The sequence below is a fragment of the Laspinema palackyanum D2c genome (genome assembly GCF_025370875.1).
GTDB classification, from domain to species: Bacteria; Cyanobacteriota; Cyanobacteriia; order Cyanobacteriales; family Laspinemataceae; genus Laspinema; species Laspinema palackyanum.
Window position 1 is genome coordinate 1 of record NZ_JAMXFD010000021.1, and the last position, 57,671, is coordinate 57,671.

A 57,671-nucleotide genomic window follows, 5' to 3' on the forward strand; every position below is an offset into this window, starting at 1 on the left:
TCTTTTGTTTTTTTGTCATCAAAATCCAATTTAATTGCCATCTTTTTTACTTTTTTAAAAATGAGCGAACCGTAAGTAATCACTGGCAGTCAGAATTTCCCATTCAACTTGGTAATCTAAGGCTTTTAAGCTGCTGATAATTTGTTCAAAATAGGCTTTGTTGCGAAATCGCATTCCTGGCACATTTTCAAAAATGGCGATCGCCGGTTGATGGCGTTCTACTGCATTGATAAAAATCGGAAATCCATCTCGACTGTCTTTAACACCCTGCTGATTTCCACCGACACTAAAAGGTTGACAAGGAGGACCCCCAATAATGACCGATGCGCCTTCAACTAATTCACTCTCAGGGGTTAACAGAACCCTGTGACAAACAGAATTGAGATTTTTCCGATAAGTCATACAAGCATCGGAGTCCATTTCATATCCAATGGTTCTAAATCCGACGGCTTCAAATCCTAATGCAAATCCCCCACAACCGGCAAATAGGTCAATCACCAATGGTTGAACGCTGGAAGAGGAAATTGGTTTAAGTTCAGCATTCAGAAACTCAAGATAAGGGATTTTTGGGGGGTTTTGGTCACGGATCATAATTTTTAGATGAAAAAATATTGAGAATAATCATTGGGTTGCTTCCCAAAGTTCATCAATAGGAGAAATGAGGTCATCTTCAAACAGCACGCTTCCTTTGAGGGGATTTGTTTCAAGTTGTGGCGAAGTGCTTTCGATGTCTTCTAAAACGATGACGCGGATGATTTTACCTTCCCACTGCTGGGAGTATTCCGACGGAAGGCTAATGATTCCGTTTTGGAGAATGGTTTTAAATTCAAACGCTTGCATGGGTTAAGGGGAGTAAGGGGTATTTTTATTCTAAGCAACCTGGTGGTTTTTTTTCTTCAAAATTTTCAATATCAATCAGGGATTCTATCTCGCGAGGCATAGATAACCTGTGCAGATTCCAGTATCTGTTGACGGCGTAGCCAGTTTTCGCTTTTGGCGATCGCAGTTTTTACAATTAAGTCAACTTCCCGACCAAAAAGGGTTTCTAACTCCTGACGCATTTGAATCGTTTCGGATAAACCCCGCTGAAATTGCGGGTCAAACGTGACCAGCACATCAATGTCACTATCAGGGCGAAAATCATCGCGTAAAACCGAGCCAAATAGGGCAAATTCTGTGATGTGCCAGCGTTGGCAAAACTCTTCAATTTGGGCGAATGGCAGTTCGAGATGGTGGTTAATTGCGTTCATCATTAACAGCGGAATCATTGACCCGGTGCAGGGGTTAGAGATCGCCTCTGATTCCCCTGGCCAAATAGCAGGCGATCGCCTCCTTGATGATCATGGCCATGTCCTGTTAAATTAAAATCCTTTCGGGGAGGGTATTGTTTTTAACTCCCATCTCCCTCGAATGAAAAGAGTCCTTTAAATCATTCATCCAATTGATGGGGATTTTACCCTCATCCTGTAAGCGACCTACGACAATTCCCGGATGAATGCCCAGATTTTTAGCCAAAATAATAATCTGCTCCTTAGAGCGCAATTGGGTTAATTCTACCTCAAACTCTGGCGGAATTAAAAATTTTCTTGCCCATTCATCAGATTCAGTTTCCTGTTTTGATAAAAGGCGGTTTTCTTCATCCCAGTTATCCAAAAAAATCTCCTTTTTTCCATGTAGGAGAATGTGGGCCGCTTCATGAAAAAAGCTAAACCAAAAGCGATCGCTCTGTTTCCCATCGAGAGAAAGCTGAATCAATGCCTTATGAGAATTCAGCCAGCGCGCTGCTCCACTCGTCTGCGATCGGGACAATTTAGGAACAAGAAAGAATACCACTCCGGCATTCTGACACAACTGCTGCATCTGAGGTAAAAATTCTGCTGGAGACAGGACAGTGAGTTCCCGAATGGCTCGAAGCGATGTTTCAAATTTCCCTGAGTTGTACTTCTGAGTATTGAATTTTTCGGCTTCAATTTCGCCTAAGCGTAACCATGCCAAAATTGCTCCCACATCACGGGGCTGGGCTTGAATCGGACGAAAAGCCGCCTCTTTAATCCCATAGTAGTTTCGCCATTCTTGGGGTGAAGCTACCCTAAAAAAACGGAGCATTTCTTGAACAAGATTCGGCTGGTTTTTGGCATCGCTATCCTGTTTTGGAATGATTCCTTGAGCCATTAATTCCTCAACCGGCAACTCATCCAACCAGGACACCCAGTTTCTCAAATCTTCGGCAGCGTCCTGGGGTACTAATTTGGCACGATACTGGGCTTCCCGAGTCAACCAAAACCTGGCACTACTGCCGAGGACAGTTTCTAATTTAAGTGCTGTTTGCTCAGTAATTGGCGCTTTACCGTTAATTAATAAGCTAATATGCTTCGTCGTGTATCCGAGACGTTTTGCTAAATCCGTCTGGGTCCACTCCCGTTCCTCAAGGATGTCTGCGATCGTGTCACCCGGTGGTGAAATCCAGTCTGGGCAAAAAGTTTGTAGATCCTCAGTCATGGTAATCCCCTATCCAAACAATACAAACCTGAGTGACTTGACTCCAGTCGATGCCACCATTCTCTAGTCGAGGCACGGTTTCATGGGCTGGTTCAAATACTAAACGCTGTGGATGGACTAGATCAAGCGCAAATTGTCCAGCCCGATCGCCTTCTAAAGGATGGGGACGACCCGCCTGAAGCGCTGTCACATTACTGACTGCTATTAAATCCTCCAAACGCGCTTTTAGCTTCCGTGCCATGTTATTTCCTAATTTGCGCTTGGCGACCTTTTCCTGCTGGCATAGCTCTTTTAATTTGTTATCTCTAAAGCTAATTTCCATTGGTTTTTACAAATATAGTTTACCATAATTGGAAAAAGTTTACCACATTTGTAAAGTATCGAAATGGGCTTTTGCGGGGTCATATTTCCACCGGACTCGATCTGGCCAGAGCGATCGCTCAACGTCTTGTTGTCGCCTCGATAGTAGTTAAGGCCCGATCGCTCTATCGCCTCGATGCCCGATCGCTCTATCGCCTCGCTCTCCCCCAGGGAATGGTGGGGTCGGCGGCGAGTTCGACGGCGACGGAAAAAGCGCCGTAGCGGTTGAGGTGACTGGGGTCTGCAAAGTAATTATCTTGGGTGGGCCAGAGTTGTCCGAGGTCTCGGAAGATAAAGCCTCGTTGAGTCGCCATCCGTTGCATTTGAGTCCGGAATTGTTGTTCTGAAGAACTTCTCACAGCGTCGAGGTAATCGCTATTTAAGGGGAGATTAACGACAACGAGGGGGATTTGTTGGCTGTTGGTAAATTGCGCGATCGCCTCTAATGCGCGGGTCTGTGCTCCCTGCAAGCTAAATGCGGCATAATCTCCATCATATTGTCCCGATACTCGCGGATGTTTCTGATAGTAAGTCTCGGGATTATAGCGATCGCTCACGGGAACGAACCCCCTGGGTTGCATTTGGTTGGGGGTCTGTTGGGCAGTCAGGGCTTCCATTGTCGGTAGGGGGGGTCTCCCAGTGCCGGGGGTGGGTGCGCTGGGTCTGGGGTTGTTGCGCCTCTCTCCCGGGTCCCCCCGTCGCATCCACATCGCCTGTTGTGCCTCCTCATTGTAGGTGGCGGCAATTTCTTCTCGGACCTGACTAAACCAGACATTCATCGCTTGATAGGTGGTGGCAAGGGCTTCTCGGGGGTCATCATGGGTGGTGAGTGGGGGGGGCGGGTCTATTTTAGGGAAGGCCCCCGGGACTGCACTTTGCCGTCTTCTAGTCGGTCCGGTTCTGGTGGGGGTGGATGACCCTTGGGTTTGCAGGGGGCGGACGCCACTGGAGAGGCGGCGAAACCCTTCGGATTCGAGAATCGCTTGATAGGTGCGATCGGGACGACCATTGTTAAAAGCTCTTACGCCATCAGCCCAAATAATTAGTTTGGGGAGTTGATCCGGAGTCAAAATTCTCCGTAATAGGAGCTCAATGACTTGGGCCGTGGCCCCATTGATGCTAAAGTTATAAATTCTCAGTCCCGGATGTCCATAATGGGCTAAGGCGAGTTCTAAGGCGAGGGGGTCTACGCCTTGTAAGGCGCGGGAACTGCCGACGATTAAGATATCTGGAGGTCCGGATTGGTTCAACTGCTGCTGATAGCGGATCAGTTGTTCGTCGAGTCGCTGACTGTTAAAGGAGGGGAACGGCTGGGACTGGGATCCTCGGGCGTTGACGGCCCCCTGGGCGATCGCCGGAGGAATCCACAGGGTTTGAGTTACTGCTGGGAATGCGATCGCCAGGGATAACAGTCTCAAAGTCACAAACGCGCGTCTTTTCATATAGCTAATTTGTTATGGGGGCGAGTCATTACAGGAAGGCAATCCTCTTGAACAGTTTAGCCAGTTCCGGAGCGCTCCTTGCTTGTCTGCCTGGGACGGTTTTTTGCTCCGTTGAAGTTTCCGGGTCCATTAAGCGTAAGCGATCGCCCTTCTCCAACTTCGGCTGAGATCCGGGAAATCATTTTAGCTCAAATCAGGGGTTGATACTGTTACAATCCAAGCAGGCTCTCGGTCACCGGAACCCACAGAGGAAGTGGGGGGGAAGCGGATAATTCCCGGACTCCAGATGATGCAGGAGGGAGACTCGGTTTGGATCTAGCCCCGAAAATGGGGACCCCAAAATCCCTGTAAAAAAATTTGGAAAATTTTGCAAATCTTCACAAGATTTTCACACCCCTGGATTATCTTGATAATCAGCTAAGGTTCTAAACCTGTTCGTAACTTCTTTCAAAGCCCCTTTAAAAACCGCTGGCTGTAGAGATACCTTTGACAAACGTTTCTTGTTAAAGGGCTAAGCCAGTTTATAAAAATAACCAATAACCAGACCCACGAGGGTCTGGTTATATTTTTGGAGCTAATTTTGGTCCCTGGGTGCCATCGGAGGCAGAACGGGCAGAAATCAGAACCCCCCCTTTCGGGGGTCATACCCCTCAAAAAATTTTTAGAAAATTTCTCCCATCTTCATAAGATATTCACATTCCTTGAATATAGTGATAATTAATAAAGGTTTTAACTTCTTTTTAACTGATTTCAAAGCTCATTTAAACTCCACTGGCTGACATTTTGTCCCGGACCCTTCTTCTTATTGTATTGAATAACCGTCAGCCGGTCTATAACATTCTCCCAGATCCCTGCGGGTCTGGGTCTATTATTTTGGAGGGGCATCCAGGTAGGGGACCCTAAATCTGAGTCCCTTTTGGGATGGAACCCTTTCGGTCTAGGGGATTGCCGCCAGAGGCAGCGACTCCCCGATGGAACCCAGAACCCCCTCAAAAAAATTTTTTCAAAGTCAGGAAAATCTTCATCAGATATTCACATTGGTTGCTTATCTTGAAAACCAGCAACGGTTATTACCTTTTTTTGACTGCTTTCAATAAAGTTTTAAAAACCGCTAACTGACTGCCGATGCCTAAAGCCCTCGATTGTTTTTTAATAACTGTCAGTTAGCTGATAAAAGAAGCCCAGACTCTTAAAGGTCTGGGCTTCTGATTTGGGGGATAAGTTAATGTAATAGGGTGGCGATCGCCCGATTCGCTTGGGACCCATACCCGCCCCCAAATAAATTAAAATGATTGAGGATGTGATAAAGGTTATAAAGGGTTTTGCGCTGTTCATATCCCCCAGGCAACGGCCAAACTTCGTTGTATCCTTGATAGAAAGCCGAAGAAAATCCCCCAAACAATTCGGTCATGGCAATATCAACTTCCCGATCGCCATAATAAGTAGCAGGGTCATAAATAGTGGGTTCCCCCCCTTGAGTCACTCCGGCATTGCCACCCCATAAATCGCCGTGGACGAGGGAGGGTTCGGGGGTATGATTAGCTAATAATTTAGGAATTGCATCCAGGAGGCGATCGCCCTCGGGAAACTGCCCCCCTTTTCGCCGCGCCAGTTGCAGTTGAAACCCGATGCGATGTTCCACCCAAAACTCGGTCCAATCTCCGGTCCAAGTATTAATCTGCGGGGTGGAACCAATGGTATTATTTCGACTCCAGCCAAATTTACCGCAACCGGAATGTTGATGTAAAGCCGCTAATTTCCGCCCCATTTCTCGGGAGACTTCAGTATCAGCACGAGAAGCCAACTCCAGCCACTCTAAAACAATATAGGCTGAATCATTGGCAATGCCGGTACAAATCGGTTGGGGGACCCGAATGGTCTGGGTGTCCCACATTTCCTGCAATCCCAACGCCTCCGCCTCAAACATCGGCAAATCCACGGCGCGATTCAGCTTGACAAAATAGGTGCGACTGCCGCCGGTGACGCGATACCCTTGATTGATGCAACCCCCGCCCACAGAACGGCGATCGCCCAGGGCAAATTTCTCTCCAGTTACCTCAGTAATCTGTTTCGCAATGTGATCCCACATGATTCCTTCGTTGAGTATCCCTGAATGTTCTGAAATTTGGTTTTTTAAATCCTAGCCCTGTCAAGGTGTATTTGTAGGGGCCTGCGCATTGCGCCCCTACAAGAAACTTCAATCTATCTATTTACAGTCGGCTGTGACGGGTTTATCCAGCTAAGGCTTGAAGTAATGCATCACCCATTTGGCGACATCCCACCAGTTTCATGCCTTCAGACATGATATCTCCCGTGCGATATCCGGCATCGAGGACTTGGAGAACCGCTTGCTCAATTTTGGTTGATGCTTCCGGTTGATCTAACCCATAGCGCAACATCATGGCTGCACTTAGAACTTGGGCGATCGGGTTGGCTTTATCCTGTCCGGCAATATCGGGCGCTGAACCGTGGACGGGTTCAAATAAACCGGGACCCGACGACCCTAAACTCGCAGAAGGCAGCATTCCAATACTGCCTGTTAGCATGGCAGCAGCATCGGAGAGAATATCTCCAAACAGGTTGCCGGTAACAATGGTATCGAATTGTTTGGGCCACCGGACTAATTGCATGGCGGCGTTATCGACATACAGGTGAGAGAGTTCCACATCGCTGTATTCTGCGGCGAGTTGAGTGATGCGATCGCGCCAAAGTTGGGAGACATCCAGGACATTTGCCTTATCAACCGAACATAATTTACCCTGGCGTTTTCGGGCTGTTTCAAAGGCGACACGCCCAATGCGATCGATTTCTGATTCCGTATAGGCCATTGTATTGACCCCGCGTTTTTCTCCGGTTTCCGTCTCGAAAATGCCTTTCGGTTGACCGAAGTAAATGCCGCCAGTGAGTTCCCGGACGACCATGATATCGACGCCTTCGACGACTTCCCGCTTAAGACTGGAGGCATCTACCAGTTGGGGTAAGATGGTCGCCGGTCGTAAGTTGGCAAAGAGATTCAAACCTGCACGCAGTCCCAGTAAGCCGGTTTCCGGTCGTTGGTGGCGGGGGAGGTTATCCCATTTGTAGCCGCCGATCGCCGCGAGGAGGACAGCATCACTATCTTGGCATTGTTTGAGGGTTTCCGAGGGCAGGGGTTCTCCGGTGGCATCGATGGCGGATCCGCCGATCGCCGCTTCCGTGAAGGTAAAACTCAAGTCGAGTTGCTGTCCGACCAGGTTTAAGACGTCTACCGCGATCGCCATAATTTCAGGGCCGATGCCGTCGCCGGGAAGAAGAGTTATGCGGTAGTTTTGGGTCATAGTATGTTCTCAACCAGTGCTTGCAAATGATTCATCATATCCAAAAACTGCACCCTTTGAGACTGGAGTGAGCACATCTGGATCGGGGGCGATCGCAATTCATTCAGAACTCAAATTTCTACCGGAGTCTTTTCATCCTAAACTGAAGGGAGCATCTCGGGTTTGATTGAGTTCGATTAGTGGATTTAAGATGACGATGTTCAGGTTTCGGCAAAAAGCAGCGCAGTTGGTTCGGTTTTGGCAGCAGCAATTTAATTCTCAATCATTGTTATCCCTTCACTCCCTGATGTTAATCAAGGGTATTTTGATATTTTTGCTGTCAATGGGAGTATTTTTGTATATTACCGATGGGGTCATAAACCAAAAAACTCAGGATTGGGATTTAAAGATCATGCTGGCTATTCAAAAAACCCATAGTCCCATTCTGGATATCCTGATGACAACCTTTTCTAATATAGGTGGACCTGTGGTATTGATAGGTATCTCTGTGGGATTAACGGTCAAATTTTGGCTCCGCAGACAGGGGATTGAATTGTTTGGATTGTTGTGGGCAGCTATAGGCGGGGCCCTAGTAAGTCTGTTGATTAAAGCCGGTTTCAATCGCGATCGACCCCAGATATGGGCGATGATCCATGATCACTTGAATACCTCCAGTTATCCCAGTGGTCATGTGATGAATGGGGTGGTGATTTATGGGTTTTGTGGTTATTTGTTAGGCCGGTCTTTTCCACGATGGCGAGGGTTGATTTATTTGGGAACTTTTTTACTGGTGTTGGGGATCGCCTGGAGTCGAATGTATGTGGGATTGCATTGGCCGACGGATGTTTTAGCTGGATATGCCACGGGTTTGGCTTGGTTGGATGTCTCAATCATCAGCTTTGAAATTCGCAAACGGCGAGAGGAAATGCGGCGGGGAAAAATTTAAAGTTTTTTCTATTTTATGAAGAATAAAGCGCTTAAATTGTTTTTTTATGCCAAGATAGAAACCAGCCAACTAATTGTTAAAGGAAGAATCAATGATGAGTTCAGCCAATTACACCGCGCCGGTTAGCCAACTGTTGAATTATGGGGCAGTTTACAAGTATGACTTCAAACAAAGTACCGATTATATCGAAAAATTTGGATTCACATCAGAACACATTCCTGAATTAATTCGCATGGTAGGCGATGAGGAATTACACGATGCAGATGCCGAGAGTTTGGAAGTTTGGGCACCGATTCATGCTTGGCGATCGCTAGGAGAACTCGGTAATGAAGCGGCGATTCAACCCTTACTCTCCTTAATTCCCCTATTATACGATAACGATTGGTTCATAGACGAATTGCCTCATGTTTTGGCTCAAATTGGCCCAGCCGCAATTCCAGCTTTGAGAGATTATTTAGCCAATCCTGATTATGACGCCTCCCCCCGATCCTCGGTGGTCGATTCTCTGGAAGTGATGGCGACTCAGCATCCCGAATTCCGGGACCAGTGTGTGAGCATTTTAACGGAAAGGTTGGCCTATTCCGATCCAGAGTCCCAAATTTTAAACAGTTTTATTGTTTACAGTTTAGTCGAATTAAAAGCCGTAGAGGCAGCTTCGGAGATTGAGGCAGCATTTGTAGGCGATCGCATTAATAAAGATTGGTGCGACAATTGGGAACTCGTCCAGGTCGGATTAGGATTAAAAGAACCCAAGAAGAAACTGAAAGACCCCGCTGGGATTGCCGCCTTGTTTGAGAAACATTCCAAAAAACGTTCTCCAACCCAAATCACCTCTGGGTTTGGGTCCGCTAAAACTCAGCAAAAATCGGGAAATAAAAAGAAGAAAAAACGCAAATAAACCAGAACAATCCCGTATCCTCTTGCGGTTCTTGGACTAAAATCTACACCCCACGGTGCCCGTTTTGGAAATGATTTTCCTTGACCATATCACCGGAGTAGGCAAAAGACTAAGGCAAAGGTTAGGATAGACAGAATAGAGGCAGATAACTTAGGGTTGGCAATCCATCCCTGAGTGTTCTGCCTGCCTGTTGCTTTTCCAAATTTTATCCTCAAAATAATTTTATGAAACCCATAGAACGAATTTCTGATTATCTTTGGGAAATTCCCACCTCCTACAAACCCGGAATGCGCGTTCCCGCGCGAATTTATGCCACAGAACAGCTAATCCGCGATATGGACGAAGCGGTTGCGGACCAAATCAGCAATGTGGCAACCCTGCCGGGAATTACCCAAAGTGCTTTATGTATGCCTGATGGTCACTTTGGCTATGGATTTCCCATTGGCGGTGTTGCCGCAATGGATATTGCCGAAGGGGGAGTCATTTCTCCGGGAGGTATTGGTTTTGATATTAACTGTGGAATGCGTTTAGTCGTGACCAATCTCACGGAAAAAGAGGTCAAACCTAAGATTAAAAAATTAATCGATAAGCTGTATGAACGAGTTCCCGCAGGAGTAGGAAGTAAAGGCTTTGTAAAAGTCTCCCGCAATGAATTTCGCCAAGTGGTGGAAGAGGGGGCCAAGTGGTGCATTAACCAGGGTTATGGATGGGATGAGGATTTAGAACTAACCGAAGAAAATGGCTGTATTGCCGGGGCTTATGCCTCTAAAATTAGCGACAAAGCCATCGATCGCGGTTGCAATCAAATCGGAACTTTGGGGTCGGGTAACCACTATTTAGAAATTCAAGTCGCCCGTCCTGAAAATATTGTGGACCCAGAATTAGCCGAAGCCTTTGGGATTACCATTCCTAATCAAGTGGTGGTGATGTTCCACTGTGGTAGTCGCGGATTTGGACATCAGGTGGCGACGGACTATCTGCAAGTTTTTCTGAAAGTCATGGAATCCAAATATGGGATTAACATTTTAGACCGAGAATTGGCTTGTGCGCCATTTAATTCTCCCGAAGGACAGGATTATTTTGCAGCCATGAAATGTGGATTAAATATGTCCTTTGCCAACCGCCAGGTAATTTTGCACCGGATTCGTGAGGTGTTTTCTGATGTCTTTGGAAAGTCCGCTGAAGCATTAGGAATGCATCAAGTTTACGATGTGTCTCATAATACGGCCAAGTTAGAAGACCATATTGTAGATGGCAAAATGCGATCGCTACTGGTCCATCGCAAAGGGTCTACTCGCGCCTTTGGTCCAGGAATGGAAGGCATTCCAGACCGCTATAAACCTTATGGTCAGCCGGTGATTTTAGGCGGCAGTATGGAAACTGGATCTTATCTGTTAGCGGGGGTATCCACAGGTGCTCAAAGTTTCTTTAGTACCGCCCACGGTAGCGGACGAACCATGAGTCGAACCAAGGCGCGAAAACAGTGGAATGGGGAACAATTACAAAAAGATATGCAGAAGCAAGGAATTTACATTAGAACCACCTCCTGGCGGGGTTTAGCTGAGGAAGCAGGGGGCGCTTATAAAGATGTGGATGCGGTGGTCAAAGCTACGGAATTAGCTGGATTAAGTAAGCGCGTAGTTCGCTTAGTTCCGATTGGAAATGTCAAGGGGTAATCACCATGAAAACACGGACGCCGATTACGGTGATTACGGGACCATTAGGCAGCGGAAAAACCACCTTACTGCGCTATATTTTGGAGACAGTTCCCCGCAAAATTGCCATTTTAATGAATGAATTTGGCGAAATTGCCATTGATAGCAAAGTTATTGAGGGGAAAAATATTCAAATTGCTGAATTAGGCGGGGGTTGCGTGTGCTGTTCCCTGGCGGGGGAATTTGAGGCGGCAGTTGAAGAAATTCTCGAAACGATTCACCCGGAGGTAATTGTGGTGGAAACCACTGGGGTTGCTGAACCCGATGCTTTAGTGTTTGACATTCAAGAGACTTTACCTCAAGTAATTTTGGATGGAGTAATTACCACCATTGATGCCGATGGATTAGTCAAATATCCCAATATTGGGCATACCAGCCGACTGCAAATTGAAGGGGCGGATTTCATCCTGTTAAATAAGGTGGATTTGGTCAATGAGGAAGAATTAAGGGCAATTGAGAAGAAGCTAACGGAGATTAATAGTATCGCCCCAATTGTCAAAACCGAACGCTGTCTAGTGGACCCGGAGTTGCTGTTTGGATTAAATCGCGATCGCATTCAAAAACCACCCCATCACGTTCATCAACCGGAATTTGATTCCTTTAGCTATACCTCAGACCATCTCTTCCATCGTTCCCGGTTTGAATCCTTCGCAGATAACTTAGAATCCGAGGTCTATCGCGCCAAAGGATTTATCCGCTTTGCTGAGGGTAATTATCTATTTAATTTCGTCGCTGGACGCTGGGAATTGGAACCTTTTGAATGGGCAAAAACCGAGTTAGTGTTTATTGGAAAACAAGTACAGACTCTCCAATCTGACATCATCCAGCGATTGCAATCTTGTGAGGAATAGCCCATGCCTTATGAATTTTTAGAAGAGGTGGCAACAGCAGATATCGCCTTTGTTGCCCAAGGGAAAGATTTAGAAGCGGTATTTATTGCCGCAGGGAATGCCACGGTTAATGCGATGATTTTTGAGTTAGAAAGTATTGCCCTAACCGAACAGCGTCAGTTTACCTTAGAGAACGATGAATTGGATATGTTGCTGTTTAATTATTTACAGGAATTCCTGTATTATAAAGACAGTGAACAGTTGTTGTTGCTGGGACAACAGGTGACGATCGCCCAGAAGAATGGACTGTATCAATTAGAGGCGATCGCCAAAGGAGAAACCCTCGACCCGGATCGCCATGAACAACGAGTTGATGTCAAAGCAGTCACCTTACATCAATTTAAACTTGAATCCACCCCAGAGGGATGGATAGCAATGGTTATCCTGGATATTTAACAAGGGGTTTGAGGGACTAAAGTTCTGAACTGCATTTAATTTCAGCCCGATAAAATTATCAGGGTTCCCTGGATATCGGAGGAAATTTCCTGATTTTTCAGTCATCTTCTCGTAATAAGGGAAAGTCAAAAAACAGACTAACCTAGACGATAACCAGGGACAAAAATGCCTCAAACTCAACCGAACCCAACCCCGATAGAACGAGTTTTATCTATGGGGTGGATGTCTAATCCTGCCGAGAGTGGGACGTTTGATTTCACCCCATCGGTTACTCGGTCAGAACTGGCCCAAGTTCTGGGAAAAGCCTTTAAATTAGACCAACGCAATACAGCGGAAAACCCCAAAATTTCCGTTCAAGATATGACCAGCGATCGCCCGGATTATGCCGCCATTCAAACCGCATTAAAAACTGGCACAATGACCGTCGATAGTCAAGGCCGCTTCTTCCCAGATCGCCCCGTAACTCGCGCCGAAGGATTGGCAATTTTTGCCCAAGCTTATGGGGTATTTCAGCTATCAGAAGATGCCGTTACCGACCTGTTAAAAGAGTATCCTGATGCCGTCGATATCCCTGATTGGGCCCAGCAAGCAATGGCCACAGCGTTACAAGAAGGGTTTGTCAATACCGATCGCCATCAAGCAATTCGTCCCTTAGAACCCATGACTAGGGCAGACCTTGCTCATGCCTTAATTCAATATCTGGAAAAACAACAAAATCCCGCCTTTGGCTAGAATTATCTCTAAATAATTCCCCGGATTAAACCGGATTGAACCGGAGTTTCATGAGTTGGTTTTAACCTAAAGCATCCCAGTTTTGCGGTTTCCTTGAATTCATCACGCTTAATTAATCCCAAGGGGTGTAGTTTTTACTGCACCCCTTTCCCATTGGGCCGACAGTCATGATATAATACCCCCGTACTTTTAACTGTTTCCGTGGGTCATCACTGTATAGGGATAACCAGACAAGCGAGAAAAGTGGAACCGTGATGCATATCGATGAGGCGACTGCAACCAATCAACAAGCTGAACGCTATTATCAGGAGGGTAAGTGGACCGAGGCAGTGGCCCTCTGCCATAAACTGATTCAAATTCAGCCAAATTTTGCTCCAATTTATAAAACTTTGGGTAATAGTTTGCAAGCTCAAGGTAAACTAGAGGCAGCAATGCGGGCGTACCATCGCGCATTGGTTCTCAATCCAGAATTTGCCGAAGTTCATGCCAATCAGGGGACAATTTTTTATCAAATCGGTGAGTTAGACTCAGCAGTTCTTTGTTATCAAAAAGCCTTAACAATTCAGCCAAATTGGGCCGGTGTTTATTGGAATTTAGGTAAAGTTGTTAAGGACCAAGGACGAGTCGATGATGGGATAGAGTATCAGAAAACCGCTTTAAATCTCAATCCGAGTCAGTTTCCCCCGGACCTACACAATCAAGTGGGATTAGAGTTAAGTAAACGCGCATCCCTTGAGGAAACCACGGCATTTTATCAGCAGTTTATTGAGACCTACCCTGACTGGGGTCCCGCCTACTTAAATTTAGGCATATTTCTGGAATCTCAGGGGAAGATAGAAGAGGCGATCGCCTGTTTTCAGAAAGCGATAACCCTGCAACCGCATCTCGCTGCTGCTCACTTTAAACTGGGCTATCTGCTGCAACAAAAAAATGAACTTGAATCAGCGATTGATTGCTTTCAATCTACCCTAAAACTGCAACCGGATTGGATTGAGGCTTACAATAATTTAGGAATAATTTTAAGAAAGGTCAAGCGCGAAGAAGAAGCGATCGACTGTTTTAAAAAAGCTATTGAAATTAACCCAAATTTTGCCGAAGGCTACCGCAACTGGGGAACCACTTTACAGCAACAAGGCAAGCTAGAATCTGCCGCTGCTTGTTTGCGAGACTGTATTAAAATTCAGCCCAATTTTGCCCTCGCCCACGGCAATTTAGGCTACGTTCTGGAACAACAAGGCAAACTTGATGAAGCCAAAGCCTCTTTGCGTCATGCGATCGCCTTGGAACCGGATTTAGCAATGGCCTATGGCAATTTAGGCAATATTTTACACCGGGAAGGGTCACTGGAAGAGTCCATCTCCTGTTTCCAAAACGCGATAAAATATGATGCAACTTTTGGGAAGCTCTACTTCCGAGGTCAACCTAGTTTGGAAACTCTCCCTAACCATTTATTGCTGGATCTTCCTGTCACCCAGCCTAAAAAAGTTTGTCGATGGACTCGGGATTTATCCACTCCCTTTCAAGGCAACTTGAACAGTTCGGAAATTACGATTCGAGACATCAGTCCCTCCACCTCCGTACATCTTTTTGCCGGGAAAACCATTTCGGACCTAGATGATTCCAATCCCACCTATTTTTCAGAAACTTCTGGACAATCTCCCTCTAACTATTTAGTGACAGTTTCTCATGGACGGGCTTGGGGTGATTTGTACACCAGTGCCATTTGGACGGAAGATAATCACTTATTAGCCGATATTTCTAACGGAAATGTTCCTTTCCTATTTTCGTTAAATAAATTGCCTCAGATTCATTACTTTGATGAAACAGTGGCATTTTTGTCCACCCTAGGAGGCGCTACATATTATCATTGGTGGGTGGATATTCTGCCTCGATTTGAACTTTTAAATCAGGCTGGAATTGATTTAGATAGCATTGATAAATTTGTCATCAATGATTATAATCAAGGATTTCATAAAGAAGTCATCCAATTCCTGGGTATTCCCGAACATAAACTCATAACCAGCGTGGAATACCCTCACTTACAAGCCCGTCAGTTGATTGTTCCTTCCGCCACCAGTAGTACAGAAAAATGGTTAGGTTCTTTTATTGAAGGTCCGCCTCAATGGGTCTGTAAATTTTTGCAGCAGAAATTTCTCCCCCTTGCCGATTCTCAGCAGTCAGACCCTATTGATAAAATTTATATTAGCCGAAGAGGTACAAGAATTCGCCGTTTTGTGAATGAACATGAAGTCAGTACCTTATTAGAATCCTATGGATTTAAAACGGTTATTTTAGAATCTCTCTCTGTTCAAGAGCAAATTACCTTATTAGCAGGGGCAAAAATGATTGTGGCTCCTCATGGGGCCGGATTAACGAATACTATTTTTTGTCAACCTGGGACGCAGTTGATTGAAATTTTTTCTCCAAGATATGTACCCGATTGTTATTGGATTATTAGCAATCAAGTCGGGATAGACTATTATTATCTGATTGGGGAAGAAGTAGAAGGGTACTATTTAAAACATCCAGACCCCTCTTATAAACCCCTCAACTGCCCACCCCGGGCTGAACATATTTATGTTAATATAGACTCGCTCTTTCAACTGATGAAGTTGGCGGGATTTATTTAAAGGCAGCAATTAGAGTGAACTTGCAGTTCTGACTATGAATTACCCCAATTCAGCACAAAAAAATGGATAAGCGAGTTGAATCCTTAATTCAGGAAGCAGAGGCATATTACCGACAGGGAAAATTCGAGGCTGCCCGGAGTATTTGTTATCAATTGATTCAGGTCCAGCCTGATTTTGCTCCGAGTTACAAACTCCTGGGTAATATATTGCAATTATCAGGAAAACTGGAGGCGGCAATCCGCGCTTACCAATCGGGAATAGATTTATTTGAAAAAACCTCTAAGGGTTCTATCCAGTTAGGCGAATGTTATGCAGATTTAGGAGATAGTTTAATCAAAATTGGGGCGATAGAAAAAGCGATCGCCTGTTTAGAGAAACAAATTATTCTGCAACCCAACTCAGCCGAGGCTTATTGCACTTTGGGAATTTTATTACATGAGGTGGAAGACCGAAAACGGGCATTTGATTGTTTTACCACAGCAATTCAGATTAAACCCAATTTAGCTGAGGCTTATGGAAATTTAGCTAACCTCTTGGCCGAACTCAATCAAGTCAGTGAGGCGGTTAACTGTTTGAGAAAAGCAATTATTTTAAAGCCTGATTTAGCAGAACTCTCTGGAAATTTAGGAGCTTTATTATTTGAGCAAGGTAAATTTAAAGAATCTATTTTTTATTTAAAGAAGGCTATTGAAATCAAACCTGATTATGCGAATGCTTACCATAAGCTAGGACAGGTTTTTCAACAAAGCAATCAACTGGAAGAAGCCGTCGCTTGCTTGCAAAAAGCAAGTGAACTGCAACCCGATTTTGCCGCTGCCTACGGAAACTTAGGGATGTCCTTGCAACTCCAGGGAAAATTATGTGAGGCGATCGCAGCTTTTCACAAAGCCTTTCAACTCCAACCGGATTTATCTTTGCTATTTTTTAAAGGACAAAAGCATTTAGAAGACACTCTTGAGCAGTTAGTCGCGTTTCCCAATACTCCTCCTAAAACGGTCTGCTTATCAATAGCAAATATTGCTGTTGATTTGGATACAAATAAACCCGATTTAACCTATATTAAAATTAACTTCGGTCAATCCGTGTATCTGCGAGCTCCCAAAAATTCTTCAGGTAACTTCCCTCAAGTCCCTCCTAATCTCCAAGAAAGGTGGGGAGAGTTTCCAGAAAGGTATCTGGCAATTCTGCCCAATGGGCGGGCTTGGGGAGATTTAATTACCACCGCTATTTTGACCGAACAAAATCAACTCCTGGCGGAACTTTCTACAGGGAATGTTGCTCATTTTACGCAAGTCAATAAGCTCCCTACAATTAAAAAATTTGATGGAACTATAGCATTTTTATCGACTATAGGGGGTGATACTTATTACCATTGGATGATGGACATTTTGCCCCGATTTAAGTCACTTCAATTTCAGGGTATTGACTGGGATGCTATTGATAAATTTGTGGTCAATAATTACACCCGCGCGTTTCAAAGAGAAACTTTGAAAGTGTTGGGGATACCTCAAGAAAAAATCATCACCAGTGTAGAATATCCCCATATTCAAGCTTCTCAATTAATCGTCCCATCCGTTCCTAGCAGCATACCGAAATGGTTTGGCAATTATATTCAGGGAGTACCTCCCTGGGTTTGTAAATTTCTGCGTCAAGAATTGATGCCTCTAGCGGGACCCAACCCATTGAAGGGATATGAACGGATATATATTAGCCGTCAACGCTCACAGTTTCGGCGATTTGTAAATGAAGAGGAAATATTAGACTGTTTGGGGAAATTTGGATTTAAAATGGTTATATTAGAATCTTTCTCCGTATCTGAGCAGATTGCAATTATGGCAGCGGCAAAAGCGATAGTTGCCCCTCATGGTGCCGGACTCAGTAATGCCGTATTTTGTCAACCCGGGACGAAACTGATTGAAATCTTTGCGCCCCGCTATGTCGAAAACTGTTATTGGATTTTAAGCAATCATATCAATTTAGACTATTATTATTTAATTGGAGAAAGTCTGGAAAAATACTACGCTACCCGACCCCAGATTCGTCCCCTTAAGCGACTTTATAAGGATGCAAGAACCGACGATATTTATGTCAAAATTGACTCTCTCCTGAAATTAATAAATTTTGCGAATTTGGCTTATTAAATCACCTATTTTTATAAGATTAATTATGAATCAGCCCCACCTCATCCAAAAAGAGGATAACCCCGTTGAAGCATTAATTGAGCAAGCGGAGGCATATTACCGTCAGGGAGAATTACAGTCAGCCCTGACGATTTGCCATCAATTGATTCAGATACAGCCCGATTTTGCCCCCAGTTACAAACTCCTGGGTAATCTGTTACAAGCATCGGGGAAACTTGAGGCGGCAATTCGGGCTTATCAGAGGGCGATCGCCCTCTGTCCTGAGTTTGCAGAAGCCCACGGAAACCTCGGGACCCTTTACTATCAGCAAGGAGATTTTACACAGGCGATCGCCGCCTATCAAACCGCCCTAGAGTTTAACCCCAATTTAGCGGGACTCTACTGGAACTTAGGGAAAGTCTTCAAAGAAACCGGAGAGCTCAATCAAGGGATATTTTATCAAAAAGAAGCCCTTAATATGAATCCCAAATTAGTCGGCGCTTCCGGTTATTTTACCTTGGGTACAGACTTGCTAAATCAAGGCGAGTTAGAAGAAGCGCGGTCCCTGTTTCAAACAACTTTAGAACTTGAACCTACCTCAGCGGAAGCTCATGTTCATTTAGGCATCATTTACCGGCAACAAGGGTGGATGGAAGAAGCCATTAATAGCTATAAAACAGCGATATCCCTTCAACCGGATTTAGTAGAAGCGCATTGGAATTTATATGAATTATTCAGCAGTTCTGACAATTTTGCCGCTGCGCGTAAATCTGCCGACTGCTATATAGAACACTGTCAAGGGGAAGGGCAATCAATGGCAGCGATCGCCTGGATTAGTGCCTATCTCAAAGCAGGCAGCGCTCAAAATGCCTACCAGCATTTTTTAACTTTAGAGTCGCAAGTCCTGAAAAATTTAGACAACCTTTGCGATCGGGATATCCAACGTCTGTATTACAACAGCTTTTATATCCTCACCAATATCCGCGATAATATCCGCCAAAATTCTCACTTTTATCGCCAAATTTCTCAACGCTTTCTTCCCACCATACCGCGCTTCAAGACTCCCCCTCCATCCCGTAATCTCTGCCCTCGCCTTGCCTCAACCCCGTTAAAAATTGGCATCATTTCTCCCCATTACAAGCGACATTCCGTGGGTTGGTGCAGTGCAGATATCCTTCGCGAGTTATCTCTACTCACGCCGGATTTATATCTGTATGTCACAGGTCCTCTCCAACCGGACGATCGCACGACTATTTTTGAAAACTTAGCCGCTAAATTCTATCATCCCTCTGAAGGAGTCAGTCGTCAAACTATTTTTGAAGAAATCCAGAATGATAACTTAGATATTTTAATTGATTTAGACTCGTTAACTATTGATACGAATATTGAAATTCTAGCCTCTCGTCCCGCCCCTATTTGTATTTCTTGGTTGGGCTTTGAGGCCCCGTTTATTTCCTCAAAAAACTACTTTCTTGGGGATTGGCAGACTCACCCCCAGGGAACTGAATCCTACTATCAAGAACAATTAATCCGAATGCCGGATTCCTTTGTGGCGAGTTCGGGATTTGAGCGAATGAAAGCTGACAGCGATACTTTGAGACATTCTTTGGGAATTAATTCAAACCAGGTGGTTTATCTTTGTGTGGCCCCCGGACGTAAATTTAATGGGGATTTAGTCCGCGCTCAAGTTGCCATCCTCAACCAAGTTCCTGAGAGTGTTTTACTCTACAAAGGAAAAGGCGATCGCGCTGTCATTTCTGCCACTTATCAACAAGAATGCCAGCTCCAAAATGTCAGTTTTTCGCGCCTTCATTTTTTACCCCGAACTCGCACTGAAGAAGAACATCGAACCCTCTATTTATTAGCCGATGTTTTACTCGATTCCTATCCCTATAATGGCGGAACCCATACCTTAGAAGCGTTATGGTTTAACCTCCCCCTGGTGACCCGCAGTGGGGAACAATTTCTCTCTCGAATGGGCTATTCTTTCTTACAAGCTTTGGGAATCCAAGCGGGAGTGGCATGGAGTTGGGAGGAGTATGTGGAGTGGGGGGTCCGCTTCGGATGCGATCAACGCTTCCATCAGCAAATTAAACAGCAGTTAATCCAATCCAAAACAGCGGAAACTCTCGCCCCCTTGTGGAATCCTAAAAAGTTTGCTCAGGATATGTATCGTCTCTTTGAACAGTTGCGTCAGTTGGAGGATGAGAAATTAGGTTTTTATTAGGGTTATTGTTCCCTATCAAAAAAATGTTTAAAATTCCGTTGTTTCAATCCTCTCCTGTACTAAATTCCTAAAATTCCGGCTTATTAATGGTGAGAATTGTCACGGGATTCAAGGGAAAAAATTGGGTTAGATGAGCAATGGGAACGGAACGGGATAAATTCGCCTGCAAGATGCGATAATCCCACTGGCGTTCATTGACCCAATTTAATGCTTCATTCAAATGTTCGAGGGTTGCTAAGGCGATCGCCATTGTTCCTCCTTTTGCCAATTGTCCCCCACAAAACCCCAGAATTGTCCGCAATTGTCCCCCGGTTCCCCCAATAAAAATTCGCTGGGGAACCGGAAGTCGGTCTAAAATATCCGGGGCGATCCCATGAATTGAAATCACATTTCGTACATGAAGGCGTTGACAATTTTGCTCAATTAAAGAAATCCCCGCGCCGGTTTTTTCAATGGCATAAATTTGAGATTTGGGAAATAATCGCCCAATTTCAATGGAAACTGAACCCGTTCCCGCCCCAATATCCCAGACAATTTGACCCGATTGGAGTCCTAACTCCCCTAGGATGAGAATTCTAATTTCTCGCTTCGTCATCAAACCGGGGCGATCGCTAAAGGTTAAAAAGGTACTATCCGGTAATCCAAACGTAGGTAAATTCTGAATCTCTAATCTTTCAGGGAGATGACCCAACTGCCGCACCAACACCACCACATTTAAGGAGGAAAAGTTTTGGGATTCTAAGGCGATAATATCATCACTTTGCTGAACTGGAAAAATCTGGATACGCTCATCGGAACCGCCGAGGTTTTCACATACCCAAAAGTCATAACGGCTGGGTAAATCCAATGATAGCAGCAGACGCGCAATTGTACTGGGACTATTTTGGCCATTGGTGAGAATGGCAACTTTTGATACACCTTCCCGCAATACGGTTAATAATTCATCTAAGGTGCGTCCATGTGCAGTGACAATTCGGGCATCTTGCCAAGGGACTTTAATGCGACTGAAGGCTAATTGGATGCAGCTTAAATGGGGATGAAAATCAATCTGGTCCGCAGGCAGTTCTGCTAACAGTAACTGTCCCAATCCAAAAAATAACGGGTCACCACTGGTGAGAACCACCAGGGTTGGGGTTGCGGGACTTTCTAATGAACTGGAATTCCAGCGAATTAACTGACGGCAGAGGGTTTTAAAGGTAAGACCAATGTCTTCGATAACCAGGCGTTCGGCTGGATGTAGGGGAAAATAACTCAACTGGCGATCGCTTCCCACCAGAAGATTCGCCGATTCAATAATGTGGCGCACGGGTTCCGTCAGTCCCGCTACCCCATCCAACCCAATTCCTATTACATGAATCATCCGTTTATTTTCGTTGCGATCGCCACTGAGTTTATCCCATTAAAATTCACAATATTTGTCGGGGTCATTGGTTTTTTGTCCTTTGTCCTTTGATTTTTTGAATACTCAGGACCAACAACCAATGACCAATGACTCTTATAGTCTCCTGCTCAAAATTGAAACACCGGCCAATCTTCTTCGCGATAGTAGCGGGTCATATCGTCAAATTTGCGAATTTCGGCTCTTTGAATGACGATTTCTTGGGGACTATCCAGCCATTTATCATTAAAGTCAGCTAAGACGCTGCTGAGATGCTCCCGGTCCAAACTGGAGGGAATCTCTGCAAAATAGCCTAAGGTAATATGGCCAGTAAAATGATACTGCTGCTCGATTCCTAACCCCATTAACTGTTGATTTTGATAAATTGATCGCCGCAATTGGACGATTTGCTCGTAGGATTTCTCATTTTTCGGCGCTAAACAAATCCCGATCGCCCGAGTCCGCAACATCACCCCCAGGGCCTGCCAGCGAATCGGGGGACCGCCAGCAAGGGACTGGCATTGCTGGAAACTTTGGCCGATCGCCGATCTCAGTTGCTCATCATAGTTGGGATTTTCTGCCGACGCATCGAGGTAACTGCGGTCCCAAATTAAATCCGCGAGGGTGACATGAAAGCTATCCCCAGGGACCGGCACCATTAAACCCGGTGCCAGCATCTCCAGAAGTTGTTGCTGACAACTCTCGATATTGTTATAAAACTCTTGATTTTCAACATCTTCTCTCATCGGTGGGGTAATCACCGTGTACCCTGGAAAAGACACCGGCTTTCTGGCCCCACCCTCAGTCGCCTGAAATTTAGGAGAAGTCTGAATATGCTGGAGTCCCGACTGATAGGCGTCTTTTAGGGTCATCCGCGCCACTCGATTCAAATAGGTTTGTAAAGTATCGTCCAATTCTTATTGCCTCGCTTGTCTATATCTATAAAGGGTTTCGCGTTCGTCTTAGATGCGGTGAGAATGACTCCATTCTGAGCCTTTCGCCCTGAACGGGGATCAGTGGTATGACCATTGCCAATCTCTTTTATCCTAAAGGAAGGGTTAACCCTCCTGTGTTTTTGACCCGGGGATCTTATCCATAGTCTTCTATATGACAATTTACCTCTATTGGGGATCAGATGACTTTGCAATGGCAAAAGCAGTCAATGCGTTGCGCGATCGCACCCTGGATCCCGCTTGGGCCACCTTTAACGCCGACAAAATTTCCCCCGAACAGTCCGATGCCGTGATTCAGGGCCTTAATCAATCTGTCACCCCGCCCTTTGGCAGTGGGGGACGCTTTGTGTGGTTGGTGGATACCAACGTTTGTCAACAGGCATCCGGCGAAGTCTTAGCGGAAATGGAACGCACCCTGCCGGTGATCCCCGAAACCAACGTCCTGCTACTGACAACCCCCAATAAACCCGATGGCAGACTCAAAACCACCAAACTGTTACAAAAGTACGCCAAAGTCGAGGAATTTTCGCCCTTACCCCCCTGGAAGCATGATGAAATCGTCTCATCCGTCCGCAAAGTCGCCCAGGAAGTGGGAGTCAAACTCACCCCGGATGCCGTGGACCTGTTGGCCGAATCCGTCGGCAATGATACGCGATCGCTGTATAATGCCCTGGAAAAGTTGCACCTGTATTCCCTGAGTGCCGGACCCCAACCCCTGAGCGCGGCGACAGTGGATCAACTCGTCACTGCAACGACTCAAAACAGCTTACAACTTGCCAGTGCCATTCGCCAAGGAGATGTAGGAACCGCTTTAGAATTAGTCGCAGATTTGATTAACCGGAACGAACCCGCCCTAAAAATTTCTGCCACCCTCACCGGGCAATTTAGAACCTGGTTCTGGGTTAAGCTGATGATAGAAAGTGGTGAGCGCGACGAAAAGGCGATCGCTGCTGCTGCGGAAATCGGCAACTTTAAACGAATCTACTTCTTAAGAAAAGAAGTCAGCAGCCTTTCCCTCGGTCAATTAGAGCAAATCTTAGCCCTTCTCCTCGAACTAGAAGTCAGCCTCAAACGCGGGACAGAAGAACTCTCCACCCTCCAAACCAAAACCATAGAACTCTGTCAACTCTGTAGTCAAAGTTCATTTCGGTAAAATTTTTGTAAAGCAGCAGTATCAACCCACTAAACCGGAACTAAACCCGGTAGAGTAGAATCATAAAAAGCAACTCCAGGGGGTTAACGATTGCCATCAAAAAAAGCTTGGGGTCCCCAATCAAATAGAGATTATTCTTAGTAAATCTATCACCTGTGGATGTTATGATGATGAAAAAATTGTCCGGTTTTCATGTTAAGGGAATCCGAGCAAAACTCCTTTGCGTCGGTGCGCTTTCCGCCTTGGGAATCCTCACAGGTTCTGTTCCCCATCTCACCCTGGAATCTGCCAACTGGATTGGAACGCATTCCGCTTCGGCGCAAAGCATTACCCCGGAAGAAATAGAGAACTACGCCCGGTCCATCTTGGCGATCGAACAACAGCGATCGCAAGCTTACCAAGAAGTTGAAACAATCCTCAATTACGTCCCCGCCATTGACTGCCGAAATACCGATTCAGTCAACCAACTCGATCGCGAAGTCAAGGCGATCGTTGTCAACTATTGCGAAGGCTCAAAAAACTTAGTCACCAGTAACGGATTAACCGTCCAACGCTTTAACGAAATCACCGAAATCGTCAAAACCAATCCCCAATCCGAACAACAACTCCGAGAAGCCCTCACTCGTCTCCAATAATCATCCATTGTTATTCCCTAGGGGAGTTCGGGAAAATCACTGTTCGTAGTAACGACTTCAGTCGTTTCCCTCTCCCCCTTTACTGAAGAATTATAAAAGACCCAGAAACCTAGTTTGTTGGTCTTTTGATGTAATCCCTACCCTGCCGTTTAGCTCTCTTAGAACATCCTACGGTAGGGGAAAGGAGCCGAGGATATTATCCACCAATGTTCCGTTACCATTCTCGCCATCGGATACGCCATCGTCATCGGTATCCACTAAAGTGACGCCAGCAGAAAAGACGCATTGAATGTCAACTGTTTGCCGAGCTTCAGAGACTACTAGCTGTAACTCTCCCCCGAATCGGCCACATTGTATTTCATGGTTTCGCGTTTCCTCCGGATAGGTTTCTTGTAAAGCACTGACCCGTTCTTCGCAGAGGGGATTATTGTAACAACCCCAAGAACTGCCAAAGCTCTCTTCTTCTCCGGGAAGTGGAAACTGACCCAAGGGTACACCTTCTCGATATTCACCATCATTATCTCTTTCTGCGTTCCAGCAATTCAAGCTAACTCGGCGACTGTCATTCTGTTCCCAGACATCCATGCCAATAAATTGAGGCTCACTACATTGGGATGTAGCTTGAGTGATTTCCTCGGGGAAACTCTCTTCTAATTGATTCAAAAGTTCGGGACAGTCAAATTCGGCACAATTTCCCACAATGGCGGTTGTTTCTCCCATTGCGCGGAAGGATAATCCGATACAACCAGCAGCGATCGCCATCCCCAGAATCACAAATGAGCCTTTAGTTTTGATGTTCATAGCGGTTAGCCAAAAAAGGGAATAATTTAGAGTTTAGCCCAGCCTTTGTCTGAAAGTGAGGCGATCGCCACCGTCTTTAATAACCCAGGGTGAAAGAAAAAAACGCCCACTTTGAAGGGCGTAAGCTTCCATTCTTTTAAACAACATTATATAGAGAGGTTGGGTCAGTCCTGAGCAGGCGGTTTAGGGTCTAAACAGGCGATTGGGGCCGATCGCCGTGCGATCGGAACGAGCTAACCAATCCGACCTAGAAAAAATACTCACTCCCGAGGCGATCGCGCCCGTAACCAGGGCCAAGAGCAACAAATAGTCCAGGGTTCGTACCCATAGCGATCCGGGCTGATGTTTTGGAGATGGCGACTTAGACATCGGTTAAAGCACAAAAATCCAGAACAAAATCGATAACATTTGTGTTCAACCCGGTGGGAGAGGAACCCGGATCTGGAAGAACCGGAAATCCCAGAACCCAAGTATCTGGATTTAGCAACCCTGGAGTTCGTGCGGGATAAATTCAAACAGTGGGTATTTTTGCGATATCTTAAAACAGCAGATTCTTCGTCTGATGGCAAGGGGAGTGCGTGAAATATTTTTTTCTAACAGAAGGCTGGACCGTGGGTCGCGTTTGGGGCGTTGAAGGACTGTGGAATGCAGTCGCATGGAGACGCGAACCTGAAATCGAGAAAATAAATTTTTGCATTGTGGAGAATAATGACGAAAAATTATGGCTCTATCGGGTGGAAGACTCCGTAATCATGGTAGAAGTCAAACCAATTTCCCCCTCATCTAGTGGGGCCTCTACCATTGGGCAAGTCGTGCTGCGGCGTCTGATGAGTGGGGATCAAGTTATCGAGCGCTTATCCGCCTCAGAAGCTACCTGCCAGATTAATCGGCCCAATTTTGCGAATCTGGGTGCAACCTAAACCCCCAACTCCCAAGGTCCTTGCCTGAAGGAGTCACCTCGGCTGAGGTACCGATTCTCTGGGGATTTGTCAGATTACAGGCTTTAACCAGTCACTCTAGGGGAACACAACCCTGAGAGACTGGGGAATCCGGATGCAGCCGGTTTTCAGAAATCAGCAGCCGCCATTGGAATCAGGCGATCGCTTTTCTTGACATCAATAACCAAAACTCTTGCATTCGATTCCATCAATAGTTACACTTCTTTAAATACTGTCTCATTTTTGAGATGCGATAGTCATCGCGCAGCCACTGTCAAGCCCCCAGTTTTAAGGCTTGGCCCCCAGTGAAAACGCTTTGACTTTATAAAAGGCTCAAAGATAGCGTCCAAATAGATAACTCAAACTGAGGAGGAAGCGTAGTCAATGGGACTACCCTGGTATCGAGTACACACAGTCGTTTTGAACGATCCGGGTCGGTTGATTGCCGTTCACCTAATGCACACGGCTCTGGTGGCAGGTTGGGCCGGTTCAATGGCCCTTTATGAACTGGCGATTTTTGATCCGAGTGATCCCGTCCTGAACCCCATGTGGCGTCAGGGGATGTTCGTCATGCCCTTCATGGCTCGCCTCGGCGTGACCGATTCTTGGAGAGGCTGGAGCATTACCGGCGAAAGCGCCGCCGACGTTGGGTTCTGGTCATTTGAAGGGGTGGCTACCGCCCATATTGTCCTGTCCGGATTGCTGTTCCTAGCAGCTTGCTGGCACTGGGTTTATTGGGATTTGGAACTGTTCACCGATCCGCGCACCGGCGAACCCGCCCTGGACTTGCCTAAAATGTTTGGCATCCACTTATTCCTGTCGGGTCTGCTCTGCTTCGGATTTGGAGCATTTCACCTCACAGGGTTATTCGGACCGGGGATGTGGATTTCTGACCCCTATGGCTTAACGGGACATATCCAGCCCGTTGCGCCGGAGTGGGGACCCGATGGCTTTAACCCCTTTAACCCGGGTGGTATCGTGGCTCACCACATTGCCGCAGGGATTGTCGGCATTATTGCTGGCATTTTCCACTTATCTGTACGTCCGCCTGAGCGGTTGTACCGAGCCCTGCGGATGGGGAACATTGAAACCGTGCTCTCTAGCAGTATCGCTGCCGTCTTTTTCGCCGCTTTCGTGGTCGCCGGTACCATGTGGTACGGTTCCGCCACCACTCCGATTGAACTGTTTGGTCCAACCCGCTATCAGTGGGATAGCAATTACTTCCAGCAGGAAATTGATCGGCGCGTGCAAACCTCCCTGGCTCAAGGGGATAACCTAGAACAAGCCTGGTCCCAAATTCCTGAGAAACTGGCGTTCTATGATTACGTCGGCAACAACCCCGCCAAAGGCGGTCTGTTCCGCGTAGGCCCCATGAACACTGGTGATGGACTCGCCCAAGGTTGGTTGGGTCATCCCGTGTTTAAAGATGGTGAAGGTCGCGTACTCTCGGTGCGTCGTCTTCCCAACTTCTTTGAAACTTTCCCAGTGGTCTTGACTGACGCTGATGGTATTGTGCGGGCGGATATTCCCTTCCGTCGTGCTGAATCTAAATACAGCTTTGAGCAAACCGGCGTAACGGTGAGCTTCTATGGTGGAGAACTTAACGGAAAAACCGTGAGCGAACCCACTTTAGTCAAGCAGTATGCTCGGAAAGCTCAGTTAGGCGAACCGTTTGCGTTCGATCGCGAAACCCTCAACTCTGATGGGGTGTTCCGCACGAGCACTCGCGGTTGGTTTACTTATGGCCATGCCTGCTTTGCTTTGCTGTTCTTCTTCGGTCATATCTGGCACGGATCTCGGACGATTTTCCGCGATGTGTTTGCCGGGATCGACCCAGATCTCGAAGAGCAGGTCGAGTTTGGTCTGTTCCAAAAAGTCGGGGACGTTTCCACCCGCAAACAAGAAGTTTAGAGTGGTTTACCTCTAACTCTCAAGTCAGGTCTAACAACTGGACTGGTCCTAAAAGACAAGTGCATTTTGTTAGACCTTTTTTCTATTGCTTGGTAGACTGGTGTTACCTTTGATTAGCAGGAATTTATTATCATGCAGAGTGTCGCTTACATCTTAATTCTGACTTTAGCCATCGGTGTGCTGTTCTTTGCGATCGCCTTCCGTGAACCCCCTCGCATTGGCAAGTAACAATCCGGGGGTAATTTCTGAGTCAATTGATTCCTCTATCTGAATTATTCCATTGGGAAAAGAAGGCATTGAAGGCTTGGCAGTCCTTGCGATCGCATTCAACCTTCAAAGATAGGATATAGATAGACTCAGATTTTTCCCCCAGACTTTGGACCCCAGTCCTCAAGCCAGCCTCAATCTGCGCTTTAAACCGAGTTTAGGCAGGAAGATTTAAGAGCGGGAACTCCCATGATTAAAACAGACCGTGCGTCTGAATAACTGCCCGATTTCTTTCTGCCTTCCCCTCGGAGTTCCTCTCGCTCACAGGACAAAAATCATGCGATGTCCATTTTGCCAGCATACTGACAGTCGGGTACTAGAATCTCGCTCCGCTGAAGCCGGTCAAAGCGTCCGCCGTCGCCGGGAGTGTCTCCTGTGCAACCGTCGCTTTACCACTTATGAACGGATTGAATATGTCCCGATCACAGTGATTAAACGAGATGGCTCCCGCGAATCGTTTGATCGCTCTAAATTACTGCGCGGAATTGTTCGGGCTTGCGAAAAAACTGGTGTTGAGTCTGGACAAATTGAAAATTTAGTCGATGAAATCGAAGCTCAATTGCAGCAACAGCGATTTAGACGAGAAGTCACGAGCAATGATATCGGAGAATTGGTCCTGGCTCAATTGCAAGAGGTCAGTGAAGTGGCTTATATCCGCTTTGCCTCGGTTTATCGACAATTCCAAGGGATTCGTGATTTTGTGGATACTTTAAAGGACCTGCAAAATCAAAGCGATCGCCCTCTAAGTGACCGCTCCCCCACCCCGGAAGAAGACCCGTCCTCTGGGAAGTCTACCGATGATCCCGGGCAGTTAACTCTCAATGATGCTCACCAGGATTCTCCCCCTGTCTCTTCTCTAGCTCAAGCCTAGAGCAAATTTAGGACTCATAAGCAGGGGAATCAAGGGTCAGTGAACTCCGAGGTAACCGTTAACCTATCCTTAAAATAAATTCTCTTCAACGACAGCGATCGCCCTTGATCATGAATTGATCGGTCCCCTCTTCACAGGCGGCCAGAGGTTCCTCTTCGCGGGTCTTAACGAGAGATTGTACAGAAATTGTTTGAAAAATTTCCCAAGCTCAGTGTTCAAAAAGGAGCATTCAAGCTATAATAGTTTTTCTAGGCTTAAAATTTTCCAAAGGAAAGCGTCTAAAATAGTACGGAAGCGTCTTTTTGACGTCATCTGAATGCTTGCAAGCCAAACCGGAACTTGAATCGAACCAGCCCTCAAAAACAACGGCTGAATCTTTGACAGGAAACTGCTCGAAGTCTATTCTTTCCCTTTTGCCTGTGAGCGGGGAAGCAGAACCCCTAGGAGCAGTCTAAACGCGCTAGTCCGTGGCACAGACTCCCTCCCTCTAGTGTGTTCTGGCCCCAAACTAAACTCTAACTTTTTTGTTTAACCTTGGACGCCCAACCGAGGCGACCAAGGGAAAAGGAGTGTGATGGTGCACTGATAATGTCCAGGTTAGCCTAGACTCACAGTTGCTCAAGATTTGTAGCCGTTTTGCGGCTTCAACATCAACATCGACAACATCTTTTCAAAAAATACACGACTACGAACGGAGAACAGTTCCAGGAATCAAATCGCATGGTCAATCAGAACACAGTCGCCAAAGATGTAGGCTTTACTCACGAGGATTTTGCAGCTCTTCTCGATAAATATGACTATCACTTTAGCCCCGGCGATGTCGTCGCCGGTACAGTATTCAGTCTAGAGCCGAGGGGCGCTCTGATTGACATTGGTGCAAAAACAGCGGCATATATCCCCATTCAGGAAATGTCAATCAACCGGGTTGACGCTCCTGATGAAGTCTTGCAATCGAACGAAACTCGCGAGTTCTTTATCCTAACTGATGAGAACGAAGATGGGCAGCTCACCCTAAGCATCCGCCGCATTGAATATATGCGCGCTTGGGAACGAGTTCGCCAGTTGCAAACTGAAGATGCCACAGTGCGCTCTCAGGTCTTTGCAACCAATCGCGGGGGAGCACTGGTTCGCATTGAAGGGTTGCGTGGCTTCATTCCAGGGTCCCATATTAGCACCCGCAAACCCAAAGAAGAACTCGTCGGAGAAGAACTCCCCTTAAAATTCTTGGAAGTAGACGAAGACCGCAATCGTCTAGTTCTATCCCATCGTCGAGCGTTGGTTGAGCGCAAGATGAACCGCTTGGAAGTGGGCGAAGTCGTCATCGGTACAGTTCGCGGCATCAAACCCTACGGGGCCTTTATCGATATCGGCGGAGTCAGCGGTTTGCTGCACATTTCGGAAATTTCCCACGATCACATCGATACGCCCCACAGCGTGTTCAATGTCAATGACGAGCTGAAGGTAATGATCATTGACTTGGATGCAGAACGGGGTCGCATCTCCCTCTCTACCAAGCAACTCGAACCGGAACCCGGGGATATGGTGAAGAACCGGCAGTCGGTGTTCGATCGCGCTGAAGAAATGGCTCAAAAATTCCGCGAACAAATGCGGGCCAAGCAGCAAGGACAACAAGAGCAGCCAGCAGTTCCGGTGACTCCCGTGGAGGAACCCGTGGCTGACGCAATTGAAGTGCCTGCTGCTGTAGAAGACGCAATTGAAGTGCCTGCTGCTGTAGAAGACGCAATTGAAGTGCCTGCTGCTGTAACGGAGGTTGCTCAAGAGGAAGTCTCTGCGGTTAGCGAAGACTAGGACCGTACCGACTTGGGCGATCGCCGGATCTTCGTAATCGGTGAGACTGGGTGCGGGGAATAACGGATTAGACTTCTAACTGGATTCAGAAGCAATCCCCCCGTCCCTGGTTCACTCACCCTTGCTCCCTCATCACCGCTCCCTCCTTTGTCATCCGTCGGCACAAGAATTACCCTTGAGGTGCCCTGACGGAGGCCATCTATCAAGGGGGGAGTTTTGAACGGAGGCCAGGGATGCATTCACTCCAGTCAGTACAAGGGCATCAAAGAACCCCAAATTCTTTCCTTCTTTCCTCCCTTCGGGGAAAATAGGCTGGCTTGCGGTCCCGAAATCGCCCGTTAATCATCACCGTCACAGGAGACAAAAGACATTGACCACCATTCAGTGTCGAGATATTAAATTCGAGCGCATTGAAGCAGTCATCTTTGATAAAGACGGAACCTTAGAAGACTCAGAAGATTTTTTAAGACTCTTGGGACACAAGCGATCGCGCATCATCGACGCTCGGGTTCCCGGCACCGGAGACCCTCTCCTCATGGCCTTTGGCCTCATGGATAACACCCTCGACCCCACGGGCTTGCTTGCCGTCGGCAGCCGAGGCGAAACCGAAATTGCTGCTGCCGCTTACATTGCTGAAACCGGACGCGGTTGGCTGGATTCCCTAGAAATTGCTCGGGCCGCATTTGATGAAGCCGATGAGTTCTTCAAGAAAAATGCCACCCCTTCCCCCTTATTTGTCGGCTGCTTAGAGGCGATCGTCAATCTTTCCCAGGCCGGACTCAAACTTGGCATTCTCTCCGCAGCCAGTACCGAACGAGTCCAAGCCTTCGCGCAACATTATCAGCTCGACACCTATCTTCAACTTCAAATGGGAGTGGATTCGGGACCCAGTAAACCTGACCCCGCTCTTTTTTTACAAGCTTGCCAGTCCCTCGGTGTCGAACCCGGGGTCACTCTGATGGTGGGGGACTCCCCTGCCGATTTTCAGATGGCAAAACGCGCTGGTGCTGCCGGTTGTATCGGGATTAGCTGGCGTCCGGCATCTTCTGATCGCCTTGCTGGTGCGGATGTGGCGATCGCCTCTTTAGACGAAATCCTCATTCAATCTTGAAACTTCCTGTTGCCAGCCTCAGACTAAGATAGTTTAACGATCGTTATCCAGATCCCAGGAGGACTTAACGTTGACTCGTCGCTACTTATTTACCTCAGAGTCCGTCACTGAAGGACACCCCGATAAAATCTGCGATCAGATTTCTGACACGATTCTCGATGCCTTGCTTACCCAAGACCCCAAAAGTCGTGTCGCCGCAGAAGTCGTGGTCAATACTGGCTTAGTGTTGATTACCGGGGAAATCACCTCCCAAGCGCAAGTGAACTTTGTCGAAGTCGCCCGCAAAAAAATTGCAGAAATTGGTTACACCCATGCCGAAAATGGCTTTTCTGCCAATAGCTGCTCGGTACTGGTGGCCCTCGACGAACAATCCGTTGATATCGCCCAAGGGGTTGACCAAGCGCAAGAAACCCGCGAACAGATCAGCGAAGAAGAACTCGATGCGATCGGTGCCGGTGACCAAGGGTTAATGTTTGGCTTTGCCTGCAACGAAACCCCTGAACTGATGCCGATGCCGATTTCCCTGGCGCATCGGATGTCTCGCCGATTGGCAATGGTCCGCAAAAATGGTGAACTGCCTTATCTGCGTCCCGATGGCAAAACCCAAGTCACGGTGATTTACGAAAACGGCGTTCCCGTGGGCATTGATACCATTTTAATTTCCACTCAGCACACCCCAGGGATTGGAGACATTACCGACAACCTGGCAGTGCAAGCCAAAATCAAAGAAGATGTTTGGGAACGGGTGGTTCAACCTTGTTTTGCTGACCTCCAGGTGAAACCCGACGACAACACCCGCTTTTTGGTGAATCCCACAGGTAAATTTGTCATTGGTGGACCCCAAGGCGATTCCGGCTTAACCGGACGCAAAATTATCGTGGATACTTATGGCGGCTATTCCCGTCATGGGGGGGGTGCATTCTCTGGGAAGGACCCCACAAAGGTAGACCGCAGTGCGGCCTATGCTTGCCGGTATGTGGCAAAAAATATTGTAGCGGCTGGTTTGGCCGAGAAGTGTGAAGTACAAATTAGTTATGCGATCGGGGTCGCCCGCCCGGTGAGTCTGACGATTGAAACTTTTGGTACGGGTAAGGTTGACGAAGATAAATTGCTAGAAGTGGTTCAGAAGAATTTTGAACTGCGTCCGGCAGGGATTATCCAAACCTTTAATTTGCAGCGTCTGCCTGGAGAACGAGGCGGTCGTTTTTACCAGGATGTTGCCGCTTATGGTCATCTGGGACGCACGGACCTTGACTTACCTTGGGAAGCCACGGATAAGGTCCAATTGCTCAAAGATGCGTTGCTCCCCGCTGTGGCCTCGGTTTGAGGCAGAGGTTAGCCGAAATGTTCACTCGGTAAATGTGAGACAACATCTGTAAGCTCGTAAGAAACCCGGTTTTTTAAACCGGGTTTCTGAATTAAGGGCTGCTCACACAACGAGCCGCGCAAAAAAGTAGGGGTGAGGGGGTTGCTTTTTTTTGACTCGGTACAGTATTATATTTATAATCCGAGTGGTGACTTTAATAATATTTTGGCAAAGCCTCCCATTATAAGATAAATTTTAACAGAGTCAATCCCCCATGTCTAGTCTTTAATCCCTTTTTTTAGGGAAACCTCCTCACCGGAGAGATTGGGACTCAAAATCGGACTCAAAAAAGGAACGCCTGACTGTTTTCCTCCTTTAGGGGCAGATCGGAAATTGCGAAACTCTCTTCAATAGGGTACGCTTGCTGTGGATCGCAAAAGGGAGAAATGGCTCAGTGCTTAAGCGCGTCACCTTACCAGTGCTTTCTGTTTTAGTCCTGACAACGGGTTCACAACTGCAAGCCCAACCTGTACCGGCGGGGGTTGCACCAACATCGCCTCCGGCAGTTACCACGGTGTTACCTGGGGATATCAGCGGGGTGTTGCTGATTGATACCCGCGCTAATGCCTGGAATGGCTTAAATCGGTTTATTGACCTCCCGCCTGGGTTTTCTGGGCCGGGATTTTTGCCCTACATTCCGGCAGAGGTGAATTTTGCCCGGGATATCCAACCCTGGTTGGGAGATTGGGCAGCGATCGCCGTGATGCCAGGAGCAGGAGGGACCGTCCGGGCCTCTCTCCAGGAGAATGCGGTGATGGTGGCTCCCATTGAAGACCCGAACCGGATCCCTAATTTTGTGGCCCAATTGAGTGCGATTCAGGGACAGCCTCGGGAACGTCAGTTTCAGGGAGTGACCCTGTTAGAATGGCCGGGGCCTATGGCGAGGGAACAGCGGAAGGCTCCCGGGTCCCTAAAAAGCGGGCCGATCGCCTTAAATCCCCTCTTGGCTTTCAAACAGAGCAAATGGCTCAAAGGGTTGCCTGGATTGGCACAGACGAGGCCAATTCTGCCCGATGCTACCCCGACAGTCCCAGCCCAACCCGTTCCCAGGCCCCCCGGAGTCCCCGCCCCAGAAGTCCCGGGAACCGCCGGTTTGGCGATCGCCATTGTTCCGGGATATGTGGCAGCGGCCCAGAGTAGCGCCCCCTTGGAACGGTGGATTGCAACTAAAGACAAGAGCAATAGTTTAGCCACAGATCCCCAGTTTCAGCGCACGTTAGGGCATCCTGAATCGGGCCGATCGCTGGTGATGGGTTATGGCAATTTTCCCCAATTGGCGCAACTTTCAAGCGTCTCTCCCCTGTTGAATCGCTTGGTTCCTCTACCCGCTTCCGGGGATATCAATCGCGCAGGGGGTGAGGTGACGACTCCCTACAGTGCGATCGATTTGATGGTGTGGATCGAACCCCAAGGGATCCGTGCTCAGTCTCGGGGGTTTGGTAAAACCCCCGAGACTGAACCCCGGGTGTCACCGACCCCAAACCCAATGGCGGCAAGACTTCCGGCATCCACCTACTTCACCTGTGGGGGCAGTCTGAATTTGTGGCAGGCGATCGGGCCGATTTTGGGTCAAACCTTCCTCACTTTGCCCGGGTTGGAGCAAATCCCTGAGTTCACTCAATCCACTCTGGGTTTAGATGTGACTGAAGATATCCTCCCCTGGATGGATGGCGAAATTACCACTTTTGTTTTTCCCACCAATCGGGGCTTTTTCCCCACCGTGGATGAAACAATGAAATTAGGAATGGGCTCGATGATTGAAACCAGCGATCGCCAGAGTGCGGAACGCCTCTTAACTCAACTCGATGAACGGATTGCCAATCAGTTGTCCGGGGCGATTACCATTACTCGTCATCAAATTAATGAAAACTCTGTCACCAGTTGGGAGGTAATCAACCCGAATGGGAGGACAGAAAGTGTATTGGCTCATGGGTGGATTTCTGAGAATACCCTAATGATGACCACGGGACTAGGACCGTTCCAAGAACTTTATCCGCAACCGGCTCAGAGTCTCGCCAATGCTTTTAATTTCCAAGCGGCTTTGGAACCGTTACCTCAAGCTAACCTCGGCTCTTGCTATCTGAATATGGGGTCTTTCTTAGCCTGGGTGAATACGTTTGTACCCCCGGAAATTAATGCCTCACCGGAAGGTCAAATTGTTCTGAATAGTTTGGGTAAAATCAGGAGTATAAGTGGAACGGGTATTTCTCAGAACACTCATGTTCAATGGGATTTATTTATGCTTTTATCTCCCCGTTCCTAGCCGGACAAAGGATGTAAAGTGAAGCGGAAGGTAGTAGAAGTGAAGGGGTAAGATTTAATTTCCTATAGGGCGATCGCAATTCCATTGGTAGGAACTCAATCTCCTAGTTACTCCCTAAACCTCGTTTATAACTTTTTTTAGAAATCTGAAAAGCTCAATGAAAGAGAGGAATCCGTGAGGAGGGAGAATTTATAAAAAAGTGTAGGAGAATTGTCCGTGAGCAGTAAAGCTTATCGGGCAACGAACCCAGACCGGCGATTTTCTCTTCCCCTTTGTTATCGGATTCCCATAAACTATAAACTCATTGGGAGTAAATTTCGCTGAAAAAACCCAGAATAAAGGGTTACAGATTCAAGAAGTTATTGGTTTTAAAAAAACCGCCAGTTTTTTGTCAAGGAAATAATATAACTTTGCACAAATAACTATCCCTAATCTGATTATTTTATTAGTTTAAAAATATCTAACTTTAGAATGAGCAAAAATACGGGAAAAAATGTAGTAACATAAGATTGACCTGTTTTCACAGAGATTGTCGATTTTCTGGAATCTTTCCAGGAACAAAAAACTGGTAGAGAAAATCCTCTAACATCAATATAGTCAACGTTGCAAAACAGACAAGTCTGAAGTGTTGTATCAGGAGTACGTGGATGAACATAACCTCTGGGTTCGATATTAATCAAAGATTCTCCTTTGTGGTGAAACAGTTTCATGGGATCTGGAAAAGAGCTTTATCCCTAGGACTGGCAATGGTTTTAGCAGTCACTGCTGCGGTTACCATAAATTGTGACAATGCGATGGCTGTAGAGAGAATCATCCTAATGTACGGGGATTCCCGCGAGACCATCTCGATCGGCGACTTGCGCCGGTTTGTGAGCGAAGGTGCGGAGCCCGCAGAATTTCGCACCCGGTTGGGTATCATCGAGCGCGATATTGAGGCATTACGGTTTGCCTTGGGTCAGGAAATTCCAGTTTCCCAGGAATTCTTGAGACGAATTCTCAACAGCACCATCGGTCAATTTATCCTCACCCGTCTTGAACCTGTTCTGGGTATTGCAGTAGAGGAAAATGTTACTCAAGTCGTTGATGCCTTCGTTTCTGCAGCAGCCAACGATAGCTTTACCCTCTTGGAATTGCTAGAAAACTATCCAGAACAACAGTTGAGCGTCAGTGGTCCCCTGTTAGAAGAAGGCTATAACCGAATTAGTTTCTTGGCGACGGATGTTTTGGCGATCGCCCAAGTAGTTCAAACCTATTTAGCGGACGTGGTTTGTGAAGATGGATTGTTGGGCTCGGATTTTAACACCAAACCAGTCCCCGAACTTTTAACCGGCTCTAAGTCGAATAACTTAGGGTGGTCTAAATAAACTCAATTCAATTTATAGAGGCAGAATGACTGCCTCTATTTCATGCTTCATGAGCCGATAATTTGGGTCGGGTGAAGCCAGCAACAAGGGTGAAAAATCCTTCAGGAGCGATGCCATGAAAATAAAAATCAAAACCTTTGTCACCAGTCTGAGCCAGCTACCCAAAAAGTGGGTGAAATTTATAGCCCTCAGCCTCGTTGTTTTTCTGACCAGTCTTTCATTCGTGGTGTTTACACCCTCCCCGGCGACGGCCTCTCAAGTGGTGGTCCTGACCTATGGTCCCCAGCGAATTGCCATTCCCATGCAGGAACTACAGGAATTTGGGCAAACCGGAGAAGCATCTCGGGTGATCCGATTTTTGACAGGAATTGCTGATGTTGATCGGGATCTATTTCGGACGGTTTTAACCCAAGAAATTCCGGCCAGCGTCCGAATTTTAGACCGTTCCCTCAACTTTATTGTCGGAGAATTATTCCTCTACGAGATCAGTCAAGCCATTTATCCGCCCTCGGGTCGTAAAGGGATTGAAGGTTTGCGATCGAGTTTGGTTCTTTCTGCTGCGGATGATGGCAGACTTTCTTTGCTAGAACTTCTGCAAAAATATCCGTCTCAACGGGTTGAAATTGATGCGAGAAAGATCAATCAAACTTATGGGCAGGTCCAATTTTTGGTAGAAGGAGCAGAGAAAGCAGCCCAATTTGTTCGAGAAACGTTTGGGGATATTATTTGTTAAGCACTCGCTGCTGTCTTGCCGATGAAGGTTACCCACTCGGAGAATCAAAACCTTAGAGGGGTAAAATTTTAAAAAATTGAATTCCTTCTCAAAAGCCGACTGTTTCTTAGGTTTAAGAAATAGTCGGCTTTTGGCGATCGCCCCTCAATCCGTCCGCACAGGGTTCCCACAGCCACCAACTCTATAATAAAAATTGTACGCTCACCCTGGGACCCCTATGCTCACTGACATTAAAAACATTGCTGCTAAACTCGCACCTCGCCTGATCGAGATTCGGCGACATATTCACAGTCATCCCGAACTTAGTGGTCAAGAGTATCAAACCGCTGCTTATGTGGCGGGGGTGCTTTCTTCCTGTGGAGTCCATGTGCGAGAGGGGGTGGGTAAAACCGGGGTCATGGGAGAACTTTCCGGTCAAATCACCGATGAGAGAGTCTTGGCAATTCGCACCGATATGGATGCGCTGCCGATCGCCGAACGCACTGGGTTAGACTATGCTTCCCAGCAGGCAGGAGTGATGCACGCTTGTGGTCATGATGTCCATACCACCGTCGGATTAGGAACAGCGATGATCCTCTCGGAACTGGTGGATAATTTACCCGGAACCGTGCGTTTTTTATTCCAACCCGCAGAGGAAATTGCTCAAGGTGCCGGTTGGATGATTGCTGATGGTGCAATGCAACAGGTCAGCAATATTTTAAGCTTGCACGTTTTTCCGTCGATTCCGGGGGGGTCCGTCGGGATTCGACGGGGAGCATTAACCGCCGCCGCCGATGACCTAGAAATCACAATTATTGGGGAATCCGGACATGGTGCCCGTCCCCATGAGGCAGTCGATGCGATTTGGATTGCCTCTCAGGTGATTACCACCCTCCAGCAGGCCATTTCCCGAACTCAGAACCCTTTACGTCCGGTAGTTTTGACCATTGGTCAACTGAATGGAGGACGGGCTCCGAATGTGATTGCGGACTCCGTGAAAATGCTGGGAACTGTGCGATCGCTGCATCCCGAAACCCATGCCGACTTACCCGCTTGGATTGAGAAGATTGTGGCAAATGTCTGTCAGATGCATGGCGGCAACTATGAAATGAACTACCGACGCGGAGTCCCTTCCGTGCAAAATGATACCGGGATGACGCAGTTAGTCGAATCAGCAGCATTAGAAGCCTGGGGAAGCGATCGCGTCATCTATATTCCCGAACCCTCCCTCGGTGCCGAAGATTTTTCCCTCTACCTCGAATACGCACCGGGAATGATGTTTCGTCTCGGTGTCGGACATCCCGACAAACCCAATTATCCCCTCCATCATCCTCAATTCGAGGTGGATGAATCAGCGATCGTCACCGGCATTGTCACCCTCGCTTATGCGGCTTGCAAGTATTGGGAATGAGGGTCATGGGTCATGGGTCATGGGTCATTGGGAGACTGTTTGTAGTAACGACTTTAGTCGTTATCCTCGTGACGTGGCTTAAGCCACGTCACGAGGATTGGTCATGGGTCATGGGTCCTGGATTGATGGGAGAGATAGAAGATTGTTTGTAGTAACGACTTTAGTCGTTATCTTCTTCTTCATCCTTTCGGGGGATGAATTTAGACTAGGTTCTTGTTAGGGTAATTGAATAATCTGAATGAGTGAAATAGGGCTAACCTTATGGCAGCAAGTAAACAACTCCAAGGACTAGAACTGATTGACTGTGCTAAGGCGAATGCTGAACAGGGTTTAGCAACAGCAGCGGCACAGAGTGGTTATGGGCAGAATACGAGCTTATTTTCCCAAGAACTCAAAGCAGCTTGCCAGGACATTGGGGTTGAAATTAGTGAACTCAGCGATTTGATTACCCCTCAGCATGAAATGAAACAAGGACGAGGGATTGATATTGCGCCGGAAACTCCTGGAAATTTATAATGCTCAATGACCCATCAAAGCGGGTTTAAAATTAATATTTTTTATGCCGATGGAGGGATGCGCTTCGGCTGGGGATAGGGTATAAGGTAGAATCTGGGTTTCTTGACAAGATTTCTACATCCTGTCCCAAATTGTTGACCGTGAGAAATGTCGGGTGGGACATACCCACCCAACGTAACTAAAAATGTTCGTATTCTCGGTGCTCACGGTGTGGCAAGGTTTCTAGGCGGTTGCTCAAATCGGTGACGGAATGATAGAGGCGATCGTATCCATCTTGTAAGGAGGCGATCGCGGTTGCCTGAAAATCAATCTCTTGATGGAGGCGTTCCACTTCTTCCTTTTCTAAACAATTCAGCCGTCTTTGCATCTGTGTATTAAGGGTTGAGACTTTCTCAAATAACTCTGCAATTGCTGCTTCAATGCTGCCAAGTTGTTCTAGGTTACTCAAGAGAGGCAAGGCTTCAACCCGCTGTTGTAGCTGTGCTAATCCCTCGCTGATTCGGGTCATTTCGCCTTGAAGTGCGCTAATTTCCTCGGATTCGGGATGCTGCTGTTTAAATTCCGCCCGTAATCGGTCTAAGTTGCGTTTTAAGGCAGTTAAAGAACCCGTCTGTTCCAACTTTTTAACCGCTTGGGTGAGACGTTGCAAATAGGGCTTGACAATTTGTTTGTTTTGTTGTTCTAATGTTTTGACTCGTCTGGTCAAGGGTTCCATTTCGGTTTGAATTTGGAACTGGAATTCAGCCAAATTCACAGAGGAGGGGAGGGTTTCCTCGGTCCTTGAAGAGTTGGCGAATTCTAATTCTGCCTGGGGTGGCGTAGCGAGTTGGTCTAACTGTTCCTGCATTAATAATAAGCGAACGTTCACTGTCTCCCAGTCATCTTCGCGGACGGCAGTTTTTTGGAGGCGTTGGGTGATGGTTTGTAACTGAGAAATCGCCTCATGTAAAGGATGCAGATTCACCTTTTCCACGGGGGGTTGTTGGCGGATGGCAGTTTGGAGAGAATCCACCATTTGCCGGACATCGGCGATCGCCGAGGTGGTTTGTTGTGCCGTTTCCTGTTGCGATCGCATTCGATTCGACAAATTTAGACTTAACGCCAAGGTGAGAGGCACTGCCGCATAGACGACTTGTCCGGAAAGAGCTGCCACGACGGTTCCCACGGCGGCTCCGGCTACACAAGTGCCTTCAACTATGGTTTGCCAGGGATATGGGTTGAGATTGCCCCTAAAACTTTGACTGGAAGGTTTTATCGTTTGCATGGTTGGTGGTAGGCTGCCCGGTTTTGCACCAATTATAGTCACTTCCACAACAAAGGGGGAATTTTTTATTCGGGCTAGGATGCTGGTACCAGATTAGAAAAAAAATTGGGTTTCTTCACAAATAGGATTTACGCAATCTCAGTAGCAACAACGGGCGGGGGATCAATCCCCCGCCTCATAGAATCAAGTCGTCTAAAGACGACTGTTCGTCTTATTCCGTGGTGTTTTTAGTCGGTTTTCAACCGACTTGAGCTGTTAGGCCGCCAATCGTTTGAACCCCCGCCGTTTGTTGCTTGTTGATTCACTCTGCACTCGCCAACGCAGTTAGGGCCGCGATCGCCTGTTGGTGATGGATGGTATCTCCTTGGCGAGAAAACAAATTCGCCGCCGTTTGTAAATCCCCGATCGCCCCTTGGCGATCGCCCATTTCTGCCCTCGCCCGACCCCGATAGTTATAGGCACTAGCATACTTCTCATTCAGACTCAGGGCTTGGGTAAAGTCCTCGATCGCCCCATGATAATCAGCCCCTGCGGACCGGGCAACCCCCCGATTCAAGTAGGCGACGGCATCATCAGGTTTCAAGCGCAAGGTTTCTGTATAATCCGCGATCGCCCCCGCATAGTCCGCTTGGTTATACCGGGCTAATCCTCGGTTGTTATACGCCACCGCATCTTGGGGGTTCAGTTGAATCGCACGAGTGTAATCCTCTGCCGCTTGTGGATAATTCCCCAAGCGTCCGTAGGCTTCCCCGCGATAGAAATAAGCCCCTGTCTGTTCCGGCGCTTTCAGGATTGACTCAGTATAATCGCCAATGGCTCCAGTATAATCTCCCTGATTAAACCGGGCAAATCCTCGGTTAAAATACACCACCGCTTCATTGTCATTCAGTTCCAGCGATCGCGTATAGTCGGAAATTGCCCCGGCAAAATCACCGATTTGGAACTTCGCCAATCCGCGATTATTATACGCCGTCGGCTGATTGCCATCAATCTGCAACGCCCGAGTATAATCATCAACCGCCCCTTCATAATCCCCAATATCCAACCGCTCAAATCCGCGATTGTAATAAGCGCTGGCATTGGCGGGATTCAGCAACGGTTCACTAAAGCGCTCAATCAACCCGTGAATAATCTTCGGATCTGTCGTGCGTAATCCCACTTCCCGTTCCGGTATGGCATCACTGCTACTCAGGAAATGATGGGTGGCTAACATCGCCCACTTGTCATCGCACACCAAAAAGTTTTCATGGGTGCCGAGGACTTTTAATTGCAGGCGATCGCCATATTGAGTCCGCAGATGTTCCAAATCATTCAAGGCATCATATAACCCGCGTTTTGCCATCGGGTCCAGTTGCCAATGTTCATTAATCCGAATCGGGAATTCTCCGGCTTCAATATCCCGCAGATGTCCCCAACCGATTTCGATTTGCACACCCTGTTGCAGCAGTCCTTCCAGCTTTTGCAACAGGTTACCATCCAATCCTGCCCGACTGACCCAAGGACAGACTAAAATCAGGCGATGTTGAGCGTTATCGATCGCCTCCTCCAGTTGGGCTCTAATCGAGGGTCGGTCAAACACCAACTCATACTGATGAGCTTTAATCCCTTCCAGTAAGGATTCGATTTGATAGAGTTGCTGGGCGATCGCCGGAGAAATCAGGGATTGCAGATGACCGCTTTCCGGGTTAGTGTGAGGCACTTCCGGATGGGTTGCCAGGGCTTTGAGTTGCTGACTCAGTTGCTCAATCTGTGGTTGCACTGAGACTTGTGCAGGGCGATTCCGCCACTGTTCCAGTTGCCCTTCCAGTTGTCCTAAAGCCGCCTCTAACCGTTCAATTCGCTCCGGGGTCACATCGGATAAGTGACCGATGGATTCGCTCACTTGCGCCAGGGCCGATCGCAACTCAGAAATTTCCAGTCGCAGCACATCAATCACTTCGGCATCCCGTTCCTCTGTCGGAGATTGGCTAGAATTCGGCAGTTGTTCCAATCGCCGATCCAGTTCGCTGACACTGGCCGTGAGATTTTCGATTTGCTCCAATTCTGGACGAGAGTTGAACTGTTCCAGCAGTTGGTGAATTTGGTGAGTCACCTCACTGGACACCGCATTAGGAACGCCACTCCCTTGCCATTCCAGTTGTTCCCGCAGACTCTGCACCTCTTGGCGCAATTGCTCCCGTTCTTGCGGCAGGGTTTCGTCAATGCGTGCACTCAGTTCGCTGACCATGCTATCCAGTTGACTGAGGCGACTGCTCACTTCACTTTGGTTTTCCAGGGAGGTAGTGAGTTGTCGCACTTGTGCCAGGTTCGCGGTAACTTCCAGCAGCGCTTGATTCAGTTTGTGCACATCAGATTGTGAGGCGATCGCTTCGGGTAAGTTATTGACGCGATCGGCTAATTGTTCAATCTGGTCCTGTAGTTCAGGAATGGGAAATTCCGCCAGGAGGTCCACCCGTTTTTTGAGGGTTGTGAGGGCAGTTTCCAACGGTTCTAACGCTTCCGGGGCGACAAATTGGGGTAATCCCTCAATTTTCTCCTGTAATCCAACGAGGGCAGTTTTCCAGGACGCCTGCTCTTGTTGCAGGGTTGCTAATCCAGTGGTTAACTGTTCTAACTCCCGGGTTTGCAGGGCCAAATCCTCTTGAATCCGGCGCAAATTCACCGCTTCTAAGGGGGCTAACCGCGTATCAATTTCCGTGATCGCCTCGCTGACGGATTCGGCAATTTTCCGGAGTGCTTCATCGACTCCAGTTAAATCCACCGCTGACTCGTTGCCACGGGCGGAAACCCCGAGGCGTTCTAAATCTAACTGCTGTTCCAGTTGAGGAATCAAGGCGATCGCCAGGGATAAAGCATTTCTCAAGCGTTCCACTTGCTCAATATCCGGTTGCGCTGCCACCTTCTGATTCAGTTGTTCCAGTTGCATCCGCAACTCGCTCACCGGGGCGATCGCCTGTTCTAATGCTTGCTGCCGTTCCTGCAATTTAGCAATTTCTGAACTGAGGGAACTCACCTGTTCCGCGCCAAATTCTAGGGGATTTCCGGCACTCACTCGCGCTTCGAGATCCGCGCGCAACCCCGCAATTTCCTGCTCAATCGCTTGACTCACACTGGCGCGAACCGTTTCCAGTCGCTGTTCAATTTGAGCAATTTCTGACAACACCGGGTTTAAATCCGGAGTCCCACTGCCGGTTTCCAATTTCGAGAGTTTGTTTTGAAATTGGGCAATTTTGCTATTAATCTGGGCGATCGCACTCTCCAACCGCTCAACCCCATGTCCACTCTTCGGGGATTCTGCACCATTGAGTTGGGCACTCAGGGCCGCTAAAGTTTCCTGGACCCCCGCATAATTCTCCCGAAGCACGGAAACATCTTGACGTAAGGGATTCAACTCCAACCCTTGCGCCAGGGACAGGGTTTTTTCTAACTGTCGCTTAACCTCTTCAAATTCTTCCGAATGTTTCGATACTGCCGACTGGACATGATTAAATTCAGAATCCGTCGGCAATCCCTGCACTTGTTCGCGCAAAATCCCTAACTCGCGGGCGAGTTTCTCCCGGAGTTCGATGTCATTTCCCCCGAGGGACGGTTCTTGGGCTAATCGACGGCGATTAGCCAAATTGAGGACCACCGACAGGGATAGCGGCGTTGCAGCATAAACAATCTGCTGCGTCGCGATCGCTGCCACGGAACCCGCAACGGAACCCGCCACGGATAAATATTCCAGAATTTCTAGCCAACTTCGCTTAGTCATTTTAATGGAGAGGCCAATTTTGGGTTTGTATGAGGATTTTTCTGATATATGCGGTCAATTTTACCCTGGGAGTTATCCTCCTGGGGCGATCGAATTTCAATTCGTTGCCCAGGAGTCAATGTAACGTAACGGCGGTTCGTCTCCCAATCCGGACCCATCCCAACGAATCCCTAAGACTCAGAGGAGATTGCCCTAAATTCCCCGAGGAATTGCCTTAATCACTGCCCAGGGGCGGCACTTCAATCGTCGCTTCTCCTGTGGCAATATCCAGCAAACTTTCTAAACTCATCTTATCCATCGACTTCGGATGCACGGGTTCGAGCACATCCATCAGCAACATCAACTGATCAATCGCCAGACGAGTAATCTTACCCCCCTCAATCCGATTAATCTGGGGCCCCGATATCCCCGGGACCAGTTCCGGATCGATATAGAGGTCCTTCCCTCGCTCTTTCAGCAACATCGACTCTTGGGTGGCAATGTACTGCCCCAGATCATGGACTGACGTCCAACCCCGATAATGTCTAAGCCACCGCAGGTATCGGCCTAAATGTAGCAATCCCACCTGAGTTAACCGGCGATTTTTCGTAAGCGTGTTTTGGGGCATATTAATTTAGCTGCGATCCGTTGTTTTTCTTGCAGACAACCAGTATGATGTTATCTTAACATAGCGAATTACTGATGAAGAATTAAAATTTATATTATTTCAGGTTCTTAATATGTTATTCTTTAACTTTAAAAAAATCCCTGACTTTGGGGGACCCACCCCATCTTTTTGACTTAAGGGGTCCCTCGGGGTTCCGTCGGGCGTCCAAACTCATATCTTCAAGTTCGTAGTAACGACTTCAGTCGTTTCTTCTATTCGTAGTCCGTTGAAAATTATACAACAAGTGTAATGGTGTGGGTGGGGGTGGTCCATCGCCCTTACATTTTATGTTAAAATAGCCCAAAAAAGCCGCAAACCTAAGCAATCCTTAAAATCATGGAAAAGGTAATTTCAGAACATATTGAAATCACTCCCGGCGTTTGTGGAGGTAAACCGCGAATTGCTGGACATCGGATTAAAGTGCAAGATATTGTAATTTGGTCGGAAGAAATGGGAATGTCTCCCGATGAAATCCTCTATCATTACCCCTCTATTACCTTATCAGATGTCTATGCCGCCTTAGCCTATTATCACGACAATCGAGAAGAAATCAGACACCAAATTAGAGAAGATGAAGCATTTGCCACAGAAATGGCATCCAAAACCCCGTCACTCCTTCAAGAAAAACTAAAGTCCCGAAGAAATGCCTAAAACCATCTGCTTTCATTGAGATGAAGTCAAAAATTTTTCTAACTTTTGGTGAGGACCAGAAACCGGGTTTCTTGCCTGAATTTATAGCAATTAGCCGAGAGTTTGTTCAGAAACCCGGTTTCTAACCTTTGCGGGGAACTAGAAACCAGGGGGATTGCTTCAATTTAGGGATTTCAACCGCTGATTGTTAATCGGGTTATTTTCCTATAAAAAAGTTCCGGCGCGATCGCTGGCGAGACGAAAACTGATGATATTTGAGGCAGAATAGCCGGTAATGGTAGGCGCTTCGCTGTCATTTGCTGGCGATCGCCTCCCTTTGTTGTACCTCTGGGAATAGGTAAACTAATCTCGGGAGGGCGATCGCAGATATAATACGAAGAACCCATCCAACCCTCAACCTATGCAGTCCTTAAAACAGTTTGCCCGTAAACTTAAAACCGAAACCTACGCCATTTATTTAGCCAGTAAAGACCCCCGAGTTCCCTGGTATGCTAGAGTGCTGGCTGCTGCGGTTGTCGCCTATCTTTTTAGTCCCATTGACTTGATTCCTGATGCCATTCCAATTCTGGGTTATTTAGATGATTTAATTTTGGTCCCCCTGGGAATTTGGATTGTGCTAAAAATGATTCCCCCCCAGGTGATTGCTGAATGTCGAGAACAGGCAGAAGCAGCTAACCAGCAGGGAGTTCCTACAAATTGGGTAGCTGCTACAATTATTGTTCTCCTCTGGATATTTTTGGGAATGTTAGTCTTCCACTGGATTGGTAGCCTTTTAACCTCGTAAAGAAGGAAGCTATGCTATTATATTTTAATAGCTAATGTCCAAAGTGACAGAAGCAGAAACCTCCCGATCGCCTCCAATAACTGGGGTGGAAAAATCGGCTGCCCCTTCCATGCGTGAGAACATCGGTTGTGGATAGGGCATGGCGGAATTAACTTGAATTTTGACAATTTCTCGCCGAGTGAGATTGAGTTCAGATAAGATGGTATCCGCTTGGGTAAGGGCGTCTTGGGTGGCGGCGCGAATTGCTTGCTGGCGGGCGGTTTCCATTACTGCATCGGCAGCGGTGAAAGTCACCCCATCAATGCGAGTTGCACCGGCATTGACTGCTTCATCCAACAAAGTTCCGGCGCGATCGGTGGGGAGACGAAAGCTGACGATATTTGAGGCAGCATAGCCCGTAATTGTAGGTGCTGCGTTGTCATTACTGCGATATACCGGGTTGAGTTGTATGCCGGTGGTTTGGAGTTTCTCCACATTGCGCGATCGCAACAGTTCCACCAAAGCTTGCGATCGCCTTGCTACCTCTTGTTGTACCTCTTGGGCGGTTTTTCCCTGCACTTCCACCCCTAACCTCACCTCGGTTAAAGAGGTGGGAATGCTGACAGTTCCCTGTCCCGTGACGGTGAGGTTGCGAGAGGGTTGTTCCTGGGCAGAAGCTACATCCATATTAGGGGTAATCCCAAACATCCCCAAGGCGAGGGCAACAGCGGCGATCGGACTGAAAACGTTGAGTTGGGTTGGCATGAATCGATTGATCATGATAGGCGTTCCGGTTAGACTTCTTGATAAGAACAGTCTGACACTTTTGCGATGAGTGCGATCGCCCGGTTACAGTTTTGGAAACTCATTTTTGTTTAAAACCCTCCTACTGGGGATTAAATCCCCTAAATTTTAACGTAAACCGGCATTGGTCTGAGCATAATTCAAATTATTTTGATATTCTCCCACCTTTTGTTGAGCGGTTGCATAATTGGCGTTATTTTCTGGAACGACTTGCAGGAATGCGATCGCCTCTTGCCATTGCTTGGCGACTTGTAACCACTGTTCGGGAGTTTTAGCAGTTTGGGTGAGGGTTGCTGCACTGGTTGCCTTCTTCATTGCTTCCCCAAAGGAGTCGGAATTGGGCGGAATTTCCACAGTCCGAGTTTCAGTTTGAATGGTAAATTCAACCCGCCGATTTTTTTCTCGTCCTTGGGGATTATCAGAACCATCGGGATTGGTATTCGGGGCGATCGGTTTACTTTTTCCTAACCCTTGAGTTTGGATGCGGGTTGGTTCTGCTTGAAAATTATTGACAAAATAATATTTCACTGCCGCTGCTCGTTTTTGCGACAAGTCTATATTATACTCGTCGGTTCCTTTGCTGTCTGTATGTCCATTAATCAAGACCCGGGCATCCTTAAAATGGGTCAGCACTTGATTAACTTTTTCCAAGGTGGGTTTAGCTGCCGCCCGAACGGCATATTTATCAAATTCAAATAAAATATTGTCGGAGAGATTAAATTTAATCCCTTCTATGGTGGTTTCCGCATTTAATTCGGTGAGGGTTTGTTCCACCTCCGTTGGCGTCGGTAACACCGTTTCCACCATAATTCGAGTTGAATCCGTCGGGTCTTGTTCCGCAGGACCTACAGGCGGTTTCGGTGGCGGTTCTACTTGGACTGAGGTCGCCGGGGGAAGAGTTTCTGTTGTTGTTGAACTCGGTTGTGGTGCTGTTTCTACAGAAGTAGAACTCGGAGGGGTTGCCGTTTCTACAGAAGTAGAACTCGAAATGGTTGTCGATTCTACGGAAGTAGAACTCGAAGGCGTTGCCGATTCTTCGGTTTGAGTTTCACTGACAATGGATGGATCAACGGTGGTGGTTGTGGTGGTAGGTGATTCCAGGTCAAATGTGCTGGGAGGAACCTGTTCAATGGGTTCTATTTCTAATTGGGTGACGGGAACTGGAACGATTTCAAATGTGGTAACTTTCGGTAAGTTTTGAAAGCGATTTTGGCAAGCGGTGCCAATCAACAGCAAGCTAGAGGCGATCGCCAGTTGTAGCCGTTTAATTTCTAGGTGCATTTTGCCCCTCCCGAGGAACTCTAACGTTTTTTATTTCTAATGTTATGAGCCTTGTGCGAGAATAGCCTCTTTGTGTTTCGTAATAAGTTACTGTTTTGAGTCCGATATAAGCAGCTTCGGGGGATAATCGACCAATAAACACAAATTTGCCGTTAAGAGTCGTACCCGGTTGAATTTGAATGAGTGGATTATCTGGAGGGATGGCTAGACGATATGTATTTCCTTCGTCATCATAGAGAATAATATTCTCTTTTTTTGTATCAATATTGATAACTTCCCGGCGACCATTAGTGATGGATACCGTCGCGATGGTGCTATCTTCAGCTAGGGTAATTTCTGTCAAGCGCATTACCAATTCGCTTGCATTCACTTGTAAATCATAACTTTCGCTCAGGATGCGGGGACGGCGAGGGGATTGAGTGGTTGCGGGTGCGCCTCCGGGGAGTTTTTGTGCCAAGGGGTTAGAATCACACCCCACACAGACCAAGGAGAGGAAGGCGATCGCGGCGAACAGGCGAAGGTTCATAGATGCGCGGTTTTTAAGATTAATTGATTATTGTACTTGATATGAGTGAATAGGTTAATTAATGAATATTAAAGATTTATTAAGTTATGGGGTCTTGCACTTCAAAACAGAAAATTAGAAGGATAAATGCCCAAACCCTTAGAATGGGTGACTCTCTTGCCTCTATTCGTTCCAAAGGTCCCCAAATTTGGTAAAATTGAAGGGCAGATCTAACCTAGACTCAGCCCTTACCGCTTTTGCTTCGTTCAACCATGACCTCAACCCTTGACTTTCTGGCCCATCTGAACCCGAACCAACGTCGCGCTGCGGAACATTTCTGTGGCCCCTTGTTAGTCGTTGCTGGGGCGGGTTCGGGCAAAACTCGGGCGCTGACTTATCGAATTGCTAATTTAATTCGCAGTAATCAAGTCCATCCGGACGATATCCTGGCGGTCACTTTTACGAATAAGGCGGCCCGGGAAATGAAGGAACGAATTGAGAAGATTTTTGCCGATAGTTTGGCGGAACAAAAGTATGATAAGCCGTTTTCTGCCTTAGAACCCGCCGAACAAACTCAGGTGCGATCGCAGGTTTGGAGAAATAGTATTAAACCCCTGTGGATTGGCACGTTTCATTCCCTTTGTTCCCGAATTTTGCGCTACGATATTGAAAAATTCAAAGATGAAAATGGTCGCCAATGGAACCGCAAGTTCTCTATCCTAGATGAGTCAGATGTTCAAACGGCCATTAAGGATATTGTCCTCAAGCAGATGAATTTGGATAGCAAAAAATTTGAGCCTCGCAAAATTCGGTATGAAATTAGTGGGGCGAAAAATAAGGGTTGGTCGGCGCGGGATTTAGAGGCGAATGACCCGACCAATTACCGCAATCGCAAGGTGGCGGAGATTTATAGTCGGTATCAGGATACTTTGGCGGCGAATAATGCCCTAGATTTTGATGATTTGATTCGGATTCCTGTGGAACTGTTCCGGCAGGATGCTCAAGTTTTGGATTATTGGCATCGCAAGTTTCATCATATTTTGGTGGATGAATATCAAGATACCAACCGCACTCAATATGATTTTATTCGGATGTTGGTGACGAATGGAAAAGCGGCGAAGTCATTTGATAAATGGGAGAATCGGTCGGTTTTTGTGGTGGGGGATGTAGACCAATCGATTTATTCCTTTCGGATGGCGGATTATACCATTTTGTTGGAGTTTCAGGAAGATTTTGGGGATGGGTTAGAGGATGACGAGACCCAAACTTTGGTGAAGTTGGAGGAGAACTATCGATCGCGAGAAAATATCCTCGAAGTTGCGAATAAGCTGATTGAGAATAATACAGAACGCATTGAGAAGGTATTGCGTCCGACTCGGGGGGAAGGGGAATCGATTATCTGTTATCGAACCGAAAATGATTTAGATGAAGCACAATATGTAGTGAATCAAATTCGGATGTTGCAAAATCAGCATCCGGAGTTAGATTGGGGTTCGTTTGCGATTTTGTATCGGACCAATGCTCAATCGCGATCGTTTGAGGATGTGTTAGTTAAATTGAATGTGCCCTATCGAGTGGTGGGCGGTTTGAAGTTTTACGATCGCAAAGAAGTCAAGGATGCCGTCGCCTATTTACGCGCCGTTGCTAACCCCTCGGATTCGATTAGTTTGCGCCGGATTATTAATACGCCGAAACGCAGTATTGGCAAAACTACTTTAGAACGTCTCGATGAGGCAGCAAAACAGTTAGGCGTCCCCCTGTGGGAAATTCTCAGTGATGAGACTTCGGTAAAAACCCTGGCAGGGCGATCGGTGAAACAAGTGCTACAATTCTCTGAATTGATATCCCGATGGCAGGCGCAAGTGGAAACTTTACCGGCGATCGATATCCTCAAAGGGATGATGGAAGAATCCGGTTATATGGAATTCCTGAAACTGGAAAACACCGATGAAGCGTTGAACCGGATGGCGAACATTGAACAGTTGTATAGCGCGACGATGCAATATGCCGAAGAAAACGAAGATAATTCTTTAACAGGATTTCTCTCTAGTGCCTCCCTTGCTTCGGAGTTAGATAATTTAGAAGAAGGGGAACAAGCGGTATCTTTATTAACCATTCATTCTGCCAAAGGGTTGGAATTTCCCGTGGTCTTTTTGGTGGGAATGGAAGAGGGATTATTCCCGAATTTCCGCAGTATTAATGACCCGCGCAGTTTGGAAGAAGAACGGCGACTCTGTTATGTCGGGATTACTCGCGCCCAGGAACGACTATTTTTAACTCATGCCTTAGAACGGCGCTTGTGGGGGTCTTATGAACGCGCTCAACCCTCGCGATTTCTAGCAGAATTACCCCGGGATTTACTGCAAGGAAATTCAGTACCCAAAGAACGAACTCGCCGCAGTTCTGGGGCGGCAAAAACGCCCAAGGGGGCATCGGCAATGGTGGATTGGCAGGTGGGGGATATGGTGGTTCATGATACGTTTGGTCCTGGGGAAGTGTCTCACGTTTTCGGTTCTGCTACTAAGATGTCGTTAGCGGTTAAATTTATGCGAGGAGGGCAAAAAATTATCGACCCGCAAACGGCACCGATGCAAAAAATAAATTAATTCCCGGAACTAAAAATCCGGGAAAGCGTCTGGAAACGGCCTGGATTGTAGACCGTGGAAGCGTGACTCAAACAACAGACCCTAATTGCGATCGCACAGATTAAACAGATTAAACAGATGGAAAGAGGACTGATGTGGTTACCCTTGCTGGCCCTATTTATAGGACTCGCTTGGGCGGGATGGAACGAATATCAAAAGGTAGAAGCTTATCGGATTTGGGCGCAGGGGTTCGATCGCACCAAGTATGATATTTATGCGGTATTGGGAGAGAAGGGCGACTCCCTGACTTGGGGAAAACCCACCCGCAAAGGTCCGGTGAATCAACAAACCTTTTCCTTAAAAGAGGTACAGTCATTACAGTTGCTTGTCAATCAGCAACCCGTGGCGGTTGATTCTGTGCCGGAAAATCTCAAAGCTAAAACGATCGCTTTAGAATTTGTGTTTCCATCCCCCAAAAATTCAGTGCAGATTCCCTTTACCGAAGTAGCGATCGCCGTGGAATGGACAAAGTATTTACAACAACAGTGGCAAAAGTGGCAGGAGGGGACGGTGGATTAAGTCAACTCTTTCCTCAAAACTCCGTGAATCTAAACTCTAAAATAGTGTTAGATCCTAGGTGAACACTTAATTTTCTAATGAAGCCAATATGACCTTAAAACCATCGTCCTGGAAAAAATTTAGTGCTTTAGTCGTAGCTGGAATCGCAACCCTCGGGGCGATCGACCTGCATTTTCTAACCAGTGTCCCCCCAGTATTGGCACAGCAGCGTAGCGCAAACTCCCAACTGTTAAGAACCATTGGCGATCGCGCGTTCCCGATTTTTGCCGTTGCCTATAGTCCCATTGCCCCAGTTGTCGTCAGTGGCAGCAATGAAGATACCATCAAATTTTGGAATGCCGACACCGGAGAACTGAATTATACTGCTGCGGTTCATTTAGATGACGTGAGGGCCTTGGATATCTCTCCCAACGGTCAAATCCTAGCCAGTGGTAGCGATGACAACACCGCCAACCTGTGGAACATGGAAACAGGACAGTTGATTTATACTCTTTATGGTCATACAAAAGGGGTAAAAACCGTGGCATTTAGTCCCGATGGCCGGACTCTCGCCACCGGCAGTTGGGATAACACGGTTAAACTCTGGAACGTCGAGAATGGGCAAATCATTCGCACGTTGAGTGCCCATGAGGACGGAGTGGAGGCGGTTGCCTTCAGTCCCAATGGTGCAACCCTGGCATCCGGGGGACTGGATAACAATGTCAAACTCTGGAACCTGAATACTGGAGAGTTAATTACTACAATTCCCGCCCATGATGATTGGGTGAGTTCCGTTGCATTTACCCCCGATGGACAAACCCTTGTTACGGGCAGTTATGATAATACTGTCAAGGTTTGGGATGTGAATCGCGGCCAATTGTTGCGGACCCTAACTGGTCACTCCTTCCCGGTGTATCAGATTGCAATTACCCCCGATGGGCGCACGGTTGCCTCCGTTAGTGACGATCGCACCGTCCGACTCTGGGATATCGCCAGTGGCAGATTAGTGGAAACCCTTACGGGACATGAGAAATCCATCTTTTCTGTTTCAATGGGACCCGAGGGCAGACGATTCGCGACTGGGGGGAATGACAATACGATTAATATCTGGGAATTAGGTCGGTAATTGACGACAAATCGAGGTTGTTGTAGGGGCGCAATGCTTGCGCCCCGAGTAAAGGGCGCAAGCATTGCGCCCCTACAAAACAGGGCTTTATCCCCGGTCCTGCATTCGGGCCAATAATGCGGCACCATAGGCCGCTTCGGTGTGAGTTGGGGTCATTACGGGAACATTCAGCCGACGTTGACGAATGGCAGTCCAGATGGGGTTTTTGGCCCCGCCACCAGCGGTGTAAACTCGCTTGATTCTGGTGGCCCCAAATTCTTGTAACAGTTCATATCCCCGCGCTTCAATCCGGGCCATGCTTTCTAATAATCCATGCAAAAATTCCACATCAGAGTTAGGACGGGGTTCTAATCGTGGGGGGAGTTCGGGATTATTTAACGGAAACCGTTCCCCGGGTTTGAGGAGGGGATAATATTTCAGAGGACTTTCGAGGTTTGGGTCAATGCTTTCGCTGAATTCTGTCAGTTGCCGATCACTGAAAAACTGACGCAGAACCGCCCCTCCAGTATTCGATGCACCCCCCGTCAGCCATAAATTGCCGAGACGATGACTATAAATCCCGTAGCGCGCATCATCGACGCGATCGCGACTTAACAGCTTGAGCACCACGGTTGAACCCAGGGACGTTACTGCTTCTCCTGGTTCCCGGGCACCGGAGGCTAAAAATGCGGCAATACTGTCTGTAGTTCCGGCGCAAATTACGCAATCCGCAGGCAATCCAAAGCGATCGCCTATTTCTGCCGTGACTGGGGCGATTGGGGTTCCCGGTTTGACCACATGAGGCAAATAGGGAATGAACTTGGTAAACAGTTGCGGCAAGGCCAGTCGCAACCATTCGGGATAAAATAAATGCTCAGGGTCATATCCCAATTTCAGGGCATTGTGATAGTCGCTGATGCCCATTTGGCCGTGAAGTTGAAAACTCAGCCAATCTGCTTGATGCAGGAAGAACAGCCCGGTAGTCGCCACCCGATGAAGGGCATCGGGATACAATTTGGGATGACGGGCATACCATAACAGCTTTGCCAAACTGGAAGTCGCGCCAATTGCCGGATGATTCGGTGGGGCAATTTCCCGTAATGTCTCCATCACCGTGATTCCCCGGGCATCATTGTAGAGAATTGGTTCCGCCACGGGAGTGCCACTGCGATCGCACAGCAACACCGTAGAGGATGTCCCATCAATGGCGATCGCACCGATGGACTGCCTTACCGTAATCGGGATTTGGTCCAGTAACGCAAATAATCCCTCCTGCCACAGTTCCGGAGTTTGTCGGTCCAGGGGAAACTCCGCCTGTGCCTGAATCCCTGCATGGTCATCGATCGCCACTGCACGAGCACCCGAAGTCCCGAAGTCTATGCCGAGATAGAGGGTCATAGGAATACCCCTTAACGCTTACCATCCTCTAGTTTAGGGGATGTTGTTGGTCGTTTGTTGTTTGGGGTTGGGTTTCGGTGAGTCCCCGCTTAAAAAATCTCAAGGTTTGAAGTGGCCTTCTGGATCAAAAATAATTAAGGAAGCGCAAACCTAGAGACTGTAACAACAATGTCCCAACCCACCATTGAATCGATTCTTAACGAAAAACGGCAGTTTCCGCCATCAGCGGAATTCTCCAAAAATGCTCGAATCAAGAGTTTAGAAGAGTATCAGGCGCTTTATGACCAAGCTGCCGCCAATCCGGAACAGTTCTGGGAACAGCTTGCGGAGAAAGAACTGCACTGGTTTAAAAAATGGGATAAAGTCCTCGACTGGCAACCCCCCAATGCCAAATGGTTTGTCGGGGGTCAGATGAATATTTCCTACAACTGCCTCGATCGCCACCTCACCACCCACCGCAAAAATAAAGCGGCCCTGATTTGGGAAGGAGAACCGGGAGACTCCCGCACCCTCACCTACGCCCAATTGCACCGAGAAGTCTGCCAAATGGCCAACGTCATCAAAGACATGGGGGTGAAAAAAGGCGATCGCGTCGGTATCTATATGCCAATGATTCCCGAAGCAGCAGTCGCCATGCTGGCCTGTGCGCGGATTGGGGCCGCCCATACGGTGATTTTTGGCGGATTTAGCGCCGAATCCCTCAAGGACCGCCTGGTGGATGCCCAAGCTAAACTGGTGATTACTGCCGATGGCGGGTGGCGCAAAGAATCTATTGTCGCCCTGAAAGAGCAAGTGGATAAATCCCTAGAACTAGGGGCCAACAGTGTTGAAAACGTTCTGGTGGTCAAACGCACTGGACAAGAAATTGCCATGACACCGGACCGCGATTATTGGTGGCATGAACTGCAATCCACCGCCTCCGCCAACTGTCCGGCAGAACCAATGGACAGCGAAGACTTACTCTTTATCCTGTACACTTCCGGAACCACCGGCAAACCCAAAGGCGTTGTCCATACCACTGCCGGGTACAACCTTTATACCCATGTCACCCTGCAATGGACGTTTGACCTGCAAGAAACCGACGTCTATTGGTGTACTGCTGATGTGGGTTGGATTACCGGCCATAGTTACATCGTCTATGGACCCTTGTCCAATGGTGCAACTACCGTCATGTATGAAGGTGCCCCGCGACCCTCAAACCCCGGTTGTTTCTGGGATGTCATCGAAAAATATGGCGTCACCATCTTCTACACGGCACCCACGGCGATTCGGTCCTTTATTAAAATGGGGGACCAACATCCCAACGCCCGGGATTTGTCCTCTCTAAGATTATTGGGAACCGTCGGGGAACCGATTAACCCAGAAGCCTGGATTTGGTATTCTCATGTGATTGGCGGCGATCGCTGTCCAATTGTCGATACCTGGTGGCAAACCGAAACCGGCGGATTTATGATTACCCCCCTACCCGGTGCGATCGCCACCAAACCCGGTTCTGCCACTCGTCCGTTTCCCGGTATCTTGGCCGAAATTGTAGACCTAGACGGCAGTCCCGTCCCCGCCAACGAAGGGGGATATCTAGTAATCAAGCACCCTTGGCCAGGAATGATGCGAACCGTCTACGGAGACCCGGACCGCTTCCGGCGCACCTATTGGGAACATATCGCCCCCAAAGACGGCAATTACCTCTACTTTGCGGGAGATGGCGCACGTTGCGACGAAGATGGCTATTTCTGGGTGATGGGTCGCGTGGATGACGTGATTAATGTTTCTGGACACCGTTTAGGGACAATGGAAATTGAGTCCGCCTTGGTGTCTCATGAGTCCGTCGCCGAAGCAGCGGTGGTGGGTAAACCGGATGAAGTACGCGGCGAGGCGATCGTTGCCTTCTTGTCCTTAGAAAATGGATATGAACCCAGTCCGGAACTGGAAAAAGCCCTCAAACAGCACGTTGTCAATGAAATTGGGGCATTAGCGCGACCCACGGAAATCCGATTTACCGAGGATTTACCCAAAACGCGATCGGGCAAAATCATGCGCCGCATCCTCCGCAATCTCGCCGCTGGGGAAGAAATTGCCGGGGATACCTCAACCCTACAAGACCGCAGTGTACTAGACAAACTCAGAAGCGGAGGCTAAATCCAGTCCCCTCCCCTTGGCAAGGGGAGGGCTAGGGTGGGGTCCTCCATTTCTGGGAAGAAAACAAGAATTAATTCCTTCTCCAGTCCCCTCCCCTTGGCAAGGGGAGGGTTAGGGTGGGGTTCCCCATGTCCCCGAAGAAAACAAGAATTAATTCTTTCTCTAGTCAGGGTTTCAGCCCTAGAAATTCTGGGTTTCTCATCAACGAATGGACCCCACCCAACCCTCCCCTTGCCAAGGGGAGGGCTCCGCAGACCCCACCCAACCCTCCCCTTGCCAAGGGGAGGGCTATTATTCTTGAGGCTAGTAAAACACCTCAATCGGTGATAAGCTCAGAAATTGGGCAAAATCGCACTGCAAGTCATTTCCTGGAACTGAGACGATGGGCAAAACTTATACCGTTGAAATTATCCACCAAGGCACTTCCCACAAGATTGAAGTGCCAGAAGATAAACAGATTCTTCGCGCTGCTTATGATGCGGGAATTTTAGATCTACCCAGTTCCTGCAATGCGGGAGTCTGTACCACCTGTGCGGCGAAAATTATCGGCGAAGGGACGGTGGATCAATCCGATGGCATGGGTGTGGGTACAGATATGCAGGCGCAGGGAT

Annotated in this window: 49 protein-coding genes (1 of these 49 running past the window's edge); 30 read left to right on the plus strand and 19 right to left on the minus strand. The window is 47.6% G+C overall.

The annotated features are described in order from the left end of the window. Positions 1 to 54 precede the first annotated feature (54 nt). From NG795_RS20395 to leuB, 8 genes are all read right to left on the minus strand, one after another. Positions 55 to 591 carry a DNA cytosine methyltransferase gene (locus tag NG795_RS20395; RefSeq protein ID WP_367290483.1) on the minus strand — a complete coding sequence of 179 codons (537 nt, stop codon included), beginning with the start codon at positions 589 to 591 and terminating at the stop codon, positions 55 to 57. Between the two features lie 30 nt (positions 592 to 621). After that, entirely contained in the window at positions 622 to 840 is a 219-nt protein-coding gene (locus NG795_RS20400; RefSeq protein ID WP_367290484.1) for a hypothetical protein, read from the minus strand. Positions 841 to 911: 71 nt separating this feature from the next. After that, positions 912 to 1,253 carry a nucleotidyltransferase family protein gene (locus NG795_RS20405; RefSeq protein ID WP_367290485.1) on the minus strand — a complete coding sequence of 114 codons (342 nt, stop codon included), beginning with the start codon at positions 1,251 to 1,253 and terminating at the stop codon, positions 912 to 914. A 103-nt stretch (positions 1,254 to 1,356) separates the two neighbouring features. Next, on the minus strand, positions 1,357 to 2,499 hold the full coding sequence (locus tag NG795_RS20410) for a helix-turn-helix domain-containing protein (RefSeq protein WP_367290486.1): 1,143 nt from the start codon (positions 2,497 to 2,499) through the stop codon (positions 1,357 to 1,359). After that, entirely contained in the window at positions 2,492 to 2,740 is a 249-nt protein-coding gene (locus NG795_RS20415) for a killer suppression protein HigA (RefSeq protein ID WP_367290487.1), read from the minus strand. Before NG795_RS20415 ends, NG795_RS20410 begins: the two co-directional genes overlap by 8 nt. A gap of 268 nt (positions 2,741 to 3,008) precedes the next feature. Continuing rightward, the gene (locus NG795_RS20420) at positions 3,009 to 4,301 is read right to left on the minus strand and encodes a hypothetical protein (protein WP_367290488.1); all 1,293 of its coding nucleotides are present in this window, start codon (positions 4,299 to 4,301) and stop codon (positions 3,009 to 3,011) included. Between the two features lie 1,222 nt (positions 4,302 to 5,523). Further along, on the minus strand, positions 5,524 to 6,390 hold the full coding sequence (locus tag NG795_RS20425; protein WP_367290489.1) for a fructosamine kinase family protein: 867 nt from the start codon (positions 6,388 to 6,390) through the stop codon (positions 5,524 to 5,526). 142 nt (positions 6,391 to 6,532) lie between these two features. After that, entirely contained in the window at positions 6,533 to 7,618 is a 1,086-nt protein-coding gene (gene leuB / locus NG795_RS20430; RefSeq protein WP_367290490.1) for a 3-isopropylmalate dehydrogenase, read from the minus strand. Positions 7,619 to 7,808: 190 nt separating this feature from the next. Here leuB and NG795_RS20435 point away from each other — a divergent pair, with 190 nt between their 5' ends. The 9 genes from NG795_RS20435 to NG795_RS20475 all read left to right on the plus strand — a co-directional run bounded on the left by NG795_RS20435 (position 7,809) and on the right by NG795_RS20475 (position 20,151). After that, positions 7,809 to 8,543: a phosphatase PAP2 family protein gene (locus NG795_RS20435; RefSeq protein ID WP_367290491.1), complete on the plus strand. Its 735-nt coding sequence runs from the start codon at positions 7,809 to 7,811 to the stop codon at positions 8,541 to 8,543. A 91-nt stretch (positions 8,544 to 8,634) separates the two neighbouring features. Further along, positions 8,635 to 9,441: a HEAT repeat domain-containing protein gene (locus NG795_RS20440; protein ID WP_367290492.1), complete on the plus strand. Its 807-nt coding sequence runs from the start codon at positions 8,635 to 8,637 to the stop codon at positions 9,439 to 9,441. Between the two features lie 224 nt (positions 9,442 to 9,665). Continuing rightward, positions 9,666 to 11,117 carry an RtcB family protein gene (locus NG795_RS20445; protein WP_367290493.1) on the plus strand — a complete coding sequence of 484 codons (1,452 nt, stop codon included), beginning with the start codon at positions 9,666 to 9,668 and terminating at the stop codon, positions 11,115 to 11,117. 5 nt (positions 11,118 to 11,122) lie between these two features. After that, positions 11,123 to 12,007, plus strand: coding sequence for a CobW family GTP-binding protein (locus NG795_RS20450; RefSeq protein ID WP_367290494.1), 885 nt, complete (start codon positions 11,123 to 11,125; stop codon positions 12,005 to 12,007). A gap of 3 nt (positions 12,008 to 12,010) precedes the next feature. After that, positions 12,011 to 12,442, plus strand: a complete 432-nt coding sequence (locus tag NG795_RS20455; protein WP_367290495.1) for an archease — start codon at positions 12,011 to 12,013, stop codon at positions 12,440 to 12,442. Positions 12,443 to 12,607: 165 nt separating this feature from the next. After that, entirely contained in the window at positions 12,608 to 13,174 is a 567-nt protein-coding gene (locus tag NG795_RS20460; protein WP_367290496.1) for an S-layer homology domain-containing protein, read from the plus strand. A 254-nt stretch (positions 13,175 to 13,428) separates the two neighbouring features. After that, positions 13,429 to 15,804 (plus strand): tetratricopeptide repeat protein, encoded by a 2,376-nt coding sequence (locus tag NG795_RS20465; protein ID WP_367290571.1) that lies wholly within the window; start codon positions 13,429 to 13,431, stop codon positions 15,802 to 15,804. A gap of 62 nt (positions 15,805 to 15,866) precedes the next feature. Then, complete coding sequence (locus tag NG795_RS20470) at positions 15,867 to 17,945, plus strand: tetratricopeptide repeat protein (RefSeq protein ID WP_367290497.1); 2,079 nt, start codon at positions 15,867 to 15,869, stop codon at positions 17,943 to 17,945. Between the two features lie 25 nt (positions 17,946 to 17,970). Further along, positions 17,971 to 20,151 (plus strand): O-linked N-acetylglucosamine transferase, SPINDLY family protein, encoded by a 2,181-nt coding sequence (locus tag NG795_RS20475; protein WP_367290498.1) that lies wholly within the window; start codon positions 17,971 to 17,973, stop codon positions 20,149 to 20,151. Between the two features lie 67 nt (positions 20,152 to 20,218). Here the strand turns inward: NG795_RS20475 and cbiE are convergent, their stop codons facing one another. After that, entirely contained in the window at positions 20,219 to 21,511 is a 1,293-nt protein-coding gene (gene cbiE, locus NG795_RS20480; RefSeq protein WP_367290499.1) for a precorrin-6y C5,15-methyltransferase (decarboxylating) subunit CbiE, read from the minus strand. A gap of 149 nt (positions 21,512 to 21,660) precedes the next feature. Then, positions 21,661 to 22,443 carry a DUF1868 domain-containing protein gene (locus tag NG795_RS20485; protein ID WP_367290500.1) on the minus strand — a complete coding sequence of 261 codons (783 nt, stop codon included), beginning with the start codon at positions 22,441 to 22,443 and terminating at the stop codon, positions 21,661 to 21,663. Between the two features lie 193 nt (positions 22,444 to 22,636). Between NG795_RS20485 and holA the strand changes: the two genes are divergently transcribed. Next, positions 22,637 to 23,635 (plus strand): DNA polymerase III subunit delta, encoded by a 999-nt coding sequence (gene holA / locus NG795_RS20490; protein ID WP_367290501.1) that lies wholly within the window; start codon positions 22,637 to 22,639, stop codon positions 23,633 to 23,635. A 164-nt stretch (positions 23,636 to 23,799) separates the two neighbouring features. Beyond that, complete coding sequence (locus NG795_RS20495) at positions 23,800 to 24,270, plus strand: DUF4168 domain-containing protein (protein WP_367290502.1); 471 nt, start codon at positions 23,800 to 23,802, stop codon at positions 24,268 to 24,270. 168 nt (positions 24,271 to 24,438) lie between these two features. Here the strand turns inward: NG795_RS20495 and NG795_RS20500 are convergent, their stop codons facing one another. Then, complete coding sequence (locus NG795_RS20500; protein WP_367290503.1) at positions 24,439 to 25,071, minus strand: hypothetical protein; 633 nt, start codon at positions 25,069 to 25,071, stop codon at positions 24,439 to 24,441. A 183-nt stretch (positions 25,072 to 25,254) separates the two neighbouring features. Next, a complete protein-coding gene (locus NG795_RS20505; protein WP_367290504.1) occupies positions 25,255 to 25,440 on the minus strand; it encodes a hypothetical protein in 186 nt (61 codons plus the stop codon). Positions 25,441 to 25,649: 209 nt separating this feature from the next. On the opposite strand from NG795_RS20505, the gene NG795_RS20510 reads away from it, so the two are divergent. From NG795_RS20510 to NG795_RS20565, 12 genes are all read left to right on the plus strand, one after another. After that, the gene (locus NG795_RS20510) at positions 25,650 to 25,991 is read left to right on the plus strand and encodes a hypothetical protein (RefSeq protein WP_367290505.1); all 342 of its coding nucleotides are present in this window, start codon (positions 25,650 to 25,652) and stop codon (positions 25,989 to 25,991) included. A gap of 402 nt (positions 25,992 to 26,393) precedes the next feature. Further along, on the plus strand, positions 26,394 to 27,920 hold the full coding sequence (gene psbB, locus NG795_RS20515) for a photosystem II chlorophyll-binding protein CP47 (protein ID WP_367290506.1): 1,527 nt from the start codon (positions 26,394 to 26,396) through the stop codon (positions 27,918 to 27,920). Positions 27,921 to 28,052: 132 nt separating this feature from the next. Continuing rightward, complete coding sequence (locus tag NG795_RS20520; RefSeq protein WP_015148751.1) at positions 28,053 to 28,148, plus strand: photosystem II reaction center protein T; 96 nt, start codon at positions 28,053 to 28,055, stop codon at positions 28,146 to 28,148. A 316-nt stretch (positions 28,149 to 28,464) separates the two neighbouring features. Beyond that, a complete protein-coding gene (nrdR, locus tag NG795_RS20525) occupies positions 28,465 to 29,058 on the plus strand; it encodes a transcriptional regulator NrdR (protein WP_367290507.1) in 594 nt (197 codons plus the stop codon). Positions 29,059 to 29,778: 720 nt separating this feature from the next. After that, positions 29,779 to 30,867, plus strand: a complete 1,089-nt coding sequence (locus tag NG795_RS20530; protein WP_367290508.1) for a 30S ribosomal protein S1 — start codon at positions 29,779 to 29,781, stop codon at positions 30,865 to 30,867. 370 nt (positions 30,868 to 31,237) lie between these two features. Continuing rightward, positions 31,238 to 31,978 carry an HAD family hydrolase gene (locus tag NG795_RS20535; RefSeq protein ID WP_367290509.1) on the plus strand — a complete coding sequence of 247 codons (741 nt, stop codon included), beginning with the start codon at positions 31,238 to 31,240 and terminating at the stop codon, positions 31,976 to 31,978. Positions 31,979 to 32,048: 70 nt separating this feature from the next. Continuing rightward, positions 32,049 to 33,305 carry a methionine adenosyltransferase gene (gene metK, locus NG795_RS20540; RefSeq protein WP_367290510.1) on the plus strand — a complete coding sequence of 419 codons (1,257 nt, stop codon included), beginning with the start codon at positions 32,049 to 32,051 and terminating at the stop codon, positions 33,303 to 33,305. A gap of 433 nt (positions 33,306 to 33,738) precedes the next feature. After that, on the plus strand, positions 33,739 to 35,607 hold the full coding sequence (locus tag NG795_RS20545) for a DUF3352 domain-containing protein (RefSeq protein WP_367290511.1): 1,869 nt from the start codon (positions 33,739 to 33,741) through the stop codon (positions 35,605 to 35,607). A 647-nt stretch (positions 35,608 to 36,254) separates the two neighbouring features. Beyond that, entirely contained in the window at positions 36,255 to 36,971 is a 717-nt protein-coding gene (locus NG795_RS20550; RefSeq protein WP_367290512.1) for an alpha/beta hydrolase, read from the plus strand. 115 nt (positions 36,972 to 37,086) lie between these two features. Further along, positions 37,087 to 37,704 (plus strand): alpha/beta hydrolase, encoded by a 618-nt coding sequence (locus tag NG795_RS20555; RefSeq protein ID WP_367290513.1) that lies wholly within the window; start codon positions 37,087 to 37,089, stop codon positions 37,702 to 37,704. Between the two features lie 217 nt (positions 37,705 to 37,921). Further along, the gene (locus NG795_RS20560; protein WP_367290514.1) at positions 37,922 to 39,094 is read left to right on the plus strand and encodes a M20 family metallopeptidase; all 1,173 of its coding nucleotides are present in this window, start codon (positions 37,922 to 37,924) and stop codon (positions 39,092 to 39,094) included. Between the two features lie 261 nt (positions 39,095 to 39,355). Further along, positions 39,356 to 39,610 (plus strand): hypothetical protein, encoded by a 255-nt coding sequence (locus NG795_RS20565; protein WP_367290515.1) that lies wholly within the window; start codon positions 39,356 to 39,358, stop codon positions 39,608 to 39,610. A gap of 178 nt (positions 39,611 to 39,788) precedes the next feature. Here the strand turns inward: NG795_RS20565 and NG795_RS20570 are convergent, their stop codons facing one another. The 3 genes from NG795_RS20570 to NG795_RS20580 form a co-directional block, all read right to left on the minus strand. Beyond that, positions 39,789 to 40,874, minus strand: coding sequence for a hypothetical protein (locus NG795_RS20570; RefSeq protein ID WP_367290516.1), 1,086 nt, complete (start codon positions 40,872 to 40,874; stop codon positions 39,789 to 39,791). A 301-nt stretch (positions 40,875 to 41,175) separates the two neighbouring features. Further along, positions 41,176 to 44,628, minus strand: a complete 3,453-nt coding sequence (locus tag NG795_RS20575; RefSeq protein ID WP_367290517.1) for a tetratricopeptide repeat protein — start codon at positions 44,626 to 44,628, stop codon at positions 41,176 to 41,178. 214 nt (positions 44,629 to 44,842) lie between these two features. Next, complete coding sequence (locus tag NG795_RS20580) at positions 44,843 to 45,235, minus strand: hypothetical protein (protein ID WP_367290518.1); 393 nt, start codon at positions 45,233 to 45,235, stop codon at positions 44,843 to 44,845. A gap of 375 nt (positions 45,236 to 45,610) precedes the next feature. On the opposite strand from NG795_RS20580, the gene NG795_RS20585 reads away from it, so the two are divergent. Together NG795_RS20585 and NG795_RS20590 are read left to right on the plus strand one after the other, a co-directional pair. Continuing rightward, positions 45,611 to 45,925, plus strand: a complete 315-nt coding sequence (locus tag NG795_RS20585) for a DUF433 domain-containing protein (RefSeq protein WP_367290519.1) — start codon at positions 45,611 to 45,613, stop codon at positions 45,923 to 45,925. A gap of 400 nt (positions 45,926 to 46,325) precedes the next feature. After that, complete coding sequence (locus NG795_RS20590) at positions 46,326 to 46,709, plus strand: YkvA family protein (protein ID WP_367290520.1); 384 nt, start codon at positions 46,326 to 46,328, stop codon at positions 46,707 to 46,709. A 24-nt stretch (positions 46,710 to 46,733) separates the two neighbouring features. On the opposite strand, the gene NG795_RS20595 is transcribed toward NG795_RS20590, so the two are convergent. The 3 genes from NG795_RS20595 to NG795_RS20605 form a co-directional block, all read right to left on the minus strand. Next, positions 46,734 to 47,468, minus strand: coding sequence for an SIMPL domain-containing protein (locus NG795_RS20595; RefSeq protein ID WP_367290521.1), 735 nt, complete (start codon positions 47,466 to 47,468; stop codon positions 46,734 to 46,736). 132 nt (positions 47,469 to 47,600) lie between these two features. After that, a complete protein-coding gene (locus NG795_RS20600) occupies positions 47,601 to 48,773 on the minus strand; it encodes an OmpA family protein (RefSeq protein ID WP_367290522.1) in 1,173 nt (390 codons plus the stop codon). Continuing rightward, complete coding sequence (locus NG795_RS20605; protein WP_367290523.1) at positions 48,757 to 49,299, minus strand: hypothetical protein; 543 nt, start codon at positions 49,297 to 49,299, stop codon at positions 48,757 to 48,759. Before NG795_RS20605 ends, NG795_RS20600 begins: the two co-directional genes overlap by 17 nt. Positions 49,300 to 49,550: 251 nt before the next feature. On the opposite strand from NG795_RS20605, the gene pcrA reads away from it, so the two are divergent. From pcrA to NG795_RS20620, 3 genes are all read left to right on the plus strand, one after another. Beyond that, complete coding sequence (gene pcrA / locus NG795_RS20610; RefSeq protein WP_367290524.1) at positions 49,551 to 51,884, plus strand: DNA helicase PcrA; 2,334 nt, start codon at positions 49,551 to 49,553, stop codon at positions 51,882 to 51,884. Between the two features lie 117 nt (positions 51,885 to 52,001). After that, a complete protein-coding gene (locus NG795_RS20615; protein ID WP_367290525.1) occupies positions 52,002 to 52,442 on the plus strand; it encodes a hypothetical protein in 441 nt (146 codons plus the stop codon). Positions 52,443 to 52,530: 88 nt separating this feature from the next. Further along, a complete protein-coding gene (locus NG795_RS20620) occupies positions 52,531 to 53,547 on the plus strand; it encodes a WD40 repeat domain-containing protein (protein WP_367290526.1) in 1,017 nt (338 codons plus the stop codon). Positions 53,548 to 53,634: 87 nt separating this feature from the next. On the opposite strand, the gene NG795_RS20625 is transcribed toward NG795_RS20620, so the two are convergent. Beyond that, positions 53,635 to 54,924 carry an FGGY-family carbohydrate kinase gene (locus NG795_RS20625; RefSeq protein WP_367290527.1) on the minus strand — a complete coding sequence of 430 codons (1,290 nt, stop codon included), beginning with the start codon at positions 54,922 to 54,924 and terminating at the stop codon, positions 53,635 to 53,637. Between the two features lie 168 nt (positions 54,925 to 55,092). Here NG795_RS20625 and acs point away from each other — a divergent pair, with 168 nt between their 5' ends. Then, entirely contained in the window at positions 55,093 to 57,060 is a 1,968-nt protein-coding gene (gene acs / locus NG795_RS20630) for an acetate--CoA ligase (protein WP_367290528.1), read from the plus strand. 382 nt (positions 57,061 to 57,442) lie between these two features. Further along, a protein-coding gene (locus NG795_RS20635) for a 2Fe-2S iron-sulfur cluster-binding protein (protein ID WP_261210394.1) crosses the window boundary here: on the plus strand, positions 57,443 to 57,671 show its 5' portion. The gene runs 92 nt beyond the window's last position; only the first 229 of its 321 coding nucleotides appear in the window; the start codon lies at positions 57,443 to 57,445; its stop codon lies beyond the right edge, outside the window.

What these genes read in the sequence shown, in the direction of transcription:
- NG795_RS20615 (WP_367290525.1), top strand. Translation starts at nt 52,002, where the DNA reads ATGGAAAGAGGACTGATGTGGTTACCCTTGCTGGCCCTATTTATAGGA.
- NG795_RS20505 (WP_367290504.1), bottom strand. Translation starts at nt 25,440, where the DNA reads ATGTCTAAGTCGCCATCTCCAAAACATCAGCCCGGATCGCTATGGGTA.
- NG795_RS20550 (WP_367290512.1), top strand. Translation starts at nt 36,255, where the DNA reads ATGAACATAACCTCTGGGTTCGATATTAATCAAAGATTCTCCTTTGTG.
- NG795_RS20580 (WP_367290518.1), bottom strand. Translation starts at nt 45,235, where the DNA reads ATGCCCCAAAACACGCTTACGAAAAATCGCCGGTTAACTCAGGTGGGA.
- NG795_RS20410 (WP_367290486.1), bottom strand. Translation starts at nt 2,499, where the DNA reads ATGACTGAGGATCTACAAACTTTTTGCCCAGACTGGATTTCACCACCG.
- NG795_RS20435 (WP_367290491.1), top strand. Translation starts at nt 7,809, where the DNA reads ATGACGATGTTCAGGTTTCGGCAAAAAGCAGCGCAGTTGGTTCGGTTT.
- NG795_RS20500 (WP_367290503.1), bottom strand. Translation starts at nt 25,071, where the DNA reads ATGAACATCAAAACTAAAGGCTCATTTGTGATTCTGGGGATGGCGATC.
- NG795_RS20520 (WP_015148751.1), top strand. Translation starts at nt 28,053, where the DNA reads ATGCAGAGTGTCGCTTACATCTTAATTCTGACTTTAGCCATCGGTGTG.
- NG795_RS20570 (WP_367290516.1), bottom strand. Translation starts at nt 40,874, where the DNA reads ATGCAAACGATAAAACCTTCCAGTCAAAGTTTTAGGGGCAATCTCAAC.
- NG795_RS20595 (WP_367290521.1), bottom strand. Translation starts at nt 47,468, where the DNA reads ATGATCAATCGATTCATGCCAACCCAACTCAACGTTTTCAGTCCGATC.
- leuB (WP_367290490.1), bottom strand. Translation starts at nt 7,618, where the DNA reads ATGACCCAAAACTACCGCATAACTCTTCTTCCCGGCGACGGCATCGGC.
- NG795_RS20460 (WP_367290496.1), top strand. Translation starts at nt 12,608, where the DNA reads ATGCCTCAAACTCAACCGAACCCAACCCCGATAGAACGAGTTTTATCT.
- NG795_RS20625 (WP_367290527.1), bottom strand. Translation starts at nt 54,924, where the DNA reads ATGACCCTCTATCTCGGCATAGACTTCGGGACTTCGGGTGCTCGTGCA.
- NG795_RS20605 (WP_367290523.1), bottom strand. Translation starts at nt 49,299, where the DNA reads ATGAACCTTCGCCTGTTCGCCGCGATCGCCTTCCTCTCCTTGGTCTGT.
- holA (WP_367290501.1), top strand. Translation starts at nt 22,637, where the DNA reads ATGACAATTTACCTCTATTGGGGATCAGATGACTTTGCAATGGCAAAA.
- NG795_RS20400 (WP_367290484.1), bottom strand. Translation starts at nt 840, where the DNA reads ATGCAAGCGTTTGAATTTAAAACCATTCTCCAAAACGGAATCATTAGC.
- nrdR (WP_367290507.1), top strand. Translation starts at nt 28,465, where the DNA reads ATGCGATGTCCATTTTGCCAGCATACTGACAGTCGGGTACTAGAATCT.
- NG795_RS20465 (WP_367290571.1), top strand. Translation starts at nt 13,429, where the DNA reads ATGCATATCGATGAGGCGACTGCAACCAATCAACAAGCTGAACGCTAT.
- NG795_RS20455 (WP_367290495.1), top strand. Translation starts at nt 12,011, where the DNA reads ATGCCTTATGAATTTTTAGAAGAGGTGGCAACAGCAGATATCGCCTTT.
- NG795_RS20425 (WP_367290489.1), bottom strand. Translation starts at nt 6,390, where the DNA reads ATGTGGGATCACATTGCGAAACAGATTACTGAGGTAACTGGAGAGAAA.
- NG795_RS20620 (WP_367290526.1), top strand. Translation starts at nt 52,531, where the DNA reads ATGACCTTAAAACCATCGTCCTGGAAAAAATTTAGTGCTTTAGTCGTA.
- NG795_RS20555 (WP_367290513.1), top strand. Translation starts at nt 37,087, where the DNA reads ATGAAAATAAAAATCAAAACCTTTGTCACCAGTCTGAGCCAGCTACCC.
- NG795_RS20530 (WP_367290508.1), top strand. Translation starts at nt 29,779, where the DNA reads ATGGTCAATCAGAACACAGTCGCCAAAGATGTAGGCTTTACTCACGAG.
- psbB (WP_367290506.1), top strand. Translation starts at nt 26,394, where the DNA reads ATGGGACTACCCTGGTATCGAGTACACACAGTCGTTTTGAACGATCCG.
- NG795_RS20405 (WP_367290485.1), bottom strand. Translation starts at nt 1,253, where the DNA reads ATGATGAACGCAATTAACCACCATCTCGAACTGCCATTCGCCCAAATT.
- NG795_RS20395 (WP_367290483.1), bottom strand. Translation starts at nt 591, where the DNA reads ATGATCCGTGACCAAAACCCCCCAAAAATCCCTTATCTTGAGTTTCTG.
- NG795_RS20415 (WP_367290487.1), bottom strand. Translation starts at nt 2,740, where the DNA reads ATGGCACGGAAGCTAAAAGCGCGTTTGGAGGATTTAATAGCAGTCAGT.
- NG795_RS20590 (WP_367290520.1), top strand. Translation starts at nt 46,326, where the DNA reads ATGCAGTCCTTAAAACAGTTTGCCCGTAAACTTAAAACCGAAACCTAC.
- pcrA (WP_367290524.1), top strand. Translation starts at nt 49,551, where the DNA reads ATGACCTCAACCCTTGACTTTCTGGCCCATCTGAACCCGAACCAACGT.
- cbiE (WP_367290499.1), bottom strand. Translation starts at nt 21,511, where the DNA reads ATGATTCATGTAATAGGAATTGGGTTGGATGGGGTAGCGGGACTGACG.
- NG795_RS20475 (WP_367290498.1), top strand. Translation starts at nt 17,971, where the DNA reads ATGAATCAGCCCCACCTCATCCAAAAAGAGGATAACCCCGTTGAAGCA.
- NG795_RS20560 (WP_367290514.1), top strand. Translation starts at nt 37,922, where the DNA reads ATGCTCACTGACATTAAAAACATTGCTGCTAAACTCGCACCTCGCCTG.
- NG795_RS20450 (WP_367290494.1), top strand. Translation starts at nt 11,123, where the DNA reads ATGAAAACACGGACGCCGATTACGGTGATTACGGGACCATTAGGCAGC.
- NG795_RS20420 (WP_367290488.1), bottom strand. Translation starts at nt 4,301, where the DNA reads ATGAAAAGACGCGCGTTTGTGACTTTGAGACTGTTATCCCTGGCGATC.
- NG795_RS20445 (WP_367290493.1), top strand. Translation starts at nt 9,666, where the DNA reads ATGAAACCCATAGAACGAATTTCTGATTATCTTTGGGAAATTCCCACC.
- NG795_RS20600 (WP_367290522.1), bottom strand. Translation starts at nt 48,773, where the DNA reads ATGCACCTAGAAATTAAACGGCTACAACTGGCGATCGCCTCTAGCTTG.
- NG795_RS20495 (WP_367290502.1), top strand. Translation starts at nt 23,800, where the DNA reads ATGATGATGAAAAAATTGTCCGGTTTTCATGTTAAGGGAATCCGAGCA.
- NG795_RS20470 (WP_367290497.1), top strand. Translation starts at nt 15,867, where the DNA reads ATGGATAAGCGAGTTGAATCCTTAATTCAGGAAGCAGAGGCATATTAC.
- NG795_RS20565 (WP_367290515.1), top strand. Translation starts at nt 39,356, where the DNA reads ATGGCAGCAAGTAAACAACTCCAAGGACTAGAACTGATTGACTGTGCT.
- acs (WP_367290528.1), top strand. Translation starts at nt 55,093, where the DNA reads ATGTCCCAACCCACCATTGAATCGATTCTTAACGAAAAACGGCAGTTT.
- NG795_RS20575 (WP_367290517.1), bottom strand. Translation starts at nt 44,628, where the DNA reads ATGACTAAGCGAAGTTGGCTAGAAATTCTGGAATATTTATCCGTGGCG.
- NG795_RS20440 (WP_367290492.1), top strand. Translation starts at nt 8,635, where the DNA reads ATGATGAGTTCAGCCAATTACACCGCGCCGGTTAGCCAACTGTTGAAT.
- NG795_RS20585 (WP_367290519.1), top strand. Translation starts at nt 45,611, where the DNA reads ATGGAAAAGGTAATTTCAGAACATATTGAAATCACTCCCGGCGTTTGT.